The organism is Cellulosimicrobium sp. AB352 (genome assembly GCF_049538415.1).
GTDB classification, from domain to species: Bacteria; Actinomycetota; Actinomycetes; order Actinomycetales; family Cellulomonadaceae; genus Cellulosimicrobium; species Cellulosimicrobium funkei.
In genome coordinates this window covers 115,344-171,648 of record NZ_JBMVFX010000005.1, presented here as the reverse complement: position 1 = coordinate 171,648, position 56,305 = coordinate 115,344, and the positions used below count along the sequence as shown (strand labels likewise).

50 protein-coding genes, 2 tRNA genes and 1 riboswitch (2 of these 53 only partly in view) are annotated in these 56,305 nt (G+C 71.8%); of the genes, 24 read left to right on the top strand and 28 right to left on the bottom strand.

Annotation, left to right across the window (positions count from 1 at the left end; genetic code table 11):
- A protein-coding gene (locus tag ACPCUX_RS05635) for an SAF domain-containing protein (RefSeq protein ID WP_423388322.1) crosses the window boundary here: on the top strand, positions 1–676 show its 3' portion. Its footprint begins 50 nt before the window's first position; the window shows 676 of its 726 coding nt (coding positions 51–726); its start codon lies beyond the left edge, outside the window; it ends in the stop codon at positions 674–676.
- A 130-nt stretch (positions 677–806) separates the two neighbouring features.
- Positions 807–1,295, top strand: a complete 489-nt coding sequence (gene mscL, locus ACPCUX_RS05630; RefSeq protein ID WP_423388321.1) for a large conductance mechanosensitive channel protein MscL — start codon at positions 807–809, stop codon at positions 1,293–1,295.
- A 29-nt stretch (positions 1,296–1,324) separates the two neighbouring features.
- Here mscL and ACPCUX_RS05625 read toward each other — a convergent pair whose 3' ends face one another.
- Entirely contained in the window at positions 1,325–1,603 is a 279-nt protein-coding gene (locus ACPCUX_RS05625; protein WP_423388320.1) for a hypothetical protein, read from the bottom strand.
- A gap of 24 nt (positions 1,604–1,627) precedes the next feature.
- The gene (locus tag ACPCUX_RS05620; RefSeq protein WP_423388319.1) at positions 1,628–5,665 is read right to left on the bottom strand and encodes a hypothetical protein; all 4,038 of its coding nucleotides are present in this window, start codon (positions 5,663–5,665) and stop codon (positions 1,628–1,630) included.
- Between the two features lie 771 nt (positions 5,666–6,436).
- On the opposite strand from ACPCUX_RS05620, the gene ACPCUX_RS05615 reads away from it, so the two are divergent.
- On the top strand, positions 6,437–7,495 hold the full coding sequence (locus ACPCUX_RS05615) for a hypothetical protein (RefSeq protein ID WP_043654257.1): 1,059 nt from the start codon (positions 6,437–6,439) through the stop codon (positions 7,493–7,495).
- Positions 7,496–7,582: 87 nt separating this feature from the next.
- Here the strand turns inward: ACPCUX_RS05615 and ACPCUX_RS05610 are convergent, their stop codons facing one another.
- The gene (locus ACPCUX_RS05610; protein WP_051028106.1) at positions 7,583–8,212 is read right to left on the bottom strand and encodes a PAS and ANTAR domain-containing protein; all 630 of its coding nucleotides are present in this window, start codon (positions 8,210–8,212) and stop codon (positions 7,583–7,585) included.
- 284 nt (positions 8,213–8,496) lie between these two features.
- Here ACPCUX_RS05610 and arr point away from each other — a divergent pair, with 284 nt between their 5' ends.
- Positions 8,497–8,907 (top strand): NAD(+)--rifampin ADP-ribosyltransferase, encoded by a 411-nt coding sequence (arr, locus tag ACPCUX_RS05605; RefSeq protein ID WP_034654306.1) that lies wholly within the window; start codon positions 8,497–8,499, stop codon positions 8,905–8,907.
- 96 nt (positions 8,908–9,003) lie between these two features.
- Here the strand turns inward: arr and ACPCUX_RS05600 are convergent.
- Together ACPCUX_RS05600 and ACPCUX_RS05595 are read right to left on the bottom strand one after the other, a co-directional pair.
- Positions 9,004–9,089 (bottom strand) — tRNA-OTHER (locus ACPCUX_RS05600).
- A gap of 251 nt (positions 9,090–9,340) precedes the next feature.
- Complete coding sequence (locus ACPCUX_RS05595; RefSeq protein ID WP_423388318.1) at positions 9,341–10,093, bottom strand: hypothetical protein; 753 nt, start codon at positions 10,091–10,093, stop codon at positions 9,341–9,343.
- A gap of 512 nt (positions 10,094–10,605) precedes the next feature.
- Between ACPCUX_RS05595 and ACPCUX_RS05590 the strand changes: the two genes are divergently transcribed.
- Positions 10,606–13,107, top strand: a complete 2,502-nt coding sequence (locus ACPCUX_RS05590) for a helicase C-terminal domain-containing protein (RefSeq protein WP_423388317.1) — start codon at positions 10,606–10,608, stop codon at positions 13,105–13,107.
- A 154-nt stretch (positions 13,108–13,261) separates the two neighbouring features.
- Here ACPCUX_RS05590 and ACPCUX_RS05585 read toward each other — a convergent pair whose 3' ends face one another.
- On the bottom strand, positions 13,262–14,266 hold the full coding sequence (locus ACPCUX_RS05585; RefSeq protein ID WP_423388316.1) for a tyrosine-type recombinase/integrase: 1,005 nt from the start codon (positions 14,264–14,266) through the stop codon (positions 13,262–13,264).
- Positions 14,267–14,818: 552 nt separating this feature from the next.
- On the opposite strand from ACPCUX_RS05585, the gene ACPCUX_RS05580 reads away from it, so the two are divergent.
- Positions 14,819–15,589, top strand: coding sequence for a hypothetical protein (locus tag ACPCUX_RS05580; RefSeq protein WP_423388315.1), 771 nt, complete (start codon positions 14,819–14,821; stop codon positions 15,587–15,589).
- Positions 15,590–15,679: 90 nt separating this feature from the next.
- Here ACPCUX_RS05580 and ACPCUX_RS05575 read toward each other — a convergent pair whose 3' ends face one another.
- The 3 genes from ACPCUX_RS05575 to ACPCUX_RS05565 all read right to left on the bottom strand — a co-directional run bounded on the left by ACPCUX_RS05575 (position 15,680) and on the right by ACPCUX_RS05565 (position 17,969).
- A complete protein-coding gene (locus tag ACPCUX_RS05575) occupies positions 15,680–16,411 on the bottom strand; it encodes a hypothetical protein (RefSeq protein ID WP_423388314.1) in 732 nt (243 codons plus the stop codon).
- A 299-nt stretch (positions 16,412–16,710) separates the two neighbouring features.
- On the bottom strand, positions 16,711–17,529 hold the full coding sequence (locus ACPCUX_RS05570) for a hypothetical protein (protein ID WP_423388313.1): 819 nt from the start codon (positions 17,527–17,529) through the stop codon (positions 16,711–16,713).
- Positions 17,530–17,657: 128 nt separating this feature from the next.
- Positions 17,658–17,969: a hypothetical protein gene (locus ACPCUX_RS05565; RefSeq protein ID WP_423388312.1), complete on the bottom strand. Its 312-nt coding sequence runs from the start codon at positions 17,967–17,969 to the stop codon at positions 17,658–17,660.
- 1,015 nt (positions 17,970–18,984) lie between these two features.
- On the opposite strand from ACPCUX_RS05565, the gene ACPCUX_RS05560 reads away from it, so the two are divergent.
- Positions 18,985–19,215: a hypothetical protein gene (locus ACPCUX_RS05560; protein ID WP_423388311.1), complete on the top strand. Its 231-nt coding sequence runs from the start codon at positions 18,985–18,987 to the stop codon at positions 19,213–19,215.
- A gap of 171 nt (positions 19,216–19,386) precedes the next feature.
- Here the strand turns inward: ACPCUX_RS05560 and ACPCUX_RS05555 are convergent, their stop codons facing one another.
- Both ACPCUX_RS05555 and ACPCUX_RS05550 read right to left on the bottom strand, forming a co-directional pair.
- Entirely contained in the window at positions 19,387–22,449 is a 3,063-nt protein-coding gene (locus ACPCUX_RS05555; RefSeq protein ID WP_423388310.1) for an SIR2 family protein, read from the bottom strand.
- 610 nt (positions 22,450–23,059) lie between these two features.
- Entirely contained in the window at positions 23,060–23,938 is an 879-nt protein-coding gene (locus tag ACPCUX_RS05550; protein WP_423388309.1) for an abortive infection family protein, read from the bottom strand.
- A gap of 111 nt (positions 23,939–24,049) precedes the next feature.
- On the opposite strand from ACPCUX_RS05550, the gene ACPCUX_RS05545 reads away from it, so the two are divergent.
- Positions 24,050–24,415 carry a hypothetical protein gene (locus tag ACPCUX_RS05545; protein WP_423388308.1) on the top strand — a complete coding sequence of 122 codons (366 nt, stop codon included), beginning with the start codon at positions 24,050–24,052 and terminating at the stop codon, positions 24,413–24,415.
- A gap of 351 nt (positions 24,416–24,766) precedes the next feature.
- Here ACPCUX_RS05545 and ACPCUX_RS05540 read toward each other — a convergent pair.
- Positions 24,767–24,839: transfer RNA gene (locus tag ACPCUX_RS05540), tRNA-Arg, on the bottom strand.
- A gap of 104 nt (positions 24,840–24,943) precedes the next feature.
- Here ACPCUX_RS05540 and ACPCUX_RS05535 point away from each other — a divergent pair.
- Positions 24,944–25,948 carry a nucleoside hydrolase gene (locus ACPCUX_RS05535; RefSeq protein ID WP_081599961.1) on the top strand — a complete coding sequence of 335 codons (1,005 nt, stop codon included), beginning with the start codon at positions 24,944–24,946 and terminating at the stop codon, positions 25,946–25,948.
- A 17-nt stretch (positions 25,949–25,965) separates the two neighbouring features.
- On the opposite strand, the gene ehuA is transcribed toward ACPCUX_RS05535, so the two are convergent.
- From ehuA to ACPCUX_RS05515, 4 genes are all read right to left on the bottom strand, one after another.
- On the bottom strand, positions 25,966–26,727 hold the full coding sequence (ehuA, locus tag ACPCUX_RS05530; RefSeq protein ID WP_034654335.1) for an ectoine/hydroxyectoine ABC transporter ATP-binding protein EhuA: 762 nt from the start codon (positions 26,725–26,727) through the stop codon (positions 25,966–25,968).
- A gap of 85 nt (positions 26,728–26,812) precedes the next feature.
- Positions 26,813–27,454 (bottom strand): ectoine/hydroxyectoine ABC transporter permease subunit EhuD, encoded by a 642-nt coding sequence (gene ehuD, locus ACPCUX_RS05525; RefSeq protein ID WP_034654309.1) that lies wholly within the window; start codon positions 27,452–27,454, stop codon positions 26,813–26,815.
- Positions 27,451–28,179 (bottom strand): ectoine/hydroxyectoine ABC transporter permease subunit EhuC, encoded by a 729-nt coding sequence (gene ehuC, locus ACPCUX_RS05520; protein WP_034654311.1) that lies wholly within the window; start codon positions 28,177–28,179, stop codon positions 27,451–27,453. The genes ehuD and ehuC overlap by 4 nt, the downstream gene beginning before the upstream one ends.
- Before the next feature lie 10 nt (positions 28,180–28,189).
- Complete coding sequence (locus ACPCUX_RS05515) at positions 28,190–29,149, bottom strand: transporter substrate-binding domain-containing protein (protein ID WP_415296904.1); 960 nt, start codon at positions 29,147–29,149, stop codon at positions 28,190–28,192.
- Positions 29,150–29,382: 233 nt separating this feature from the next.
- Between ACPCUX_RS05515 and ACPCUX_RS05510 the strand changes: the two genes are divergently transcribed.
- Positions 29,383–30,147: a GntR family transcriptional regulator gene (locus tag ACPCUX_RS05510; protein ID WP_415296906.1), complete on the top strand. Its 765-nt coding sequence runs from the start codon at positions 29,383–29,385 to the stop codon at positions 30,145–30,147.
- A gap of 28 nt (positions 30,148–30,175) precedes the next feature.
- On the opposite strand, the gene ACPCUX_RS05505 is transcribed toward ACPCUX_RS05510, so the two are convergent.
- Together ACPCUX_RS05505 and ACPCUX_RS05500 are read right to left on the bottom strand one after the other, a co-directional pair.
- Positions 30,176–30,715: a dihydrofolate reductase gene (locus tag ACPCUX_RS05505; protein ID WP_186381263.1), complete on the bottom strand. Its 540-nt coding sequence runs from the start codon at positions 30,713–30,715 to the stop codon at positions 30,176–30,178.
- Positions 30,715–31,509, bottom strand: a complete 795-nt coding sequence (locus tag ACPCUX_RS05500; RefSeq protein WP_423388332.1) for a thymidylate synthase — start codon at positions 31,507–31,509, stop codon at positions 30,715–30,717. Before ACPCUX_RS05500 ends, ACPCUX_RS05505 begins: the two co-directional genes overlap by 1 nt.
- 268 nt (positions 31,510–31,777) lie before the next feature.
- Here ACPCUX_RS05500 and ACPCUX_RS05495 point away from each other — a divergent pair, with 268 nt between their 5' ends.
- The gene (locus tag ACPCUX_RS05495) at positions 31,778–33,199 is read left to right on the top strand and encodes an NAD(P)/FAD-dependent oxidoreductase (RefSeq protein WP_144680825.1); all 1,422 of its coding nucleotides are present in this window, start codon (positions 31,778–31,780) and stop codon (positions 33,197–33,199) included.
- Positions 33,200–33,218: 19 nt separating this feature from the next.
- Here ACPCUX_RS05495 and ACPCUX_RS05490 read toward each other — a convergent pair whose 3' ends face one another.
- Complete coding sequence (locus ACPCUX_RS05490) at positions 33,219–34,127, bottom strand: RNA polymerase sigma-70 factor (protein ID WP_175008963.1); 909 nt, start codon at positions 34,125–34,127, stop codon at positions 33,219–33,221.
- A gap of 53 nt (positions 34,128–34,180) precedes the next feature.
- Positions 34,181–34,924, bottom strand: coding sequence for an SDR family oxidoreductase (locus ACPCUX_RS05485; RefSeq protein WP_034654320.1), 744 nt, complete (start codon positions 34,922–34,924; stop codon positions 34,181–34,183).
- Between the two features lie 167 nt (positions 34,925–35,091).
- Between ACPCUX_RS05485 and ACPCUX_RS05480 the strand changes: the two genes are divergently transcribed.
- Genes ACPCUX_RS05480 through ACPCUX_RS05470 form a run of 3 tightly spaced genes read left to right on the top strand, consistent with a single transcriptional unit; the run spans position 35,092 to position 37,038 of the window.
- Positions 35,092–35,610 carry an OsmC family protein gene (locus ACPCUX_RS05480; protein WP_423388307.1) on the top strand — a complete coding sequence of 173 codons (519 nt, stop codon included), beginning with the start codon at positions 35,092–35,094 and terminating at the stop codon, positions 35,608–35,610.
- Positions 35,611–35,632: 22 nt separating this feature from the next.
- Positions 35,633–36,550 carry a hypothetical protein gene (locus tag ACPCUX_RS05475; protein WP_249356027.1) on the top strand — a complete coding sequence of 306 codons (918 nt, stop codon included), beginning with the start codon at positions 35,633–35,635 and terminating at the stop codon, positions 36,548–36,550.
- Positions 36,551–36,561: 11 nt separating this feature from the next.
- Complete coding sequence (locus ACPCUX_RS05470) at positions 36,562–37,038, top strand: SRPBCC family protein (RefSeq protein WP_051028110.1); 477 nt, start codon at positions 36,562–36,564, stop codon at positions 37,036–37,038.
- A gap of 108 nt (positions 37,039–37,146) precedes the next feature.
- Here ACPCUX_RS05470 and ACPCUX_RS05465 read toward each other — a convergent pair whose 3' ends face one another.
- Positions 37,147–38,082, bottom strand: a complete 936-nt coding sequence (locus tag ACPCUX_RS05465; RefSeq protein WP_249356028.1) for a PadR family transcriptional regulator — start codon at positions 38,080–38,082, stop codon at positions 37,147–37,149.
- A gap of 308 nt (positions 38,083–38,390) precedes the next feature.
- On the opposite strand from ACPCUX_RS05465, the gene ddaH reads away from it, so the two are divergent.
- From ddaH to ACPCUX_RS05440, 5 genes are all read left to right on the top strand, one after another.
- Positions 38,391–39,320 carry a dimethylargininase gene (ddaH, locus tag ACPCUX_RS05460; protein WP_034651230.1) on the top strand — a complete coding sequence of 310 codons (930 nt, stop codon included), beginning with the start codon at positions 38,391–38,393 and terminating at the stop codon, positions 39,318–39,320.
- On the top strand, positions 39,317–40,621 hold the full coding sequence (rocD, locus tag ACPCUX_RS05455; protein ID WP_423388306.1) for an ornithine--oxo-acid transaminase: 1,305 nt from the start codon (positions 39,317–39,319) through the stop codon (positions 40,619–40,621). The genes ddaH and rocD overlap by 4 nt, the downstream gene beginning before the upstream one ends.
- Before the next feature lie 10 nt (positions 40,622–40,631).
- Positions 40,632–41,915 carry an aminotransferase class I/II-fold pyridoxal phosphate-dependent enzyme gene (locus ACPCUX_RS05450; RefSeq protein WP_409141985.1) on the top strand — a complete coding sequence of 428 codons (1,284 nt, stop codon included), beginning with the start codon at positions 40,632–40,634 and terminating at the stop codon, positions 41,913–41,915.
- Between the two features lie 254 nt (positions 41,916–42,169).
- Positions 42,170–43,171: a daunorubicin resistance protein DrrA family ABC transporter ATP-binding protein gene (locus ACPCUX_RS05445; protein ID WP_034651234.1), complete on the top strand. Its 1,002-nt coding sequence runs from the start codon at positions 42,170–42,172 to the stop codon at positions 43,169–43,171.
- Entirely contained in the window at positions 43,171–44,022 is an 852-nt protein-coding gene (locus ACPCUX_RS05440; RefSeq protein WP_423388305.1) for an ABC transporter permease, read from the top strand. The genes ACPCUX_RS05445 and ACPCUX_RS05440 overlap by 1 nt, the downstream gene beginning before the upstream one ends.
- A gap of 48 nt (positions 44,023–44,070) precedes the next feature.
- On the opposite strand, the gene ACPCUX_RS05435 is transcribed toward ACPCUX_RS05440, so the two are convergent.
- The 3 genes from ACPCUX_RS05435 to ACPCUX_RS05425 all read right to left on the bottom strand — a co-directional run bounded on the left by ACPCUX_RS05435 (position 44,071) and on the right by ACPCUX_RS05425 (position 47,069).
- Positions 44,071–45,018 carry a universal stress protein gene (locus tag ACPCUX_RS05435; RefSeq protein ID WP_076406209.1) on the bottom strand — a complete coding sequence of 316 codons (948 nt, stop codon included), beginning with the start codon at positions 45,016–45,018 and terminating at the stop codon, positions 44,071–44,073.
- Positions 45,019–45,205: 187 nt separating this feature from the next.
- Positions 45,206–46,030, bottom strand: a complete 825-nt coding sequence (locus tag ACPCUX_RS05430; RefSeq protein ID WP_423388304.1) for a C40 family peptidase — start codon at positions 46,028–46,030, stop codon at positions 45,206–45,208.
- A 1-nt stretch (position 46,031) separates the two neighbouring features.
- A riboswitch (cyclic di-AMP (ydaO/yuaA leader) is annotated at positions 46,032–46,192 on the bottom strand.
- A gap of 166 nt (positions 46,193–46,358) precedes the next feature.
- Positions 46,359–47,069, bottom strand: coding sequence for a metal-dependent transcriptional regulator (locus ACPCUX_RS05425; RefSeq protein WP_021482469.1), 711 nt, complete (start codon positions 47,067–47,069; stop codon positions 46,359–46,361).
- Positions 47,070–47,315: 246 nt separating this feature from the next.
- Here ACPCUX_RS05425 and serC point away from each other — a divergent pair, with 246 nt between their 5' ends.
- Complete coding sequence (gene serC, locus ACPCUX_RS05420; protein ID WP_249356029.1) at positions 47,316–48,458, top strand: phosphoserine transaminase; 1,143 nt, start codon at positions 47,316–47,318, stop codon at positions 48,456–48,458.
- Between the two features lie 93 nt (positions 48,459–48,551).
- On the opposite strand, the gene ACPCUX_RS05415 is transcribed toward serC, so the two are convergent.
- Both ACPCUX_RS05415 and ACPCUX_RS05410 read right to left on the bottom strand, forming a co-directional pair.
- Positions 48,552–49,898, bottom strand: coding sequence for an MFS transporter (locus ACPCUX_RS05415; protein ID WP_034651240.1), 1,347 nt, complete (start codon positions 49,896–49,898; stop codon positions 48,552–48,554).
- Positions 49,895–50,353 (bottom strand): MarR family winged helix-turn-helix transcriptional regulator, encoded by a 459-nt coding sequence (locus ACPCUX_RS05410; RefSeq protein ID WP_021483075.1) that lies wholly within the window; start codon positions 50,351–50,353, stop codon positions 49,895–49,897. Before ACPCUX_RS05410 ends, ACPCUX_RS05415 begins: the two co-directional genes overlap by 4 nt.
- 107 nt (positions 50,354–50,460) lie before the next feature.
- Here ACPCUX_RS05410 and ACPCUX_RS05405 point away from each other — a divergent pair, with 107 nt between their 5' ends.
- Positions 50,461–50,925 (top strand): hypothetical protein, encoded by a 465-nt coding sequence (locus ACPCUX_RS05405; RefSeq protein ID WP_255434489.1) that lies wholly within the window; start codon positions 50,461–50,463, stop codon positions 50,923–50,925.
- A 71-nt stretch (positions 50,926–50,996) separates the two neighbouring features.
- Here ACPCUX_RS05405 and ACPCUX_RS05400 read toward each other — a convergent pair whose 3' ends face one another.
- Both ACPCUX_RS05400 and ACPCUX_RS05395 read right to left on the bottom strand, forming a co-directional pair.
- A complete protein-coding gene (locus tag ACPCUX_RS05400; protein ID WP_423388303.1) occupies positions 50,997–51,740 on the bottom strand; it encodes a DUF6270 domain-containing protein in 744 nt (247 codons plus the stop codon).
- A 10-nt stretch (positions 51,741–51,750) separates the two neighbouring features.
- On the bottom strand, positions 51,751–52,830 hold the full coding sequence (locus tag ACPCUX_RS05395) for an LCP family protein (RefSeq protein WP_244985603.1): 1,080 nt from the start codon (positions 52,828–52,830) through the stop codon (positions 51,751–51,753).
- A gap of 336 nt (positions 52,831–53,166) precedes the next feature.
- Here ACPCUX_RS05395 and ACPCUX_RS05390 point away from each other — a divergent pair, with 336 nt between their 5' ends.
- The 3 genes in view from ACPCUX_RS05390 to ACPCUX_RS05380 are tightly spaced (each overlapping or abutting the next) and all read left to right on the top strand, a layout consistent with a single transcriptional unit that may run on beyond the window.
- Positions 53,167–54,366, top strand: a complete 1,200-nt coding sequence (locus tag ACPCUX_RS05390) for a glycosyltransferase family 4 protein (protein ID WP_423388302.1) — start codon at positions 53,167–53,169, stop codon at positions 54,364–54,366.
- Positions 54,363–56,111 (top strand): glycosyltransferase, encoded by a 1,749-nt coding sequence (locus ACPCUX_RS05385; protein WP_423388301.1) that lies wholly within the window; start codon positions 54,363–54,365, stop codon positions 56,109–56,111. Before ACPCUX_RS05390 ends, ACPCUX_RS05385 begins: the two co-directional genes overlap by 4 nt.
- A protein-coding gene (locus tag ACPCUX_RS05380) for an LCP family protein (RefSeq protein ID WP_423388300.1) crosses the window boundary here: on the top strand, positions 56,108–56,305 show its beginning. The gene runs 798 nt beyond the window's last position; the window shows 198 of its 996 coding nt (coding positions 1–198); its start codon is at positions 56,108–56,110; its stop codon lies off the right edge, out of view. Before ACPCUX_RS05385 ends, ACPCUX_RS05380 begins: the two co-directional genes overlap by 4 nt.

The following is a 56,305-nucleotide window of genomic DNA, read 5'->3' as shown; positions in this document are numbered from 1 at the left end:
CGCCGCCCGGCGGCGGCTGCTGCACGGCCTGTGGGGGCGGTCCCGGTTCGTGGTCGCCGCGCTGTGCTGCGGGCTCGCCGCGTCGGTCGTCGTCGGCGCGCTGCGGCCCCCGCCCCCGCCGACGGCTCCCGCCGTCGTGACGGCCCGCGCGGTGCCGCCCGGCACCACGCTCGCGGCACCCGACGTGCGGGTGGACCACGTCCCGGCCTCCCTCCTGCCCGCCGGGGCACCGGCCCGGGCCGACGACGTCGTCGGACGCCGCGCGACCGTCGCCCTGCCGGAAGGCACGCTCCTCCAGGACGGCCTCGTCGCGGGAGGAGAGCTCGCCGCCGGGGCGCCCGACGGGACCGTGGTCGCGCCCGTCCGGCTCGACCCGGGCGTCGCCGCGCTCCTCGGGCCGGGTGACCGCGTCGACCTGCTGGCCGCGGGCGACCCCGCGCTCGCCCCGGCGCCCACGGAACCCGCGGAGACGGGGTCCGCTCCCCCGGACGACCCGTACCTGGCCCGCGCCGCGGTCGTCGTGCCGGCACCCGAGCCCGACGACGGCGGCGGCCTGCTCGGCACCGGTGGGTCAGGCTCCGACGTCGTGACGCTCGTCGCGGTACGCCCCGAGGAGGCCGTCCGGCTGGCGGCACGGACCGGGCACGCCCCCGTCACGGCCGTCCTGGTCCCGTGACGACACCACGAGACCGCCGACCCGCCGGGCGAAGCCGTTGCCGCTCGCCGCGCCCGTTGGCAGGATCGCGCGTGCACGTCTGGTGGCGCCGCCGCCACGCGTGCCCGTCGACAGGAGAGGGAAGCAGCACATGAAGGGCGTGTTCCAAGGGTTCAAGGAGTTCGTGCTCCGGGGCAACGCGATCGACCTGGCGGTCGGCGTCGTCATCGGGGCCGCGTTCTCCGGCGTCGTCACGGCGATCGTCGAGGACTTCATCAACCCCCTCATCGGGGCGATCTTCGGCAAGCCCGACCTCACCGGCCTGTGGGACATCACGCTGCGCGCGGGGAACGAGGCGAAGGACATCCCGCCCTCCGTCATCTCCGTCGGCGGGGTCCTCAACGCGATCCTCCAGTTCCTCATCATCGCCATCGCCCTCTACTTCGTCATCGTCCTGCCGATGAACAAGCTCGCGGAGCGCCGCAAGAAGGACGAGGAGCCCGAGCCCGAGGCACCTGCCGAGGACGTGCGCGTGCTCCAGGAGATCCGCGACCTCCTCGCCGCCCAGGCCGGCAGCGGCCCCGGCGCGGCGCCCGGCGGGACGACGCCCGGCGGGCCGACGCCCCCGCGGCACCTCTGACGCCGCTCAGCCGGTCGCCCGGCGAGCCGTCAGTGGCGCCCGTAGTGGGGCGGTACGTCGCCCAGCAGGCGGTCGTCGTTCTCGCCCGGCGCGCCGCGGCGGGGGGCTGACTCGTCGCCCCAGCCCTCGGCCCGCTCGTCGGCGCTCGTGCCGGGCACCACCGTGCTCTCGGTCCCCCGCCGCACGGCCCGCCGCGGACGCCGACGGCGCCCGGTCTCGGCCTCGGGCTCGGCCTCGGGCTCGGGACGGTCACGCGCGTCGTCGGGCAGGTGCCGCGGGTCGGGGCTCGGGTCGGCGGTCGTGCTCACGCGTCCCATGGTCCCACCGGCGGGCTACAGGTCCTCGTCGCCGTGCTGCTCGTCGTCGTCGATCACCGGCACGACGACGATCCTGTCGCCCCCGCCCGTCTGCGCGACGCCGCCCGTCTCCGGGAGCCGCGCGTCGCGCACGGCCTGCACGACCCGCCGGATGCGCTCGGCCTCCTTGGCGGGGTCGAGGAACGCGGCGGCGGACCAGACCTGCGCGACCGTCCAGCCGATGCGCTCGAGCCGCTCGGCGACCTGCCGGTCGCGCACGCGGACGCTGCGCTCGGCGACGTAGGCCGCGTCGTCGGTGAGCACGGCGACGAGGAGCTCGCCGGGCAGGTCCGGGTGGCCGACGACGAGCGGGATGCGGTCGCCGTCGCCGATGCCGTAGTCGGTCTCGACGACGAGCCCCGCGCGCCAGAGCCGCTCGGCGAGGTCCAGGACGAGCCGGTCGGGGCTGCCGCCGAGGTCGACGCCGTTGCCTAGCGTGACCTGGTCGGCGGCGCCACTGCGCTGCTCGGCCAGGTCGAGCACCTCGGCGAGCAGCCGGGCGCCCGCGCCGCGCAGTCGCTCGGGGTCGAGGTCACCTGCCGTGAAGCACGAGACGACGTGGAGACGCCGCCGCGTCGCCCCGACGGCGTCGAGCAGCATGGCCTCGGCGCCCGGGGTGTTGAGGATGCCGAACCGGTGCAGCACGCGGCCGTGCGGCGTCTTCCCGAAGCCGACGGACAGCACGATCGTGTCGCGCACGAGCCCGGCGACGCCGGAGACGTCCGCGACGACGACCGGCTCCGCGCGGGCGCCGGAGAAGAACCCGGCGAGCGCCGGGTTCTGCCGGACCTCGACGAGGAGCGCGTCGCGGATGCGGTCGGCGTGCAGGGGCGTGACGGTGACGATCGCGAGGGACTCGTCCGGCCGGGTGAGCGCGTGCTCGATCGCGACCTCGACGACGCGGTCGACCTCGGCCTGTGTGCTCTCGACCGCGCCGGACGCCGTGTCGGGCATCCCGGCGCCGTCGACGACGTCGAGCTGGACGAGGACCTCCGCGCGCGGCAGCGGCGACGGGCGCAGGACGCCCGCGTAGCCGTGCTCGGCGAGGAACGTGGTGACGAACGGGTCGCGTCGCGAGCCGTCGGCGAGCAGCGCGACCGTGGGCAGGAGCTCGGCGAGCTCGCGCACGGTGTCCGTGGACGCCGCCCGCGGGTCGCCGACGGCGACGACCTGGCGCCCGCGCGCGAGCGCCGACAGCACGAGCTCGACGGGCGTGTGCTCGATCGCGTCGAGCACCACGAGGTCGACGGTGCGGGTCGCCGGCACGAGGTGCGGGACGAGCGTCGGGGTGGCGACGAGCACGGGGCGCAGCCGGCGCAGCACGGCCGGGTGCTGCTCCGCCGTCTCGCGCAGGCTCACGAGCCGCCCTTCGAGCAGCTCGGTGAAGAGGGCCTCCGCCTCGTCGCGGTGCTCACGCATCGCGGTCCCGAGATGGTCGCGGACCGCCGCCCGGACGGGCGCCGCGAGGGACGCGACGTGCGCGCGGTCGAGCTCGCGGAACCTGCGCGCGAGCGCGTCGAGGCCCGCGCCGTCCTGCCCGGCGAGCGCCTGGTCCTGCGCGAGGATCTGCTCGAACACCGAGCTCCACCAGGCGAGCTCGAGCTCGGGGCCCACCTCGTCGGGCTCGACGCGGCGCGCCGCGAGGTCGGTGAGGAGCTCGCCGAGGCCGAGGTCGGTGAGCCGGTGCTGGATCGCGGTCCGCGCCGGGAGCGCGTCGAGCGCGGCGGCGTCCTCCGCGAGCGCGTCGAGGCGGGCGGCGAGCGCGTCGAGCGGCATGTCGAGCAGCCCGCCGCCCGCAGGCGTGCCCGCGAGCACCGGCTCCAGCTCCTCGGCGTCGATGCGGACGGCCTCGTGCGTGTCCTCGATGGCCGACAGCCCCTCGGGCAGCACGGGCCAGCCGCCACGGGGGCACTGCTCCTGCCAGACGGCGCGCTGCGCCTGGACCTCGACGAGCGCGGCGTGCAGGTCGGGCACGCGGACGCCCGGCCGCACCATGTCGCGTGCCTGACGGCGCAGCCGGCGACGCGCGAACCAGCCCATCTCGATCCCGTGCTGCTCGCGCCACTGCTTCGTCGCGGTGGCCTCCACCAAGTCCTGCGCGGTGCGCTCGAAGATGAGCGGCTGGAACACGTCGAGCGTGCCCCGCATCCCGCCGAGCATGGTGAGCTGGTCGCCCCACTGGCGGAGCGTCGTCGCGGTCGTGAGCCCGGTGCGCTCCGCGACCTGCTCGACCTGCGCGCGCAGCTGCGGCAGCGTGTGGGCGCGCAGCCGCTCCACGCGCACGAGGGCGTCGTGCGCCTCCTGCGGCGTGGTGAGTGCCGCGCCGTACCAAGGGGTCGACGTCGCGCGGGCGGTGAAGGCGCCGAGCATCGCGGCCTCGCGCAGCTCGGCGGCGACCCGCTCGCGCTGCGGCCCGACGGCGAGCACGACCTCGGTCGTGAGCCGCACCCGCGTGTCCGGCGCCGGGCGCTCGGCGGTGAGCCGCGCGAGGGCCTGGAGCGCGTCGTACGCCGACACGCCCCACGGGTCGCGCACGAGGTGCAGCGCCTCGATGTACCCCGCGAGCCGGGCGCGTGCACCGAGCAGGGCGTCGCGCGTGCGCACGAGGTCGTCGTCCTCGACCGGCTCCGGCTCGGTCGCCATCGCGGCGAGCAGCCGGTGCGAGGCGGTCTCGCGCCACGTCGGCTCGGGGGCGACGTCGAGCGCGAGCCCGTCGAGGCCCAGCGCGTCGAGACGGGCGAGGAGTGCGTCGGCGGCGCGGCGGTGGCCCGGCACGTAGAGGACGTGGCGTCCCGACGCCGCGGCCTCGGCGACGACGGCGGCGAGCGTGCCGGCGACGTCGGACCCGGTGGGGGCGTCGACGAACAGGTGCGAGCCGCTCGCGAGGACGTCGACGACGTGCCGCTGGGACGGGTCGAGGTCGCCCGCGCCGCGCTCGAGCACGGGGTCGGCGTCGCCGACGCGCGGTGCCGGGAGGTCGGCCCGCAGCGCGGCGGCGGACCGCTCGTCCCCGGCGAGCGCGGCGACGACCTCGTGCCGCTCGAGCGCGGGGGCGAGCTCGTCGAGGTCGTCGACCAGCACCTGGCCCGGGTGCACGAACGTGCCGACGAGGACCCGGTGGGTGAGGTCGAAGTCGTCGAGGACCGCCTGCCCGAGGGCCGCGATCCGCCGGGTCGCGTCGCCCGGGTCGAAGCCCGCGCCGGTGAACGTGGACCGCGCCAGGGTCACGGGGTCGAGGAGCGCGCCGTGCGCCCGGAGGGTGCGCGCGAGGAGCGGGTTGATCTCGGCGGTGGGCTCGAGCGTGAGCTCGTAGTCCGTCTCGCCGTCGCCCCGGGGCGTGACGGTGAGCGGGCGCAGCAGGACGGGCGCGCGCACCGTCCGGGGTGCGGGCTCCTCCTCGGGGCCCGGCACGCCGTCGGACGGGTCGCCGGGGCGCGTGAGCAGCGCGTCGGCGGCGTCGGGTGCCGACGCCGCGGGCTCGACGTCCGTCGGGCCGCTCGCGTCCCCGTCAGCGGGCACCACCGTGGGCGCGCGGCCGGCGACGCGGGCGAGCGCCGCGACGTCGTCCTCGGCGAGGGGCGCCGTCGGGCTCTGGGTCCAGGTCGCCACGCCGATCGCGAGGTACGTGGGGGCGACGCCGTAGCGCTGCGCGTGCTCGGCGGCCCGCACGACGACGGCGCGCGCCCGCCGGCGGGCGGCGGGCAGGGAGCCGCCCTCCCGGAAGAGGTTCGACAACCGGGTCGGCCGCCCCGCGAAGAGCTGGGCGACGCCGGAGGGGTGCGCGGCGGTGAGGTCGACGACGGCGTCGCCGAGGAGGGAGACGTCGGCGAGCGACGACCCTCCGGCGAGCTCGACGAGCCCGGCGCGCCAGCGGGCGACCGCCTCCTCGACGAGGTCGGACGTCGTGGGCTCGGGCACGAGCACGGGGCGCGACGGCATCACGTCGGCGGCCTCGGCGTCGGGCTGGTCGGTCCCGCCGGGAGGGGTCGAGGGCAGCCGAGCAGGATCGGCCACGCTCCGGGCGGCTGAGCTGGTGCGGGCTGCGGCATTCACCCTCCGACGCTAACCGTCCGCCTCCCGCCGCTCGACGCGGCGCGCCGGGGAGGACGCGACCCGCTGCGCCGCACGGCGCCGGGCCGCGACCACACCTGGGCGCGGGCCGGCGCGAGAACGACGAACGGCCTCGGATCACGAGAATTCGTGTTCCGAGGCCGTCGTTTCCGAGCAATTCCGAGATGTTCTCCCGGAGAAGTGTGAAACAGCGCGCACCGCGCAGGGGGCAGGCGATGCGCGCTGTCGAGAACTATCTTGCACGGCGCGCAGCCCAGGCGTCAACACGGCTCGGGGCCCTGGACGCACGACTACCCGGCGAGCCGCACAAACGCCTGAGAACGACCTGGACGGGCGTCCACCAGAAGGCGCGGCATTCCGCGGGTCTCAGGCCGCCGGCCCGCCGTCGAACCGTGTGGTGCGCATCACACGGCGCCCTGCTCGGCGGCCGCCGCACGATCATGACGACTCCCGGCAGGATACGACCCTCCCCGCCGTCCGGCGCACCAGGGGCGCTTGGGGTCCGGCGGGTGCGGCGTCCGGGGCGCTGACCGGCGGCGTCACAGGATCTTCCCGGTTCCTCTGAGGGCCGGGCACGGCCCCCGTGAGCGAGGTCCACACGGACGTCCTACCGTGGAAGGACGCCCGTGGCCCGACGCCGGTCCCTGGCGCGCGGCCGTCACGGCCGGTGGCGGCGGGCGGACCAGCCCGCCGACGACCGGAAACCAGCACCACGTGACCACGCCCTCCGAGAACCCCCGCCTCGACCGCGACGCCCCGCGCGTCCCGCGCGACGAGCCCGGCCCCGACGCCGGACACCCCGCGGGACGCACCACCGCGGAGCCGGCTCCCGAGAAGGAGCGCGAGGCCCCGGCCCGCCTCTCGCTCACCCAGGTCATCGCCAGCGCCCTCGCCGCGGTGAGCACCACCGTGCTCCTGTCCTACTTCGGGACCGCCGGGACGATCATCGGCGCCGGCATCGCCAGCGCGCTGACCGTCGTCGCGAACTACGTCTACACGCGCTCGATCCAGAAGACGCGCGAGCAGCTCGTGCCCGTCGTCGGCAAGGTCGTGCAGGCCACCGCAGGCACGGGCACCACCCGTACCCGCACCACCACGGCGGTCGCGTCGGTGCCTCGCGGGGCCGTCGAGCCCGACGCGCGGGCGGACAGCGTCGAGACGGCGGTGGCCACCGCGGTCGGCTCGGCAGGGGCCGACGGCGAGGCGGCCGGGGCGGCCGGGACGGACGACTCCGAGGGTGGGCAGAACCGCTGGCTGCGGCTCATCGACCGGTACGGGCGCGGCCGCGTGCTCACCGTGACGGCGCTCGCGCTGTTCGTCGCCGTGATGGGCGTGGTCCTCGTCGTCGAGCTCGTCCTCGGCAAGCCCCTCGCGGACGCCGTCCGCGGCGTCGAGGGGTCGGGCACGACGATCAGCCACCAGCGGACCCCGAGCACCGAGGACCCGACGACGCCGGCGCCCAGCACGCCCTCGCAGGGCCCCGCGACCGTGCCGACGCCGGGCCCGAGCCCCTCGCCGTCGACGACGCCGTCCGACGAGCCGTCCAGCACGCCCACGCCCACCCCGGAGCCGACCGTGGACCCCACCCCCGACCCGACGACGCCGGAGGAACCCGCCCCGACGCCCTCGACGGGCCCGGGCGAGGGGGCCGGGGGCACCGGCGGCGGTACCGAGTCCGAGGCGGAGACCGGCACGGGCGACGGGAGCACCGGGACCGCGCCGACGCCGTCGACGCCCGGTAGCGCGCCCGCCCCGACGCCCGCGTCGGCCTAGCCGGACCGGGGGCGACCCGACCGCGTCCGCACGCGCGAGAGCCCCGCAGTCCCGTCCGGGAGTGCGGGGCTCTCGCGTCTGCGGCGCCTACCGCAGGATCGCGTCGATGCGCTCGGCGCAGTCCCCGCCGGCGCGTCCCGCCTCGTCGACGACGACGGACGCGAGCTCGCGCAGGCGGACGTTCTTGTCGTTCGAGACCTGCTTGAGGCGGGCGAACGCCTCGTCGGCGCTCACGCCGTGCGCGGCGATGAGGATGCCCTTGGCCTGCTCGATCGGGCCACGACCCTCGGCCGCCGCGGTGATGTCCCGGCGCGCACGCTCCTGCGCGCGCCCCGCGACCGTCGTCGTGATGTCGACGAAGTAGCCCAGCAGCTCGACGACCTCACCCGACTCGCGGTCCCGGCGCCCCTGCCCCACGAGGACGACGTACCGCTCGACGCCGTGGGCGTCCATGATGCGGTGCACGCTCGAGAAGGGCTCGCCCGTGGCCTCGGCGTGGTCGAGGACCGCACGGACGTGCTCGCGGTCGTCGGGATGCTTGTGCGCCAGGACGAGCTCGGTGGTCGGCACCACGTCGCCCGGCTCGAACCCGTGGACCCGGTACGTCTCCGACGACCACCACCAGGTGCCGGTCTTCAGGTCGAGGCGGTACTGGCCGATCTTCTGGCCCGTCTCGCGGGTCAGGGATGGGTCGATGGCATGGTCGTCTACGGACATGTCGGTGCTCCGTCTTCTCCAGAGGATGAGGAGCCAGGTCCAGACTCAACCCTTCGACCGTACTCCCGAACCGTGAAGTCCGACAGGTGGCGAGCACGGGGAGACGGTTCTTAGGGTGTCCTTGCGGCCGAGGTGCCGCAGGGGGCACCGGCCCGTGAAGAAGCCCGCAGCCGGTGCGCCTCTGACCGAGCAGTGCTCGGCCAGAGGCTGCCGCCCAGGCGGGCTCCGCGAGACGTCGCGCCGCAGGCACACGACCGGGCCCCCGGCCTGTCTACCTTGAGCGGGTGAACCACGTGCCGGACGAGGGACCGTTCTTCCACGGGACGAAGGCCGACCTGCGGGCAGGTGATCTGCTGACCGCGGGGTTCCGGTCGAACTACCGGCCCGAGATCGTCATGAACCACGTCTACTTCACCGCGCTCGTCGGCGGCGCCGCGCTCGCCGCCGAGCTGGCGGCCCGCGACGCCGCCCCGCGTGTCTACGAGGTCGAGCCGACCGGCCCGTTCGAGGACGACCCGAACGTCACCGACAAGAAGTTCCCGGGCAACCCCACGCGGTCCTACCGGAGCAGCGCGCCCCTGCGGGTGGTCCGTGAGGTCGCCGAGTGGCCACGCCTGAGCCCCGAGGAGCTCGCTAGCTGGCGCGCGCGCCTCGCGGCTCTGCGGACCGAGGAGCGCGGCGAGATCATCAACTGACCAGAGCGTGGTGCGGATGACGACCGGGCCGACGTCCCGCAGCACGCGCACACCTGCCAGGGTCGGTGACGGGCGTTCGACCTCTGTCCTGCTCGGTGCGCCTGGCCAGATTCGAACTGGCGACACCCGCTTTAGGAGTTCTCCACTAGAGCGGGCGTCTTCGCAGGTCAGCATAGACCCGCTATAGCGCCCAGGGAGGTTTGGGGGAGCCCCGGAACCCCGCCAATCTGCCCTGCTTCGTCATGGTTTGGGACGGTTTCGTACAGGGCGAAAGTCCTGAACAACACCAAGCGCCCGTAACCAACCAACCACCACAGAACAACCTCTTCGACATGTGTCTGCAAACGACATCCATCACTACCAGAGAGGCCCGTTGTCGTGGAGCGGGCGCCTTGGGGTCGTCACTGGTGTGCGCAGAAGCGGACCGGTCCTGTCAACCGTCATGGTCCCGAGCGTCCCTGGCGCGGCACCAGGGGCACTTCTGGTCGGTTACGTCGTCCGCGCCGTAGCATAGGCATCGGACGGTGCCTCCAAGGTCTTCGAGCGCTTCCACGGCCTTCAGTTCGGCTTTCGCCCTCTCTACGGTCACTGCGAACCGGGCGAGATTGCCACCGCTGCCGATGGGGTGGACCGCCGCCCGTTCTACACGATCCTCCATGACAGCGATCGGCGGCATGTCCTTCGTGAAGGACCCACTGCGGTGGTTCTCTGACCACCACCGCTCGGCAAGGTCCGCGGCCGTCGCCTCCTGGCTCCAACCGCCTTCCGCCCGTGCGGACTCGTACCGCGCGACGGCGGCACGGTTGTCGGACACCCACTCCGCGAACCTCAGCACGGTCCCGTCATCGACAGGCGCGGGATCAGGGCCGTCGCCAGCGGTCGGGTGATCCCAGTACGGGTCGCCATCGCCGAGCGCCCAGAGCGCTTCTTCTTCAGCTCCTTCGTCTCGATACCCATACCCGGCTTCCATGGACTCCAGGCGGCTTAGGGCCGCGGACGCGGCTTGGGCGTCCCAGCCGACGACTGCGAACCCGGAAGAGTGCTCAGGCGTTCCAGCAAGGGGCTCGTCCGGGGCCAGCGCGCTGGTTCCACCAGGCTGTGGTGCGTGCTCGTCCTGTGTTTTCCCACCGGGCTGCACCTTGTACTGGTTGGTGCCTGGGCCGCCACTGGTCTTCGACTTCGACATGATCGTTCGTCCTTTCGCTAGCCCCGTGCGGGGTGTCTCACTTGTACTGCTGGCGGCTGTTTTACACGTTTACACTTTGCGTGTTGGCCATCCCGCCGTTACACCACCGCGCCATTGTGCGGTGGCAATACGTTGGATATTGTCGGGGGATGTTTGCCTACGCGTGGGCGGGTTCCCGGTCTATTGACTGCGACTGGGTTCCCTGACCCGGCTCACAGCCATGCTCGTATCAAATATCGGGTCCACTGGATCGCCCTTGCCCTGCGCAGACGTCCCGGGCGTGGCGCTCCGCCCATCGTTGCGGGCGGGTGAATGTGCCGAAAGGCCCTACCCTCACAAGCGTTCCGCGCCCTACTGTGACGCCACACAGAGACAGGGGGCTCGACGAAGACGTCTGACACGAGTGCTTCCATCCGTGCGCCCGGGACCTCCCGCTACACCCGCACCGCCCTGGCCGCAACGCCCCGACACACAGCACCAGCCAGGTTCACACCCGGAAGGCAACCGCAACCATGCCCATCGACTTCACCGCGTTCGCGCAAAACAACGACACCCCCGAGGAACCCCAGCACCCGCGAGACATCTTCACCGCACTACCGCGCGCCACCGGCTACCAGTACCTACGCGGACCACAGGACCAAATCCTTGACCAGTGGGACAAGCGACGAGACGAGAGCGACCTCGTCATCAAACTGAACACCGGCGGCGGGAAGACTGTCGTCGGGCTGCTTATAGCACAGTCCTGCCTGGCAGACGGGTCCGGCCCTGTTGTGTACCTGGTCCCAGATCGCTATCTCGCGGAGCAAGTTCGTGACGAAGCCGCAGGACTGGGAATCGCCGTCACAGAAGAACACACGTCCTACGAGTACACAGCCAGCAGGGCAATCCTGGTAACCACGTTCCAGAAGCTTGTTAACGGACAGTCCGTTTTTGGCGTCGGCGGGTCATCATCCAAGGCTGCGCGGGCACGGGTCGGGACCATTATTGTTGACGATGCCCACTCGTGCTTGAACAAAGCAGAGCGGGCATTTAGTCTGCGAATCACAGCGAAAGACCAGCCGGATGTCTACACAAGACTTCTCGATCTGTTCAACGACTCCCTGGATCAGCAAAGCCCGAATGCTCTCCTGGATATCCGCGCCCAGCGCCGCTCGGGCCTCGCCCAGATCCCCTACTGGGACTGGCAAGACCGCCAGAGGGATGTGCTGAGCATCCTTCACCCCATCAGCGCTGACATCCCGTACTCCTACGCTTGGCCGCTCATCGTGGATATCTTGCCACAGTGTCGAGCGGTTGTCACTTCTGAAGCCATCGAGATCGCCCCTGACCACCTGCCGATTCACATACTGACCGGTTTCGAAAACGCCACCAGGCGTATCTACCTTACAGCAACGCTCTCCGACGACGGCGTCCTTGTTAAGGACTTCGACGCGGACCCCGAAACAGTCGCACAACCAATCACCCCGGCGAATGCGGGCGACATTGGCGATCGCCTAATTCTCATCCCCCAACAAATCATTCCGGACTCAACCGACGAAGATGTCCGCGAGTTGGCGGTCAAACTAGCAGAAGACCGCAACGTGGTCGTGATCGTTCCCAGCAAGGCCCGCGCTGAAGTTTGGCGCGCGCTCGGTGCGCAGGTCTTCGACAAGGACACCATCAAGGACGGTGTGGCACAACTACGTGCACACCCCCGGCTTGGGCTAGTCGTCCTGGTGAACAGGTATGACGGGATTGACTTGCCCGGCGATGCCTGCCATGTGCTCGTCATTGACGGGCTCCCCGAGGCGCTGGACCCGATCAACCGGCTCGACGAAGCGCAACTGGCCGGGTCTGAGACTCTTCTACGCCGCCAGATTCAGCGCATTGAGCAGGGTATGGGCCGGGCCGTGCGTTCTACCGATGACTACTGTGTGGTTCTGCTCATGGATGCTCGCATGACTGAGAGGCTGGTGCGGCCTGGTGCCGAAGAAGCCCTGTCACCGGCGACGCGAGCCCAGATGCAGTTGTCCTTGGAGGTGTCAGACAGTCTCCGGGGCTCTACCGTTGCAGACCTCATGTCGGCCATCGACCAGGTGCTAACTCGGGACATGGGGTGGATCACAGCGAGCAGGTCACGGTTGGCGAAGCTCAGGTACGAGGATCGCAAGGTGGACCCCATCACAGTCCAGCGTCGTGCCGCATTCGACCTGGCTGCTGCCAACCGGCTCAGTGACGCCGCCGCCGCAACGCAGGTTGCACTCGACACTCCCGGGATCGACAGCGTTGTGCGAGGGCAGCTGTTGCAGGAGATGGCGACGTTCCAGCACCGAGTCGACCCCGTGCTGGCCCAGCAGACCCAGCAGGCTGCGAACGGGTCGAATCGCGCCCTGTTGCGCCCCTCCACAGGGTTCACCTACGCAAAACTCGGGACTCCAGTCAAGGAGCAGGGAGCCACGGCGTCAACGTTCCTGCAAACACGATACCGAACTGGCGGCGAATTGCGTCTGGGCTTCAACGCCCTGCGTGCGGACTTGGTGTTTGGGCCTCGCACAAGCCAGTTTGAGGCCGCGATGGACGAGCTCGCGGCCCATTTGGGCTTTGCTGGGCACAGGCCAGAGGTTGAAATCGGTCGCGGTCCCGACAACCTGTGGGCACTGAATGACGGTTCATTCTTAGTGATCGAGGCTAAGAGCGGCGCTTTGGCGCACCCCGTTTACAAGGATGACGCCAAGCAGTTGTCAAACGCGATGGACTGGTTCAGGGACCAGTACCCTATGGCAACGGGGACACCGGTTCTGGTTCACCAGTGGTCGACATTTGATTCCAAGGCGGCGATCCCGCAGCGCTGTCGGGTTCTCACGGTTGAAAAGCTCGTGGTGCTCAACGACGCGTTGGACCAACTCGCGACGGCATTGTCCGAGAACGATGCTTACCGTGACCCTGCGCGGGTCAGCCAGTTGCTCGCGCATCATGGGCTGACAGCCCAGACCTTCCTCACTCGCTACACAGTCGAGGCCCGCAAGAGCAAGTAGGATGCGGTTGCCTGTTTGAGCAGGTGCGGGGTCGATCGGGTTTTTGGCCCCGCACCTGCCGTCATTCTCGTGCGAGCCGAGTAGATTACTTTCTTCGCTGCTATAACGATTAGCTTTGGATGCTCGGCTCGTTCTAGCCGTGAGCGGTGACGCCTCACGGTCCACGGCTGTCCGGATGGGTCGCTGGCTCAGTTTCGCCTGACCTCACTGCCGCACGTTTCCGCTCCTTAGCAATGCCTGCGTTCAGGAGTTTGCGCGCCTGGTCCCAGTCTTCGCCGAACAGGTGGGCGTACACGTCCAAAGTTGTGGTGGCTGAAGCGTGACCTGCGATGGCCTGCACCTGCTTCACCGTCAACCCGAACCTGATTGCGTTGCTGACTGCTGTGTGACGGAGGTCGTGAGGGTGAAGGTTTGGTTTGCCTATGGTGGCTGCCGCTGCTTTGAACTCCCGACCAGCGTAGTTCCCACGGTTCACCGTGGCACCGCGCGGTCCACGAAACACGTAGTCGCCCGGTCCCAGGCCGTCCAGGAGGGGTGCGATGGCCAGCCACGCGGGGTCAACGATAGGTATCTCACGGTCAGTACTCGCCGCAGTCTTGGCCCGGTCCCGTGTCACCTTCCGCCCGTTCACCACCACCAAGGTGTGCTCAACCCGGACTGTTCGACGCCGCCTGTTGATCGCCCCCGCCTTCAACCCAGCCGCTTCAGACACCCGCATGCCCGTGAACACTAACCAGGTGACCCACGGTTGCCAGTGCGGCGGGTGGGCTGCAATCAGTGCGTCAACTTCTGTGATGGTCAACGCCTGACCAGGCCGGGTGGTGGGACTTTTGGCCCACCGCATCCGGCGGGTCGGGTTGTGGTGCAACCGCCCGGCCTCGACCGCCCAGGTAAGGATGCTGGAGAGTACCTGGTGAGCTCGTTTGCGGTTGCCGACCGGTCCCGGTAGCTCGTTCACCCACGTTTGGACGTCTTCACGTCGAATATCACCGAGCTTGGTGGTGCCCCACCGGGGCAGGACGAGTCGTTCGAGGATACTGAGGTTCCGTGCCCGGGTACTCGGCGCCCAGTCAGGTTGCGCCGCTTCCCAGTGTTTCGCGGCTTGCGCGATGGTGATGAGGTGCCCCCTACCGGTGTTCGGACCCGTGTTGATTCGCACGAGTTGCTCGTTCAAGAACGCCCGGGCCGCAGCCTTGGTGCAGAACGACGCCTTGCGTTCTCTCCCGCCAGGTTCGGTCCATACAGCCCGCCACCGCATCCCTTTCCCGTACTCAGCTGATGGGATGGTGCGTTTCCTGTTCGCGGGGTCGCGTTTGCGCCACCTATCTTCTACACGCGCCACGAAACCCGCCCGAGCCGGGCCCGTGAGCGCTCGTGTTGTGCGGGGTGGCTTTTGGGTGGCGGGACGGTGCTAGCCCAAGGGTCCGGGGTTCTCATTCTTCGCACGGTGGCAACACCCTGGACCTGTGGCAGGGGGCTTTGGACCCGACCCGCGAGCCACAAGACCCGAAATGTGGTCGCCCGCGCTGGAGTCCCGTGTTGGGCGAGGCGGAGGCGACGAGGGTCAGCCGAGTTCGGGGGTAGGCCAAGTGTGGGAAGCGACGATCCAGTCACCGGCGGCGCTACCAGTACAGCGACCTGATCGCTGAACGAGAACCGAGATCGGCACCGACAGAGCAGCCTGTCTGAAGGTTGCGGCATGATGCGGTGCATGGCAGACCTGCGTCCCGAAGAAGCCTGGGCCAAGGCGTGTATCGAGTCCGCCTTGGAAGGTGTCACGGTCGGGCAGCACGACGACGGCAGACGGAACTCGATGCACGACCTGGATCTTGCACGGGACGGGGTCGTGTTCGGGGCGTGCGAGGTGACCGCCGCGGCAGACCAGAAGGCCATCGAGACCTGGAACGTCGCCAACGGCGACGAGGAACGGTGGATCGAGGGAGGCCTGGTCGGCGGTTGGATGCTCACGCTCCGGCCCGGGTGCAGCATCAAGACTCTGCGGATGAAGGCACCGGGGCTTCTGCGTCGCCTCGAAGACAACCCTCACGACACGGACGCAGAGAACGGGCTCCGCCGGTTGGGGGTCGTGGACGCCCACCAAGGCGGCACCAGCTTCCCGGGCAGCATCTACCTCACGGTCGACCAGGGGCGCGAGTTCACCGGCGGTGTCGTCGCCGACACCGGTGACGGGCTGGTCGAGTGGTTCGACGAGTGGGTGCGCGAACCGCAGCAGACGCACAACATCGACAAGCTCACCAGGTCCGGCGTGCCCGAGACGCACCTGTTCGTGATTCTCCCCGGGTTCGCCGCTGGCCCGTTTACAGCCACCGACCTGCTCATGCGCGACAACCCGCCGCTCCCGACGGTCCCACCCGGCCTTCCCGACGGGCTCACCCACGTGTGGCTCACGTCTACATGGACCACCGGGGCTATGTACCACTGGGGCCCCGGCGGTTGGGTCCTGTTCGAGAAGGCGCAATAGCGTCCGGAACGAGATTCCAGCGCTTCGCCGGACTAGGTTACGGTGCTTTCGGTGTAGTTGTTGAGGTTCACGCCCCATCGGCGAACCTGGTTACGCAGACTGCTGATCCCCACCTGGATGGCCCTGCGAGGCCTCAGGTTCGGTGATGAACGCGATGAGCTCCTTGCCGAGCTGCTGAGTCTTGGACCCGAAGACGCTGTCGGCTGTCGTGCTCAAGCCAAGGTCGATGCGGGCCAAGTTTTTCGACCCGAGGTCTTTGACGACGTAGTCCAGCAGCGCCTTGTCGGCGGCAAGGTCAGGGTATGCGTCCTTCACGACGATCCCGGCCCCGCCCATCATGATGTCGGGCACCGGAACGCCTGCGTCCGAGTACCACGCTCGCGGGTCGTCGTAGAGCTTGAGCAGCTTGATGTGGGTCGGAGTCAGACCCACGAGCATGTCGAGAAGGATCGCCCGCCGGTCGGCCCCAGTGTCCGGCTGGAACGCGCTGTTCAGCACGGCGTTGCGCAAGGCGTCGATCTTCACCTCGTCTGAGGTCTCGACGGCAGCGCGGGTCGCCTCCCCGATCACGTCCATGAATGCCTCGTCGTTCGACAGGTCTTCGAAGGTGGCACCGCGTGGTTCGAGCAGCAGACGGTTCACAGCGTCCGTCAGGTCCACGACCCATGACTGGAACCGCTGCTCTCGCCCGCGTGTGACCACAGCTTGGAACAGCTCGACGGCGGCACCACCCGCCAGGGGAATCGCGCTGAGCCCGGCCCTGACGGCTGCCTCGATGAGCTGGTTTGCAGGACCGGCAGGCTCGGGGGCTTCGATTGTCATGCCCGGACACTACGCACCCGGCGGTGGTCGGCACCAGAGGATCGACGCCGCCCGAGAGCGCGCCTGCGGCATGATCGCTGGGTGGAGATGCACCCGGATACAGCACGCACGTTCCGGAAGGCGCTCATGGAGAACGCCTCCGCGCTGATCGAGGACGCCGGGGCTCGGCGGACCCACGGAGATCGGCCGCCAGCCCGAGACCTCAACCTGATGGGCCATCTACACGTCCTTTCGGCGCGGGAGTTCTCGCGCACCGCGACCAGGGGGTCCCTCCCTTTGCCGACGCGCCTTCGGGCTCTCTACCCCTGTGACGTGTCGAGGTCTAGCACAACGACACCATCGACCTTCCCGGGCAGGTCGGTCTGGATGGGGTTGCCGTGCAGTACGTCCAAGACGTAGCCCGGAGGGGTGCGCCTGAGGCCTCGCAGGATGTTGGGGAACACCTGGTCGCTCATGTGTCCCTGGTCGGAGGGCAGGTGTGAGAAGTACGGGTCGTCTGTAACGTTCTCGCAGACAGCAGTGTCCGTCATGACTCCGAATTGTCTCTCCCTCACGTTCATCACGATCGAGACCAGAGATTTCGCTACGCTCAACACTCCGTCGTGCTTAGACGTGAGGAATGAGCGCAGCGGTTCGGGCAGGTCGGCCCTTACTCGCAACGGTCGAGGTCCCAGATCCGCGTCGGTGAGGAACTCCAGCGGCACTGTCGAGGAGAGCTCGAACGGCGCATCGAACCGGGCGAGGTACTCCGCAGCGTTGGCGGGGAACAACGTCACCGTCGCCGCACGGCACCATTCACAGTCGCCCGTATGGTCAGAACGTCCACATGACAGGTCTCCCCTGGATTCGGGGGTGCCGGTGTACACCGCGTAGACCGGAGCGACGTTGAGTGCCTTGGCCGCATCAACGAGCCTTGCCCACTGCTGTCCGTCTTTGTACCCGAAGTCAGCCGTCCACTTCGGGGGCTTCAGCCGCTTCGCTTGGATCAGCATCCCAAAGGCGGCGTCCTTCTCGAGCCACCACCAGAGCCAGTCGGCGCCGGTCTTGCCTTCCTCGTTCCGGTTGAACGCGACGCCGCGCATGAAGGGCCAGGTGTGCTGCAGAAGCATGTCGGTCACGGTCTCTTCGTGCCATGTCAACCCGGCACGGTCGAAGACGCCCATGTGCTCCTCGACAGCGGTGCGCCCCCTCCGCAGCGTTGCGCGCAGTTCGTCGGTAGGTGTCCTCTGGCCTTCTTCGGGGGCTGTCACACCGGGTGCCAGTACTCGTAGATGCGGCGAACCTCGGTGTGCCAGGGGTGGCGGTCGCCGTCGACCCAGCCTTGGCCTGGCTTGCCGTCTCGTTTGTTGACCACCAGGGCGGGGAGGCTTGGTTGGTCGGCTTCGTGACACTCGTTCGAGAGGTCTCTGAGGATGTAGCGCATCTGGTGGCTCAGTCCAACCCCACTGATACCTATCGCGCGCCCGAGTTCCTCGTAGGTGAGGAGGGTCCGGCGCATCGCCGCGACGACCAGCGCTGCACGGGCTTCGGCCACGAACGCCTCACGAGGCTTCGACATAGGCAAAGTTCTACCATCGCTAGGCGGTGGGTGGTACTGCCGCCAGACCCTGGGTGCGGGCGATTTGTGTCCACATGAGCCTGGCTGGTTCCGGGCGATTCCGGGCGGCCTTGATGCACAGGTCCTTCTCGCTGTGTGGTTCCTTCCCTTGGCCTTCCGGCGTCCGATGCGCCGCGAACCGGGTTGGTATCTAGCGGGGCCTCACCGGAAGCTGCCTCTGGGTTCCGTCGGCCTGATCGGTCTCGCCAGGCTTGCTGGACCTTGCGTCGCCGGGACACGGAGACCACCAGGACGGCTCCGCTGGCTGGACCAGGCATCGCGATTCCCCATGCCCACCTCTATCCGACCTCCTGGCTCGGGCAACAGCAGCGCGGGTAACACCACCGCAGCAGGGGAACACCGTCTGGAGGGAGGCAGGCGCCACCCGCAACGGTTCGCGTGGTCGGCTCAGACCAACGAGAGAACCCGACGTGACCTTCCTGACCTGGAACTCGCCAACCAATGAGCGTCACACGCCAATGCGCTGAGACGAAACCACCGCCGTCAGGTCCTCCACGGAAGCCCACGGGGAGGCCTTGTCCACAGGGGTGACGCTGGTCCGTACGGCGTGTCGCTAGACAGTTTCTCTTCCACAGCCCTGAGGACAGCATCACCGCAGGTCACAGGCCCACTGGCGACTGTCCACAGGAAAACTCTGAGAGTTGTCCACACCTGTGTACACACCATGTCCACAGGTCAGGAGGCTGCGTCCACAGGCAGAGTGCCTTGTGTCCACCGGCCGTGCACAGGGTCGTTTGCGCAGGTCACCGCAGGGCTCTAGCGTCATTGGCGCAACAGCACTCGAACACAGCTACGACCCACAGGCAGGAAAAACCCGGACCCTCGTGCTGTACGTTCGAAACACCGGCCAGCACCCGCTGGACCCGGACAGCACGACGGCCCGCCACCCTTGTACGGATCCGCCAAGAAACGACACAGGGGCACGGGCCGCCAACACCCAGGAAGGTGTACACCGATGATCGCACACCCTGTAAAGGGCGACTTCCCCGATCCTGGCCCTGACGAGCTGGAGGCGCGCGCCACTCTCGCCCTGTCGCTGCTGAACTGGCGTGACACCCGGCTCGGGCACACGATCCGCCTCGCCGTCGCAGCTCTCCTCGGCGCTGCGATAGAGGACCTCGTGGAGATCGACCAGTTCGACCGGGGCGACTACCCGGACCCGGACGACCTCACACTCGGAGCCTGAGATACGGGAGCCCACCGGCATCCGGCTGGTGGGCTCCCACCCAGGTCGCACAGCGATCGTCGGCGGGCCGGGCAACCGGACGCAGACTTCCGTTCTGGAAGTGTCTGACCCCCGCGATGTGCGCAGGACTCGCTGTACTGGCCGCCGTCGTCTCGGCATCTCAACTAACGCTCATGAGCCTAATTGCGCGGGTTCTTCATGCCGGGCCGTTGCGGTTCGTCCGGCGAGAATCGTCCGGGCCAGGGCGAGCTGACGTTGTTGGCGCATGTCGGAACGAAGCTGGTCCAGGCGTCGCCACCGCGCAGCGTCGTTGTCGTACTTCGTTGCGCGGTCGAAGATCTCGACGCATACCTCCATCAGGTCCTCACGGTCGTCCTTCGACATCGAGTCTGGGCTGGTCCTATGGGCTTCGCGCAGCAGGCGGTACACGAAGTTCCTTGAGAGCCACAGGTTCCCGCCCGCATGTAGGAGCTTGCGGATGGCTCCGGGCCAGCCTGGCTCTCTGAGGGAGAACGCGAACAGGCACGCCGCGATCTTCGTCTCGTCGTCGACGAGGAACGACTGACGGTCAATCCCGCGATTGAACACGCGCAGCAGCTTCCTCGATGCCAGGGTCGACTCGATTCCACCACCGGCCAGGGCCGCAGGCACGATCTTCGACAACTCGTTGAGAATCTCCTGCAGCAGCTCGGGCTGGGTCTCCTGCAGTTCTCGGACGTCGTGCAGCGACCTTGCCAACTCGGAGATAAAGTCGTTGAACTGGGCGTCCTCGTGCATGACGCTGATGAGCTGGCCCCAACGCTGAAGGACCAGAGCGAACGCTTCGTCCTTCAACTCGATGTCTTGCACCTGGTCCGAGTCGCGCAGGACGGTCGAGGCCAGGTCTAGCGACCGCATCAGGCGACGCACCGGGGAGAGGTTCTGTACCCCGTCCACGGGGAACGGCAGGGAGTCGCTGTCATCGTGCTCGGTCAGCTCGAACTCTGAATCGTACGGGTCCTCAACCGGCTCGTCTTCTGTCTCCGCGTCAGCGTCTTGAGTCTTCGCCGGTGGTGCCTCGATCTGGTCGAGCACCTCGTACGGGGTTCGGGAGGTCGCCAGCTCTTCCGACGACGGAAGGGTGTCAAGTACTGCTCTCACGACGCTGGCGTCTGAACGGACCAAGGCCGAGTAGTCCTGCAGCACCGGGGCATAGTAGAGGGGCTGTTCCAGCAGGAACGCGCGGAACTCGGGGGACGTAGCGGCTTGCTTGGCCGCGAAGAGAAAGAGGAAGCTGCTGCGGGCGAACTCGATCTGGCCGGTGGCGGTGCGACGTAGCACGCGCAGTCCGACGAGGTGGTTGATGATCCCGATCGGGGAGTCGGACCAGTCGAACGCTTCCATCGTCTCGCTGAACTTGGTGACGGCGGCAGCCTCCGCCATGCCTGCGGACTCGGTGCGTGCCAGGTGCTCGGCGTACGCGGACAGCAACGCCTCTCGCCCTGGCTGGTCGACGGTGAACCGGGAGTCCTCGTGGGGGTCGCCCCGTCCGAGGAGCATCGCCACGTACTGCTCAAGGATCGCCGTCTGCGACGCGCTGCTGCCGATCATTCCCCCGCGCACGAGGACGGCGATGAGAAGGGAGACCGAGAACGGTGTTCGCGGCAGATTCTCGCCCTGCAGCACTCCGAGCACGTCGCTGGTGAGCCTCTCCGCGCCAACCGGGTGCGCCCGGGCGACAAGCTGTGCGACCTCCTTGTCTCCGAGCTTACTCAAGTACCGGAGCCTCGGCTCGTGACCGGAACGTCGCAGGCGTTCGACGATCGCGTCTTCGTCGCCCTGGCGGCAACCGATGATGGTGCCGATCTGCTTGCACTCGCACAGGGCGCTCATGACCCGCTCGAAGACTGCGGGGACACCGGGGTTCACGTCGTCGATGGCGAGGATGTACTCGGACATGGTGCCGTTGCTGCCGACGATGCCCGCCTCCCGGGCGGCAGCGGCGATCCGGTTCTCGAGCGGCTTCCTCCCGCCGCGGCACTCGCGGAAGCTGACGACGATCGGGGCTGCGGTAACGAGGTCAATCGAGGACTTCCAGGCGAGCCACCGCAGGGCGGTGGTCAGCCCGGTCTCGCTCTCGGCAACGAGGACGAGGAACTCCGTCTGGTTCAGCTCGGTCAGAGGGTCGATCTTCTCGATCTTGTCGCTCTTCTTGTCCCCCGTGCGTCGCTCCTTGACGTACTCGGCGTGAGGTACCGGGAGGAACACCGGCGGCAGGACCAGTGACTCGATGCTGGGGGGATCGTCGCTCGGGAGCTCTCCGAGGATCAGGTCTGCCTGCATGGTGTCGAGGAGGGCTGTCCGGGCTTCGTCTACTACGTCCCGCACGATTCCGGCCGAGGACCGCTCACCTGTGGGGGCGAGGTCGGCGAGTGCGGTCAGGAAGTCGGGGAGTTCCTCGTACTCGTTGCCGTACGGGACGGTAACGATGTTGTCTCCGGCGTGGACTTGCACGAGCTCGGCGACTTCTGATTCTCGGCAGAGGCGGTAGTGGTGCAGGCCGGACACCGTGAAGGTCTCGCGGTGCCACCGGAGGAGTTGCCCGAAGTTGGGGTCGTCTAGTCCGCTTCCGAAGCCGATGTACACCAGTGACTTGATGCTCGACGCTGCCTGCTGCAGGTGCTGGGCGGGGTCAGCGTTGATGACGGTGCTGTAGTCCTCAGTGCTGAAAACCGGCGTGTCGGGTGCATCCCAAACACCATGAAGATGCCCGATGTCGTTGGTGAAACCGCCCAGGAGCGTCTGCATCTTGCCCGGCTCGGCCCAATGGGCTGATCTCCGTCCTGTGATGCGCTCGAGCAGGGTGTCGTAGTTGGTAGTGAGGACCGGGAAGGGCAGGGTGTTGATGGCTTTCGCAAGGGATTCGTCAACGATCGGGAGGTTTCCCACGCTCTGGGCGAGCCAGTCAGCGTATGCCTGTTCTCCGAGCGCCCGGAGTTCCTTCTTCACCATCGATGCCGCCTGGATCATCGAGTCCGAGTCGCCATCTTCGATCCCGTAGGAGAGGAGGTTCTCGGCGAGACCGCGCCACCTGTCGGTCGGGTCGCTGCGCAGTCGGCAGACGTGTTCGATGCCGTCGCGGATCAGTCCGGCCCACATGGCGGTCTTCGCCCCGCCGGTGGTTGCCGCGGAGAACCCTGTGCCGACTACCAGGATGACATTCCCGGTAGCGACAGTCTGCTCGAGAGTGTGCATCCTTGCCCCTCCTGCTGATAACTCAGCGCTCATCGTATGGGTGCTTGACCCGCGCTCCCGGGCCGTATCGGGTGAAGTTCCGCACGAGTACTCGCCTGGCGGACGGTTCATACGAGTCACGTCACCAGCAGTACCGTCGTCGGTGTGGCAGACGAGCACACGGCGACACCTTCCTCCTTGGCACACGAGCTGGGTGTGTCTGGGTCTGCGGTGCGGCGTTGGCTGCGGGAGAACCACACGCGCACCGGCCCCGCCTGGGTGCTGGACCCGGTGACCGTAGGGCGGGCGCGGGAGCACTTCGCTGCGACCGCTGCTGCCCGTGAGGGCCGGGTGGTGACGTGCCAGGTGGACGGGTGTAACCGGTCGGCGGCGGGCAGGGGTTGGTGCCGGATGCACTACAACCGGTGGTATCGCACGGGCACGATCGACAAGGGCGACGGCGCTGATCACCAGAGGTCGAAGACGCACTGCCCGGCTGGGCACCCGTACGACGAGGCCAACACGGTTGTGTTCCCGTCGGACGGGCGGCGTCGGTGCCGGGCGTGCCGCAAAGGGCAGCAACACACCAGTTGACCGCCGCCGCTAGAACCGCTTGGGAATGCGCAGCCTGTCAGGTGGCCTTCCTCCACGGGGCGCCGTCGTCACCGAGAGTGTCGAGGACGAACTCGCACCATGTGCGTGCGGCGTTGAAGACCAGCCGTGCGTGACGGGTGGAGAGGCCCCGCCGGGCTGCCGACTGGCCGTGGCCGGTGCCGTAGCCGGAGTTGCGCAGCTCGGCGACGGCGTTAGGGATGGTCGTGGTGGCACCGAGGATCTTCTTGACCCCTGCCGAGCCGTCTGGCCCGTCAGCACTGTTCGGGTGGATGTGTAGTCGGATGTGGACGAGGCGCACCAGCTCGGGCATGTCCGCGTTGTCGGGCACGGGTTCGCCCAGTGAGGCCAGGACGACCTTTGCGGTGGTCTCCACCAGTTCCTTCGCTGAGCCGATGACCTGTGCTGCGTCGTCGTTGCCTACTGCGCGTTCGATGCGGACCAGGTGCTCACGGATGACGTGCGGGTCGTCGACGTGGTCGAGCAGGGCCGGGTCGATAGTGATGGAGTGACCGCCCGTGATCTTGCCGTCGTCGCTGATCTGGTAGCCGTCCTGCGCGAAAAGCTTGCGCAGGCGTCCCCTCCAGTGGGGCCAGATGGGTTGTGGGTCCCGTGTGGGGTCCGTCTCGGGAAGGAACAACCAGCGTAGGGCGGTCTCGAAGACACCCAACGCCCGTGTCACCTGATGTGGGTCGGTCCAGTCGACCTGGTCGAGGTATCCCTGGAACCGGGTCACGCGCTGCCCTCCGACCGGTTCAGGGTCCGTGGTGACCGGTGAGAAGCCCTCGTCCTGCCACATGTCGTCGATGTCCCGCAGCACGGTCGAGCTCATCAGGTCTCGCACGGCCACGCGCGCCCGCTCGTTGAGCAGGACACGGCGCGCGACTACCTGGGTCATGACGGCAGGCTAGCCACTACTGAGGACACGCGCGGGGCACCGGGCGGGGTGCCGCACCCCGAGCCTGGATGTTGTCGAACGTGCGTTCGAGTCGTGGCGTAGGCTCATGGTGTGGGTGAGCAAGACGAGCGGCGGTTGATCCGCCGCAAGAGTGACGACCGTGCCGGGTTGATGGCGTCCGCTCCCCGCCCGGGCCAGCTGGAGGACCGGCCTTGGTCGCAGCGCAAGCCCTTGAACCACGAGTCACCCAGCAGGGCTCCCGTGCGCCCGTCGGGAGACCTCCCCGTCATCGTCCGGCTGCTGTGGGCCACGCACGAGGAGCTGTTGCCCGCGAGGGCGATCAGGTGGACCGACAACCATGCAATGGTGATCGTGAAGGCTCTGACTCCCCCGTACAACCAGCACGAGCTGGTGGTGTGGCTGCGAGTGGAGGACGTGTTCCGCACGATCCCCCGACGCCCGCCCACCAGGTTCTGACCTGCCCCTGTGGAGTGTCCGCGGCTGCGCGCTCGGACCCGTGGAAAATCGGGGCAATAGGGGTCTAACCGGGACGTAGCGGCCCAGTTTTTGCCCATCGGGGGAGGTTTTTCGAGTTTCACGCCCCCGCCAGCCTGCGCGAGCCCACCGTCCAGATCGGCTTGATACAGCGGTTTTCGCGGGTCCTAGACGCCCGCTCCGCACGCTCCCCTGGGGGAGGTTTGGGGGAGGATCAGAAGAAACAAGTTCGCATAAGCGCAGGTCAGAGCGTTGCCGGTTCCTCCCCGTGCGGGGGAGGTTTCAGAGCCAGAGTGTCCAGGTTTTGTGCCCGTGACCTGCGGTTTTACTGTGTGCGCCTGGCCAGATTCGAACTGGCGACACCCGCTTTAGGAGAGCGGTGCTCTATCCCCTGAGCTACAGGCGCGTGGCCCCGGGTCAGGGCCGCAGCACAGCCTAGCCGTCACGGGCGCCCGGAGGCGAAGCGCCCTGGCGGCCGCCCCGGCCCCGGGGACGCGCGAGGATGGGTCGATGTCCGCTCACGTCCCGGCCCAGCCCGTCCCGCCGACCCCTGACTCCCGCACGACCCCGCCCCGCCGGATCGTCCTCGACTGCGACCCCGGCCACGACGACGCGATCGCGATGCTCCTCGCGCACGGGAGCCCCGCCGTCGACCTGGTCGCGGTGACCACGGTCGCCGGGAACCAGACGCTCGAGAAGGTGACGCGGAACGCGCTCGCGGTCGCGGAGCTCGCCGGGATCGACGTCCCGGTCGCGGCCGGGTGCGACCGTCCGCTCGTCCGGCCCCGGATCGTCGCGCCGGACATCCACGGCGACTCGGGCATGGACGGGCCGGTGCTGCCCGCCCCGCGGCGCGCCGTCGACGACCGGCACGCGGTGGACCTCATCATCGAGACGGTCCTGGCGGCCGAGCCGGGCGAGATCACGCTCGTGCCGACGGGCCCGCTGACGAACGTCGCGATGGCGGCGCGCAAGGAGCCGAGGATCGTGCCGCGCGTCCGCGAGGTCGTCCTCATGGGCGGCGGGTACCACGTGGGCAACCGGACGCCGGTCGCGGAGTTCAACGTCCTCGCGGACCCGGAGGCGGCGCACGTCGTGCTCACCGAGGCGTGGCCGGTGACGATGGTGGGTCTCGACCTCACGCACCAGGCCGTCGCGACGGCGGACGTGCGCGACGGCATCGCCGCGCTCGGCACCGCCCCGGCCCGATTCGTCGGCGAGCTGCTCGACTTCTACGGCACGACGTACCGCACCGCGCAGGGTTTCCCCTCCCCGCCCGTGCACGACCCGTGCGCGGTCGCGTACGTCGTCGACCCGTCGGTCATGACGACGCGCCGCGCGCCACTGGACGTCGAGCTGCACGGGGGCCTGACGACCGGCATGACCGTCGCCGACCTGCGCGGCGACGAGCCCGGCCCCGAGGAGTGCCGCACACAGGTCGCGGTCACCCTCGACCACGCCCGATTCTGGGACCTCGTGCTCGACGCGCTCGGGCGCGTCGGCGAGCCTGCCTGAGCCGGGTCGCCGACTGCTCAGGCCCCGAGGACGGCGCGGAGGAACTCCTGGGTGCGCTCGTGCCGCGGCGAGGTGAACATCGTCTCGGGGTCGGCCTCCTCGACGATGCGACCGTGGTCGAACATGAGCACCCGGTGCGAGACGTCGCGCGCGAACTGCATCTCGTGCGTGACGATGAGCATCGTGATGTCCGTCGTCTCCGCGACCTCGCGCAGGACGCCGAGCACGTCGGCGACGATCTCGGGGTCGAGAGCGGACGTCACCTCGTCGAGGAGGAGGATCTCCGGGTCCATCGCGAGCGCCCGCGCGATCGCGACACGCTGCTGCTGGCCGCCGGACAGCTGCGTGCAGCGGGCGTCGCGCTTGTCCGCGAGCCCGACCTGCTCGAGCAGCTCCTCCGCACGGACCGTCGCCTGCGCGCGGGTGAGGCCGAGCACGTGCATCGGCGCCTCGACGATGTTCTCCAGCACGGTCATGTTCGGGAAGAGGTTGAACTGCTGGAAGACCATGCCGACGCGGCGCCGGATCGGGCGCCGACGCTTCTCGGGGATCGCGACCCGCTTCCCGTTCCGCATCTCGTGCGTGTACGGGTCGCCGTCGACGAGGATGATCCCGCCGTCCGCCTCCTCGAGGGTCATGAGGAGCCGCAGGATCGTCGTCTTCCCGGACCCGGAAGGCCCGATGAGCGTGACCCGGTCGCCGCGCGCGACACGGAAGTCGAGCCCGTCGAGCACGGTGTTGTCGCCGAAGCGCTTGACGACCCCCCGGAACTCGATCATGGGGACCACGTCGGGGTCGACGGAGGCCGTCTGGGCGGGGGACGTCGCAGGGACCGGCGTGCGGGCACCCTCGGGCGCGGTGGTCTCAGGCAAGGCGATTCTCCAATCTGCGGACGAGGAGCGAGGTCGGGTAGCTCGCCAGGAGGAAGAGCAGGCCGACCATCGTGAGCGCCTCGGTGTAGACGAACGTGCGGGCCCCGAACTGCTGCGCGGCGGTGAACATCTCCACGACGCTGATCGCGAAGAGGAACGGGGTCTCCTTGAACATGGAGACGGCGTAGTTCCCCAGCCCCGGCAGCGTCTTGCGGATCGCCTGCGGCAGCACGACCGCGCGCCACACGCGCGACCGCGGCAGGTCGAGCGCCTTCGCGGCCTCCCACTGGCCGCGGGGGACGGCGTCGATCCCCGCCCGGTAGACCTCCGACATGTAGGTCGCGTAGTGCACGCCGAGCACCGCGCAGCCGACCACCAGCGCCGGGACGCCCGGCAGCATGAGATAGACGAACACGAGCTGCACGAGCAGCGGCGTCGACCGGACGAACTCCACGACGAGGCCCACGGGGGCGCTGACCCACCGCGACGGCGAGCGTCGCACCAACGCGACGAGGAGTCCGAGCACCGCGGCGATCGCCGTGCCGACGACCGTCGCGAGCAGCGTGATGCGAAAGCCCTCCAGGATCGGCGGGAGCGCCTGCGCGGCACGTTCCCAGCTCCAGACGTCGTTCACGCGGCACCTCCCCTCGCCGTGGCCGGGACCGGTGCGAGGCGGAGCACCTCACGGAGCGACGGTCCGCGGCCGAGCCGGTGCTTCGCCCGGACCTCGAGGGCGTTCATGCCGAGCGTCAGCGCGTAGGCGAGCGCGAAGTAGACGAGCAGGCCTACGGAGTAGGAGAAGAACGTGTCCTGCGTGCCGCGGCGGAGCTGCTCGATGAAGTAGTTGACGTCGTGCAGCAGGATGTAGGTGGCGAGCGCGGACCCCTTGAGGAGCTGGATCAGCAGGTTGGTCAGCAGCGGGATCATGAGCGCCCACGCCTGAGGCAGGATCACGCGGCGCAGCCGGTGCACGGGACCGAGGTCGAGCGCGACCGCCGCCTCCCACTGCCCGCGCGGCACGGCGTTGATCGACCCGCGGACCACCTCGGCTCCGTACGCGCCGTAGTTGAGCCCGAGCGCGAGGATGCCGCACGCGAGGGACTCCATGCGGAAGCCGAAGACCGGCAGGACGTAGAAGAGCCAGAAGAGCTGGACGACGAGCGACGTGCCGCGGAAGAACTCCACGACGACGCGTGACGGGCCACGGACCCACAGGCGGTGCGCACGCGAGCCGAGACCGAGCAGCAGCGCCAGGACGAGAGCGAGCGCGGCACCGCCCAGCGTGAGCTGGAGGGTGACCAGCACGCCCTCGCCGAGCCGCGGCAGCGCGTCGAGCAGCGTGCTGAGGTTGTCGGACACCCGGCGTCCCTCAGGAGCCCGCGCCGAGCTCCGGGGCGAGCTCGGTGGCGAGGGCGTCGAGGTCGCCGGCGCAGAGCTTCTCCGTGGTGAGGCCCTCCACGGGACGCTCGGACGCGGTGAAGCCGAACTCCCCCACGATCTCCAGATAGCGGTCCTCGTCGGCGACGATCTCGGCGAGCTTCTCGTTGTACGCCTCGAGCAGCGCGGTGTCGCTCGTGCGGAAGACCGTCCCGCCGGCACCGATCTGGGGGACGCCGTCGATCTCGGCGACGAACGACTCGGTGACCTCGACCGGGGCGTCGGAGCTGTCCGCGAGGTGGTTGAGCGAGATGCCGGTGAGGGCGAAGGCGTCCGCGCGCCCGGCGACGACGGCGTCGAGGCCGTCCTGCGGCGAGCCGACCTCGAGGTTCTCGATGCCGAGCTCTCGGGCGTAGTCGCCCTCGATGGCACCCGTCATCGTTGCCAGCCGGACACCCGCGTCGGCGGCGGACTGCATGTCCGTCAGGCCGTCAGGGTTCCCCGCGGGCGTCATGAACGCGGTGGTGTACATGAACTCCGGCTCGCTGAAGGCGGCTTGCGCGCAACGGTCCGGGAGGATCGACATCCCGGCGCTGACGGCGTCGAACCGGTTCGCGGTGAGCCCCGGGATGAGGGAGCCGAACTCGGTGTTCACACCCTCGACCGTCTCGATCCCCAGCTCGGCGAAGATCGCGCGGTGGAGCGCGACGGTCGCCCCGGTGAGCTCCCCGCCCTCCTCGTAGCTGTAGGGGGCCTCCCCGGCGAAGCCGACGGTGATGGTGCCGCGGTCCTGGAGCGCCTCCAGCGCGCCGCCGTCCGCGGACGCGGTCCCGGGCTCGCTGGCGCCACCCCCGTCGACGCTCGTGCAGGCCGCGGTGGCGGCGAGGAGGACGACGGTGCCGGCACCCAGCAGGGCGCGGCGCCGGTGCGCGGTGGTTCGCGTGGAAGTCATGGTTCCCTTCGTGCCCGTCGACGCCGGGGCGTGACGGTCATGGCTGGTTGGACGGTCGACCACGTTAGCCTTCTGTCGACCGTTCGACAATCGAACGGTCAGAGCGTCTGATTGTCTACAATCGATGCCCACGTGCGCGTTCGTCCGATCGAGCGTCGCCGACAGGGGATGATGTGATACCCGATCGTGACCTCGATCGACCGCACGACCACGACCTCGGAGGGAGAGAGCCGATGAGCCCGGCCTCGCGCGCACCGCTCACCGCACCGTTCCTCTCGCCGGTGACCCGACCCTCGACGGTCGACCTCATCGCGCGCGAGCTGCGCGACGCGATCTACTCCGGCGCGCTGCGCGTCGGATCACCCATCCGCGAGGTCGAGATCGCCGGGCAGCTCGGCGTGAGCCGCGGCCCCTTCCGCGAGGCGGCCCAGCGGCTGGTCCAGGAGGGCCTGCTCACCGCGACGCCGGGACGCGGCCTGAGCGTCGTGACCATCGGGCGCGACCGCATCCCCGCGCTCTACGCCGCGCGCACCAGCGTCGAGACCGCCGCGGCGCGGCTCGCCGTCGCCCGCGCCTCCGAGACCGACGTCACGTCCGTCCGCACCGCGTACGACGCGCTCGTCACGGCCGGAGCCTCCCAGGACCCTCGCCGCATCGGCGACGCCGACCTCAACCTGCACTGGGCGCTCGTCGCGGCGGGAGGGAACCCGTGGCTCCTGCGGTGGATGACCACCCTCATCGTCGAGGTGCGCGTCGCCAGCTTCACCGTGAGCGACGAGTACGCCGTGCGTGCCGACTCGGCGGCGTCCCACGAGGAGATCGTGACCCGCCTCGAGCAGCGGGACGCCGACGGCCTGGTCACGGCGATCACCGCCAACCTGGACGCGGCGGTCGCGCGGCTCACCGCCCCGCAGGACGCCGACGTCGAGACGCTCGAGGAGCCCCACCCCGTCCCGCCGCCGCGCCTCGACCCCATCGAACCGACCGGCCTGCTCTGACCCGCACGCTGCGGTCGCGCGGGTCTGATCAGCGAGACACGACGACGACGCGGTACCGCGTGCCCGTCTGCGAGACCTGCCACTCCCCGACGTCGCGCACGCTGCCCGCGGGGATCTCGGGCGCGTACGTGTCACCCTCGACCACGGTGTCGATCTCGGTGACCACGCACCGGTCCGCGTCGGCGACGGTCGCGGCGTAGAGCTGGGCGCCGCCCATGACCCACACCTCGTCGGAGCCGCTCGCGCGGGCCGCGGCGCGAGCGTCCGCGAGCGCCGCGTCGACCGACCCGGCCACGCGCACGGGCGCGCCGCCCTCGCCGGCGGGGCGGCCGCCGTCGGGCACCCATGCCTCCTGGCGCGTGACGACGACGTTGAGGCGCCCCGGCAGGGGCCGGAACCGCGGCGGGAGCGAGTCCCACGTGCGGCGGCCCATGACCACGGGGTGGCCCGACGTGACGCGTCGGAAGTGCGCGAGGTCCTCGGGCAGGTGCCACGGCATGGTGCCGCCCGCGCCGATGACGGGCCGCCCGGCGGCGTCGCGCGCCTGGGCCCAGATCAGTCCCAGCATCAGACCGCGATCGGCGCCTTGATCGTCGGGTGGTGCTGGTACCCGACGACCTCGATGTCCTCGTACTCGTAAGCGTCGATCGAGTCGCGGGGCGCGAGGCGCAGGGTCGGGTACGGGTACGGGTCGCGCGTGAGCTGCTCGCGCACCTGCTCGACGTGGTTGTCGTAGATGTGCACGTCACCGCCGGTCCAGACGAAGTCGCCGACCTCGAGGCCGGTCTGCGCGGCGACCATGTGGACGAGCAGCGCGTACGACGCGATGTTGAACGGCACGCCGAGGAACAGGTCTGCCGAGCGCTGGTAGAGCTGGCACGACAGCTTCCCGTCGGCCACGTAGAACTGGAAGAACGCGTGGCACGGCGGCAGCGCCATGTCCTCGATCTCCCCGACGTTCCACGCGGAGACGATGTGCCGTCGCGAGTCGGGGTTCGCCCTGATCTGCTCGATCACCTGCGCGACCTGGTCGACGTGGCGGCCGTCCGGCGTCGGCCACGAGCGCCACTGGACGCCGTAGACGGGGCCGAGCTCGCCGTCGGCGTCGGCCCACTCGTCCCAGATGCGCACGCCGCGCTCCTGGAGCCAGCGCACGTTCGAGTCGCCGCGCAGGAACCACAGCAGCTCGTAGGCGACGGACTTGAGGTGCACGCGCTTCGTCGTGACGAGCGGGAAGCCCTGCGCGAGGTCGAACCGGAGCTGGCGGCCGAACACGCTGCGCGTGCCGGTCCCCGTGCGGTCGCCCTTGGGCGTGCCGTGCGCGAGGACGTCGCGCAGGAGGTCCTCGTACGGGGTGGGCACGGGCCCGGGCGCGCTGCCCGACGGCGCACGCTCGCCCTCGGTCGCCACGGCAAGGGTCGAGGAGGGTGCGTCGGGGGCCACGGTCGCCAGTGTCGGTCGTCGCCACGGGGTGGGTCAAACACCGCGGCCGGCCAGTCCCCACGTCGACGGTCCGCGACCTCGCGGCCTCGCGGCCGGCGTGACGCGCGTCATGTCACGCGACGCCGTCCGGATCGGTCGGAGGGGTAGGGACGTCGGAGAGGCGCCCACAAGCACCAGGAGGCTCGTGATGGAACGGATCGTCGTCGTCGGCGGGGGCTACGCCGGGTTCACCGTGGCCCGGGAGCTCGAGAAGGACCTGCGGCGCGAGCTGCGGCGCGGCGAGGTCGAGCTCGTCCTGGTCGACCCCCGCCCGTACATGACCTATCAGCCGTTCCTGCCCGAGGTGGTCGCGGGCTCGGTCGAGGCACGCCACGCAGCGGTCTCGCACCGACGCCACCTGCGCCGGACGCGCCTCGTCGACGGCACGGTCACGCGCATCGACCACGCGGACCGCGCGGTCGTCGTGCAGCCCCGGTCCGGTCCGGCGTACCGGCTGCCGTACGGCACCGTGGTCGTCACCGCAGGCGCGGTGACGCGAGTCTTCCCCGTCCCGGGCGTCGCAGAGCACGCGATCGGCCTCAAGCACGTCGAGGAGGCCGTCGCCGTCCGAGACCGCCTGCTCACGTCGTTCGACCGTGCCGCGAGCCTGCCGCGGGGTCCGGAGCGCGAGCGCCTGCTCACCGTGACGTTCGTCGGCGGCGGGTTCTCCGGGGTCGAGGGCTTCGCCGAGCTCCTGTCGCTCGCGCACGACCTCCTGCACCTCTACCCCGAGATCGCGGCGCCCGAGGTGCAGTTCCACCTCGTCGAGCGGAGCCCACGGATCCTGCCCGAGGTCACCGACCGCCCCGGCCGCTGGGTGGTCGGCCGGCTCGAGGCCCGCGGGGCGCACGTCCACCTGGGCGCCGGGCTCGAGTCGGCCGAGGGCGGCGTCGTCCGGCTCTCGACCGGGGAGGAGTTCGCCTCGGGCCTCCTCGTGTGGACGGCGGGGAACGCCGCGAACCCCGTCGTCGCGACGCACACCGACCTGCCCGTGGACGCTCGGGGGTACGTCGTCACGCGAGCGGACCTCCGGGTCGGCACCGGCGACGAGCTCGTCCCGGACGCCTGGGCCGCGGGAGACGGGGCAGCCGTGCCGGATCTCTCGACCGCCCGACCGGGTGCGCTCACCGTGCCCAACGCGCAGCACGCCGTGCGGCAGGGGCGACGCCTCGCGCGCAACCTGGTCGCCGTCCGACGTGGGCGCCGGACCCACCCCTACCGGCACGGCAGCCTCGGTGTCGTGGCGACGCTCGGGATCGGGACGGGCCTGTTCGAGTACCGCGGGCTCGTCGTGCGCGGCGCGCTCGCCTGGCTCGCGCACCGCGGGTACCACGTGCTCGCGATCCCCACCTGGGAGCGGAAGGTCCGGGTCCTGGCGGTCTGGCTGACCGCGGCGATCTTCGGACGCGACGTCGTCTCGCTCAGCGCCGTGCAGCGTCCGCGCGCCGCGTTCGTCGCCGGCGTGCCGCGGGCGGACGTCGGCTCCACCGAGGCGAGCACCGCCGGGCACGCCGACGCCGCGGCACGGGCTGCGGCGACGCACGGCGACGAGCCGGCTCGCGTCGCCTGAGGCGGTACGCGGCCGCGCTTCAGCCCGCGGCCGCGTAGCCGCCGAGCTTCTCCGGGTTCACCTGGAGATACACGTGCTCGATCCCGCGCGCCGTCACGTCGAGCGACACCAGGGCGAACGGCGCGTCGTCGACGACGACGAGGAGCGCGGGGCGACCGTTCGCCTCGACGACGTGCACCACGGCGTCCGCCCAGTACTTGCGCCACACGTTGTCGAGGAACAGCGACACCCGCGCGAGCCCGACGAGCTCGACGCGCGACGCGTGCACCTTCCCGCCGCCGTCAGGGCGGGCGACCACGTCGTCGGCCAGGTACCGCTCGAAGCGGGCCAGGTCGCCGTCGTGCGCGGCGGCCACGAACTCGTCGAGCAGCCGACGGTGCTCTCCGGGGTCGACCGGGACCGCCGGGCGCGCGCCGAGCCGCTCCCGCGCCCGACGCGCGAGCTGCCGGGCGTTCGCCTCCGTCAGGTCGAGGATCTCCGCGACGCGCCGGTACGGGTAGTCGAACGCCTCGCGGAGCACGTAGACGGCGCGCTCGACCGGCCCGAGCCGTTCGAGGAGCACGAGGGTCGCGATCTCGAGCGCCTCGGCCCGCTCCGCGCCCAGGGCGGGGTCGTCCGAGGTGTCGACGGGCTCGGGGAGCCACGGACCCACGTACGTCTCGCGGCGCGCACGGGCGGACGTCGCGGCGTTGATCGCGAGCCGCGTCACCGTCGTCGTGAGGAACGCCGCCGGGTTCCGCACCACGGACCGGTCCGTGCCCTGCCAGCGGACCCACGCCTCCTGCACGACGTCCTCCGCCTCCGTCGCGCTGCCGAGCATGCGGTAGGCGATGCCGAAGAGCCGGGACCGGACGCTCAGGAACGCGTCGAGAGCCCCCTCGTCCTCCCGGACGACGGGGCTCTCGGGCGTTCGTGGGCCGAGACTCATGCCGCCACGCTACGACGCGGACCAGGCTCGCGCGGCCCTGCCGCACGACGACGTCACGCGACGCGCTCCGCGTGCTGCGCGAAGGTCGTGGCACCTCGCAGGGACTCCCCCCGGGGCACGAGCGCGTCCTCGACGAGCTGCGCCCCGAAGTAGGTCGCCTCCGGGTCCGCGACCACCTCCCGGTCGTCGCCCTGCGCCGCGAGCGCCTCGCGGACGAACTCGTCGAAGCGGAACCGCTCCGGCCCCGCGAGCTCGACGACGTCCGCGAGCGGCACACCCGTCGCGACGTCGGCCACGGTGCGCGCGACGTCCGCCGAGGCGACGGGCTGGAACGCGACGGGCGGGATGTGCACCACGCCGTCGACGGTCGCGCCGTCCGCGATGGAGCGCGCGAACTCGAAGAACTGCGTCGCGCGCACGACCGACCACCCGTGCCCGGAAGCACGCACGAGCCGCTCCTGGGCGACCTTGGCCCGCAGGTAGCCGGCGTCGGTCCGGTCCGTGCCGACGATCGACAGGACGACGTGGTGCCCGATCCCGGCGCGGGCCTCCGCGTCGAGGAGCGTGCGCGTGGACGTTGTGAAGAAGCGCAGCACGTCGTCGTCCGCGAACGACGGCGAGTTCGACACGTCGACGACCACGTCCGCACCCGCGAGCGCCTCGTCGACACCCGCGCCGGACAACGTGTCCACGCCGGTGCTGGGCGCGGCGACGACCACCTCGTGCCCGGCGTCGCGCACGTCCTGCACGACCTGGCTCCCGATCAGCCCGGTGCCTCCGACGACGACGACTCTCATGATGTCTCCTCTCTCCGGCGCGGCGGGTGCCGCGCACCACCCTCACGACCGGACGACCGTCCCCGGTGTGACAGGCACGCGCGCGCGGGAATCGCGCGCGCCCGCCGCACGTTCCCCGGAGGGCGGACGCCCCGACGCCGCGACCCGACGAGTGCGAGGATTCACGCATGACGACGCAGCCTGCCGAGAGCTCCCTGAACGCCGCCGACGAGGCCGCGCACGACGTCCCCGCGCCGTCGCCCGCCCCGGCCGACGCGCTGTGGGTCGAGCGCACGGGCACCCGCACGTACACGGGCCGGTCGGCGCGCGGCGCCGAGGTCTCGATCGGCCCGGCGAGCGAGGGTGCGGTGTTCACGCCCGGCGAGCTGCTGAAGATCGCCCTCGCCGCGTGCGCGGGCATGAGCACGGACCGCACGTTCGCCCGCCGCCTCGGCGACGACTACGCCGTGACGATCCACGTCCAGGGCGACAAGCTCCTCGAGGAGGAGCGCTACCCGAAGATCACGGGCACGTACGACATCGACCTCACGTCGCTCGACGACGACGCGCGCGACCGTCTCGTCACTGTCGCCGCGCGAGCGATCGACAAGGCGTGCACGGTAGGACGGACGGTCAAGGCCGGCGCCGCGGTCGAGTACCTGTTCCAGCCGGAGGGTGCCGGCCGCGAGGTCGAGACCCAGGCCTGACCACGGGATGACGGGAGGCGCCATGGCGCACCAGCAGGACCCCTCGAGAAGCCCCGTGCCGCGCGGCGGCGTGCCCGAGTACGGGACCCCGCCCCCGGACGCCGGGCGCAGGGACCTCTCGACGCAGGACGCGGTCGAGTGGTCCGCCTACCGGCCGACGCCGCTGCTCGACGCCGCGCTCGACAAGGCGGTGACGATCCCGTCGCACGTCATCCGGGCGCACGTCGACTCCGTGCGCCGTCGCAACCCCGAGGCGAGCCCCGCGCAGATCGTCCGGATCCTCGAGCGCGAGTACCTGCTCGTCATCCAGACGGCGGGCGGCGCCGTCGGCGCGGCGGCCGCCTTCCCCGCGGTCGGGACGGGCGTGGGGATCGCGCTGACGTCGAGCGACGTCGCGACGTTCTTCGCGTCCTCGGCGGCCTTCGCGCTCGCGGTGGCGGACGTGCACGGCATCGCGGTGGACGACGTGGGCCGCCGTCGGGCGCTCCTGCTCGCGACCGTGCTCGGCGAGAAGGGCGCGCGCGACGTCGAGCGCGCGACCCAGGGGTCGGGCCTCGCGTGGGGCAAGGTGCTCCTGACGAGCATGCCCGCCGGGACGCTCGTCAAGGTCAACAAGGCGCTCGGCAACCGGTTCCTGCGCACCCAGCTCGCGAAGCAGTCCGGCCTCGCGCTCGGTCGGCTCGTGCCGTTCGGCGTCGGCGCCGTCGTGGGCGTGGCGGGGGCGCGGGCGCTCGGGCACGGCGTGATCGCCCAGTCGCGGCGCGCGTTCGGGCCGCCGCCGTCGGTGTTCGGCCGGCTCCTCGAGGTCGTGGAGTCGCCCGTGCAGGACGCACCGCCGCGGCTCGTCCCCGTCCCCGAGGACGCGGAGCCGCGCCGCCGTCGTCGGCTGCTGCCGGGGCGGGGACGGCGCGACCGCTCCCCCGCCCGCGACGCCGAGTGACGACCCGGGGCGTGCGGCGCGTCGCCGTCGCGCGCGAGCTCGACGTCGACGCGTCCGTCGCGTTCGCGTGGGTCGCGGACCCGCGGACCCACCCGCGGTTCATCCCCCTCACCGTGATGACGACCCCGGCGGGCCGGGGCCCCGAGGTGGGCGACCGGTTCACCATGGTGAGCGGCCCGCTCGTCCGGCGCACGGGCCGCGGATTCCCGGACCGCATGGTCGTCGAGTCGCTCGACCGCCCGTCCGTGGCGGCGGGCCGCCCGGGCAGCACGCGGATCCGCAAGCTGGGCCCGGCGCTGCTCGGCGACGCGGGCTTCGAGGTCGTGCCGCTCGGCACGGGCCGCTGCCGGGTCGTGTGGTGGGAGGAGGCGTACCTCGCCGGTCCCGTCCCCCGCGGGATCACGGCGCCCCTCGTCGGGGTCGCGCTGCGCGTCATGATGCACGTCTCGCTGCGCCGCCTCGACGCGCGCCTGCGCGCCCGCCGGTAGCCGCGAGCGGCCTGGCTGCCGGGCCGCGCCCCGCGCACGCGACGGACCGGGGCCCCACGGGACCGACCAGCGTCGGTACCGTGCGACCCCGGGTCCGGGGTGGTGGGTTCAGGCCGTCGGCCCGTCCTCCACCGGGGCGTCCTCCACCGAGGTGTCCTCCGTCGGGCTGCCCGACGGCGCACGGTCGCCCGCGGCGGTCGTCGTGGCACCCGGCGCAGCGCCGGGCGAGGTGCCGGGCACGGCCGGGCCCGCGAGGATCAGGTAGAGCTCGCGACGCGTGCGCTCCAGGAGCTCCGCAGCGGCCGTCGTCTGCTCGTCGGTGCCGGTGCGGGCGACCTGGTGGACCGCCGCCGCCACGGCCTCGACGCCTGCGCGCAGCTCGCGCCGCGGGCGGCCGCCGCGACCGGCGGCGTCGGCGAACGGGTCGCCCAGCTCGTCGGCGTGCTCCGCGACGTACGCGGTGCCCGCCTCGGTGAGCGTCGCGAGGCGGCGCCCGCCGTCGGCCGAGAGCTCGACGAGCCCCTCGTCCTGGAGCAGGTTCAGGGCCGGGTAGACCGCGCCGGGGCTCGGGCGCCACTGGCCCTCGCTGCGCTCCGCGATCTCCTGGATGACCTGGTACCCGTGCATGGGCTGCTCGGCGAGGAGCAGCAGGACGGCGGCGCGGACGTCGCCGCGGCCGGCGCGCCCGGGGCCGCGACCGCGGCCCCCGTGCCGGCGACCGCCGTGACCGGGGCCGAAGCCGGGCCCGCCCGGGCCGAACCCGGGGCCTCCCGGGCCGAACCCGCGACGGTCGTCGGCCGGACCGCCGGGGCCGAAGCCCCGGCCGCCGTCGGCCGGTCCGCCGAACCCGCGTCCGCCACCGCGGCGGGCTCCGCCGCGGCCACGGGGGCCGTCGCCGCGGAACCAGCCCGCGTCGTCGGGCACGGGCGGGAAGCCGTCGCGACGACGGCGGTCCGGGCGCGGCCCGGGTCGCTCGCCGAACGGCTGGGACATGTTCTGGACGTTCTCCGGGGTCCTGCCCCGGTGCTGGTGTGCGTGGTGCATGAGAGGTGTCTCCTGTACGTGGATGTTCGAGGGCTTCGGGTGATCCGCGGAGCGTGGCGGGCCGGTCCGGCCGCGCGGTCGTCGCGAGCCGCGTCTCGGGCTCAGCGATACGGTAACGATATATCGATAGAATATCGCTGTCAACACCCCCGCCGCTCGCGTGCCGTCCCAGGACGCGCCCACCTCCCGGACGTACGCTGACTTCCAGCAGCCAACCGGCAGCCACCAGCAGCACCGGACGCATCCCCCGTCCGGCACCCACCCGGGCCGCACCACCCCGGCGGCCCGGCTCCCGCGAGGAGGCGGCGATGCGCCCAGGCCAGCCCCGGCACTACCTGATGTGCCGGCCGACGTACTTCACCGTCAGCTACGAGATCAACCCCTGGATGGACCGGCGCACACCGGTCGACACCGCGCTCGCGGTCGCGCAGTGGGAACGCCTGCGCGACACCTTTCGCGACCTCGGCCACACCGTCGAGACGATCGACCCCGTCCCCGGCCTGCCGGACATGGTCTACGCGGCCAACGGCGCGACCGTCGTCGACGGCCTCGTCTACTCCGCGCGCTTCACCCACCCCGAGCGCGGGCCCGAGGGCGCCGCCTACCTCAAGTGGTTCGCCGACCACGGGTACGTCACGCACCTCGCGGAGCACGTCAACGAGGGCGAGGGCGACCTGCTGCTGGCCGGCGACGTCGTGCTCGCCGGCACCGGCTTCCGCACCGAGCGCGCCGCGCACGCCGAGGCCGCGGCCCTGTGGGGCCGGGAGGTCGTGACGCTCGAGCTCGTGGACCCGCGGTTCTACCACCTGGACACGGCGCTCACCGTGCTGCGCGGCAACGAGGGCACCGCCGGCACCCCGGGGGCCGACGACGGCGCGCACCTCGACGACGCCGCCCACCCCGCGCTCACCGGCCCGCCGGCCGTCGACGTCGTCTACCTGCCCGCCGCGTTCTCCCCCGCCGCGCAGGAGGTGCTGCGCGAGCGCTACCCCGACGCGCTCCTCGCGACCGAGGAGGACGCCGCCGTGCTCGGCCTCAACGCCGTGAGCGACGGGACGCACGTCGTGCACTCGCCGCGTGCGGGCCGGCTCGCCGCGGCGCTGCGCGAGCGCGGCTACGAGACGGTCGCGGTGGACACGTCGGAGCTCCTGCGCGGCGGCGGCGGGGCGAAGTGCTGCACGCTCGAGATCCGCGAGCCCGCCGTCCACGCCGCGGCGCCGGCCGGGAGCGCGTCGTGACCGCCCAGGAGGTCCGCGCGTCGGACGGCGGCACGGGCGCAAGCAGCCCCAGCGACCCGCTCGACAGCGGCCGGTCGGCCGACGGCAGCGGCGGCGGCGCGCTCGCGCACAACTACCACCCGCTGCCCGTGACGGTCGCGAGCGCCGAGGGGTCGTGGGTCACCGACGTGACCGGTCGCCGCTACCTCGACCTCCTCGCGGGGTACTCGGCGCTCAACTTCGGGCACCGGCACCCCGCGCTCGTCGACGCCGCCACGCGCCAGCTCGGTCGCGTCACGCTCACGTCGCGCGCGTTCGACCACGACCTCCTGCACCCGTTCGCCGAGGCGCTCGCCGCGCTCGTCGGGCCGCTCACCACGGGCGGGGCCGACTCCCTCGTGCTCCCGATGAACACGGGCGCGGAGGCCGTCGAGACCGCGATCAAGACGGCGCGCAAGTGGGGCTACGACGTCAAGGGCGTTCCCCCGGGCGAGGCGACGGTCGTCGTCGGCTCCGGCAACTTCCACGGCCGCACGACGACGATCGTGTCGTTCTCCGACGACCCCGACGCCCGGCGCGGGTTCGACCCGTACACGCCGGGGTTCCGCCTCGTGCCGTACGGCGACGCCGACGCGGTCGCCGCCGCGATCGACGACACGACCGTCGCGGTACTCCTGGAGCCGGTGCAGGGCGAGTCGGGCGTCGTCGTGCCGCCCGACGACTACTGGCCGCGCCTGCGCGCGATCACGACCGCGCGGGACGTGCTCCTCGTGGCCGACGAGATCCAGTCCGGCCTCGGGCGCGCCGGGGCGACGCTCGCGACCGAGACGTGGGGCGTGCGGCCCGACCTCGTGACCCTCGGCAAGGCGCTCGGCGGCGGGATCGTGCCGGTCTCGGCCGTCGTCGGGCGGCGCGACGTGCTCGAGGTGCTCACGCCCGGGACGCACGGCAGCACGTTCGGCGGCAACCCGCTCGCGTGCGCGGTCGGGCTCGCGGTCCTCGAGCTGCTGCGCACGGGCGAGCCGCAGCGACGCGCGCGCGAGCTCGGCGCCGGGTTCCAGGACCGGCTCACCGGGCTCGTCGACGCGGGCCTGCTCGACGGCGTCCGCGGCCTCGGCCTGTGGGCGGGCCTCGACCTCGACCCGGCGCGCGGGACGGGCCGCGACCTCTGCGAGGCGCTGCTCGCGCGCGGCGTCCTCGCCAAGGACACGCACGGCTCGACCATCCGCCTCGCTCCCCCGCTCACCATCGCGGCCGAGGACCTCGAGACCGGGCTGTCCGCCCTGGAGGACGCCCTGACGGACCTGGCGCGGGGTCGGTAGAGTCCGGAGGGTGACCACGCCCGAGCCCACCGCACCCGGTACCACCACCCTCGCGTCGTCCCTCGACGACCTGCGTCGCGCGTACGCCGACCTGCAGGCGCTGGGGCTGAAGCTCGACCTCACGCGGGGCAAGCCCTCGGCCGAGCAGCTCGACCTCTCCGAGGCCCTGCTCGCGCTCCCGGGCGAGGGCGTGCACACGGACGCCGACGGCACGGACGTGCGCAACTACGGCGGCCTCGAGGGGCTGCCCCAGCTCCGGCGCATCTTCGCCGAGCTGCTCGGCGTGCCCGTCGAGCAGCTCCTCGCCGGCGGCAACGCGAGCCTCACGCTCATGTACGACACGCTCGTGTACGCGACGCTCTTCGGCGTCCCCGGGTCCGAGCGCCCGTGGGGCCGCGAGGAGAAGGTCCGCTGGATCTGCCCCGTGCCCGGCTACGACCGCCACTTCTCCGTGTGCGAGGCGCTCGGCATCGAGATGGTCACCGTCCCCATGACGGCGGACGGCCCCGACGCCGCGGCCGTCGCCGCGCTCGTCGCCGACGACCCGACGATCAAGGGCATGTGGGTCGTGCCGACGTACGCGAACCCCGACGGCTCGGTCGTCACGGAGGAGGTCGCGCGGGCACTCGTGTCCGTGCCCGCCGCCGCCCCCGACTTCCGCATCCTGTGGGACAACGCGTACGCCCTGCACCACCTCACCGACGACGAGGTCCGCAGCGCCGACGCGATCGCGCTCGCCGCCGAGGCCGGCCACCCGGACCGCGTGATCCTCTACGCCTCGACGTCGAAGATCACGTTCGCCGGCGCGGGCGTCGCGTTCCTCGCGTCGTCCCCCGCGAACGTCGCCTGGTACAAGAAGCACCTGTCCGCCCAGTCCATCGGCCCGGACAAGGTCAACCAGCTCCGGCACGCGCTGTTCTTCGGCGACGCCGACGGCGTGCGGGCCCACATGCGCAAGCACCGCGACATCATCGCCCCCAAGTTCGACGCCGTGACGAGCATCCTCGCCGACCGCCTCGGCGGCACGGGCGTGGCGTCGTGGACCGAGCCGAAGGGCGGCTACTTCGTCAGCCTCGAGGTCGTGCCGGGCACCGCGTCGCGCGTCGTCGAGCTCGCGAAGGCCGCCGGCATTGCGCTCACGCCCGCGGGCGCCCCGTTCCCCTACGGCAAGGACCCGGAGGACAAGGTCCTCCGCCTCGCCCCGACCCTCCCCCCGATCGAGGAGGTCCGCGTCGCGATGGACGGCGTCGCGACGTGCGTCCTCCTCGCGGCCGCGGAGCACGCCGCGGAGTAGAGGGCCCCGGACCCGCGAGGTAGAGCCTCCGGTCGCGACGTAGAGCCCCCCGGGCTCTCCCTCGCGGCCGGAGGCTCTACCTCGTTCCGGCGCGTCTCTTGGCTCCTGGCGCATCGCGCTGGTCAGCCTCCCCTCGTCCGGCGCACGATGAGGGAGGGTGCACGACCGATGAGTTCTGCCGGCCCGGGCGGTCGGTGGGTGCGTGGGTGGCCCGGACGCTCCGGGCGGCCCGTCGGCAACGGCCAGGAGGGGACATGACCGAACCTGCACGCGGCGACCTCGCCGTCGAGGCGCGCGGCCTCGTCAAGCACTTCACGACCGGGAAGTCGGTGACCAAGGCGGTCGACGGCATCGACCTCCTCATCCCCGAGGGCACCGTGTTCGGCGTCCTCGGGCCGAACGGCGCGGGCAAGACGACCGCCGTCCGCATGCTCGCGACGCTCCTGCGCCCCGACGCGGGCACGGCGCGCGTCCTCGGCCACGACGTCGTGCACGACGCCGACAAGGTGCGTTCCGTCGTCGGGCTCACCGGGCAGTACGCGTCGGTGGACGAGGACCTCACGGGCACGGAGAACCTCGTCATGCTCGCGCGGCTGTACGGGTTCCTGGGTGGCACGGCACGCGGTCGCTCGGCCGAGCTGCTCGACGCGTTCGGGCTCGGGGACGCGGGCGACCGCCAGGTGAAGACGTACTCGGGCGGCATGCGGCGGCGCATCGACCTGGCGGCCAGCCTCGTCATGAGCCCCCGCGTCATCTTCCTCGACGAGCCGACCACCGGGCTCGACCCGCGCAGCCGCAACCAGGTGTGGGACATCGTGCGCGTGCTCGTCGCCGACGGCGCGACCGTGCTGCTCACGACCCAGTACCTCGAGGAGGCGGACCAGCTCGCCGACCGCATCGCCGTGATCGACCACGGCAAGGTCATCGCGGAGGGCACCGCGACCGAGCTCAAGCGGTCGGTGGGCGAGGGCGCGGTCCACCTGCGCCTCGCCGACGCGACGCAGCGGGGCCGGGCCGCGGAGGTCGTGGGCGCGCTGCTCGGCACGGACATCACGCTCGCGAACGACCCGTACGCCTTCACCGCGCGCGTGCCCGACGACGGCGCGGCGGACGTCGCGCGGATCCTGCCCGCCCTCGGCGACGAGGGGATCGTGGTGCCCGAGTTCACGCTGGGCCAGCCGAGCCTCGACGAGGTGTTCCTCGCGCTCACCGGTCAGCCCATGGACGACGACGAGACGATCGAGGAGGTGGCCTGATGGCCGCGGACCCCACGACCACCGCCGCGGAGCTGCGCGCCCCGGAGGCGAACGCGCTGCGCGCGGCGGTCGCGCTCGACCGGCGGCCGGACCGGCCGTCGCCCGTCTCGGCGACCCTGACGTACACGTGGCGCGCGCTGCTCAAGATCAAGCACGTGCCCGAGCAGCTGTTCGACGTCACGGTCTCGCCGATCATCTTCACGCTGATGTTCACGTACCTGTTCGGCGGCGCGCTGGCCGGCGACGTGCAGAGCTACCTGCAGTTCCTGCTGCCCGGCATCCTCGTGCAGGCGGTGCTCTTCACGACGATCTACACGGGCTACACGATGAACACGGACATCAGCAAGGGCGTGTTCGACCGGTTCCGGTCGCTGCCCGTGTGGCGGCCCGCGCCGATCGTCGGCGCGCTGCTCGGCGACACCGTGCGCTACACGATCGCCTCGGTCGTGACCCTCGCGCTCGGCCTCGTGCTGGGCTTCCGCCCGCCGGGCGGCGTCGTCGGCGTGGTCCTGGGGATCGTGCTGCTGCTCGTGTTCGCGTTCGCGCTCAGCTGGGTGTTCACGGCCCTCGGGCTCGTGCTGCGCTCCCCCAACGCCGTCATGGGCACGTCGATGCTCGTGCTCATGCCGCTCACGTTCGCGTCGAACATCTTCGTCGACCCGTCGACGATGCCCGTCGTGCTGCAGCGTTTCGTCGACGTCAACCCGGTCACGCAACTCGTCACCGCGGTGCGCGGGCTCATGGCGGGCGAGCCCGCGACGGAGGGGATCGTGTGGGTCCTCGTGGCGTCCGTCGTCCTCACCGCGATCCTCGCCCCGATCACCATGCGGCTGTACCGCAACCGGAGCTGACCGCGCGCCTGGGCACCTGGCGCCGTGGTGCCCAGGCGTGCCGGCGGCTCAGCCCTCCTGGGCCGCCGGCTCGTCGTCCTCGCACTTCTTGGTCACGACCATGACGGGGCACGCGGAGTGGTGCAGCACTGCCTGGCTCGTGGAGCCCAGCAGCAGGCCGCGGAACCCGCCCCGCCCGCGCGAGCCCACGACGATGAGGTCGGACGCCGTGGAGAACTCCGTGAGGAGCTCCGCACCCGTGCCGTCGAGCACGATGCGCTTGATCGTGAGCCCGGGGTGCTCCGCCTCGTGGCGGTCGATGATGACGTTCAGCCCCTCGGTGACGTCGGCCAGGACCTGCTCGTGGTCGATCGACGCGGGGAGCCACGCGAGGAGTCCCGCACCGGCGCCGACGGGGACGCCGGCGACCGCGACGAGCTCGGCGTCCCAGGCCCGGGCCTGACGGATCGCGTGCCGCAGCGCGATCTCGGCGGACGGCGACCCGTCCACCCCGACGACGATCCGGCGCAGGTCCCGCACCGGCGGCAGCTCCTGCGCGCCACCCTCGTCGTCCTTCCCGCCCGCGCGGTACGGCACGACGACCGTCGGGCAGTGCGCGTGCGCGGGCAGCGCCGAGGAGACGGTGCCGAGCAGCCGCTCGGTGAAGCCGCCGCGCCCCCGCGTGCCGACGACGACGAGCGCGTGCTCGCGCGACATCTCGACGAGGACCCCCGCGGCGTCGCCGGTCGTGACCGTCGCCGTCGTGCGGACCCCGGCGCCCTCGGCGCGGGCGCGAGCCTCTTCCAGGACGGCGCGCGCGCCCTCCTGGATGGCCGAGTCGTCGAGGGCCGCGTAGCCGCCGTCGAGCGACGCCGCCGTGAACGACGGCAACGAGTAGGTGCACACGATGTGGAGGGGCCACCCCACGCGCAGCGCGTACGCCGCGGCCCAGTCCAGGGCGTGGAGGCTCGGCGCCGAGCCGTCGACACCGACGAGGACGGATTCCGTGCGGGTCATGAGCGACTCTCCTCTCGACGGCCCGGTGCCATCGGACGACCAACCTAGCCGAGACCAGGCCCGGCCGTCCGTCTGCCACGAGTCACGAACACGTCAAGAATGCCACGAACCCCGCCCGCTCGCGCAGAGTGCGAGCGGACGGGGTTCGTCCAGCCAGTGACCGCGGGGGTCCTGATCGGGTGAGCGATCAGGCCACGCGGATGAAGGTGGGGTTCGACTGCCAGATCTGGCGGAACTGGACCGACTTCCCGGGACGCGGGGCGTCGATCATCATGTTGTCGCCCGCGTAGATGGCGATGTGGCCCGGCGTCCAGATGAGGTCGCCCGGCTGCGCCTGGTCGCGCGACACCTTGGTGCCGACCGAACCCTGGGCGCCCGACGTGCGCGGCAGGTTGATGCCGACCTGCGCGTAGACGTAGCTGGTGAAGCCCGAGCAGTCGAAGCCGTCGGGGGTGGTACCGCCGTAGACGTACGGGACGCCCACGTAGCGGGCCGCGATCGAGACGATCGACGAGCCGTGCGCCGACGCGGGGGCGCCGACGGACGCCTCCTGCTGGGCCGGAGCCTGCGACTCGTCGGACGACGACGACTGCGTGGACTGGCGCTCCTGCGTGCGGCTCGTCTGCGTGGTGCGGACGGGCTCGGGCTCGGGCTCCGGCTCCGGCTCCGGCTCGGGGGCCGGGGTCACGGTGACCGGGGCCTCCTCGATGGTGAACGCCGCGTCGGCCGCGACGGTCACGGCCGGGGCGGCCTCGAGGGCCTGGCGGGCCTGCGCGGTGAGGGCGCTGAGGTCGACGGCGTTGAGCTTGCCGGACTCGTTGTCGACCGGGGCGGCCGTCGCGGGGGCGGCGGCGCCGATCATCGAGACGATGAGGCCGGAGGACGCGGCGACGACGGCGGTACGACGACCGACGCTCGACATCTGGTCCGATGCGGCCTGGGCGATGGTGCTGAGTGGCGTCACGGGACGCCGCGCCGCGCGGTGGCGGGCGCGAGTCGTGCTCACGGTCACTGTTGCCTCTCCTGGACGCCTGCGAGGTCAGCTGTCGGGTTCGGGTGGAAGAGTCACCCGGCCCGGCGGACCGGAGTCCGTCGGGCTTCACCCCAAGGGCGCTGTCTCCAGCACCCGGAAGTGGGTCCCCCGTCCCTGTCATCGGGTCGTCGTGGGCCTCTCGCGGTGACAGGGTTAGGCGTTCCGCGCGAGGTCTCCGCCAGATGGGTATCCCGACGGAGCAGGACGACCGTACAGGACCCCTCGGCAAAAGTCACGTTCCCATCACGACGGAACGCGGCTCCACGCATCGCCGCAGGTCACAGCGTTTCCCCCGGTGAACGGGCGGCTATCCGCGGGCGACGAAGAGGTGGCGCGCGACGTCGTCGGGCAGGTCGAGGACGACCGGCGCACCCTCTCCCTGCACGGTGACCCCGCCGGCCGGCGCCGGGCGCACCACGAGCGTGCGGCGCGGCAGCACCCCGGCCTGGGCGAACCGCGCGAGGAGCTCGACGTCGACCTGGACCGGCTCGGCGATCCGCTGGAGCACGACGCGCACCTCGCCGCCGCCGAGACCGTGCTGGGCGAGGTGGACGGGGAGCGACACGACGCCGTCGAGGAAGTCGACCTCCTCGAGCTGCTCCCCGAGCTCCGGCAGGCCCGGGATGGGGTTGCCGTACGGGTCGAAGTGCGGGTGGTCGAGCAGCCCGAGGAGCCGCTCCTCCACGAGCTCGCTCATCACGTGCTCCCAGCGGCACGCCTCGGTGTGCACGTACTCCCAGTCGAGCTTGATGACGTCCGTCAGGAGCCGCTCGGCGAGCCGGTGCTTGCGCATGACGCGCGTCGCCTTCTCGTGGCCCGCGGGCGTGAGCTCGAGGTGGCGGTCCCCCGTGACGACGACGAGCCCGTCGCGCTCCATGCGCGCGACCGTCTGCGACACCGTGGGCCCCGAGTGGCCGAGGCGCTCCGCGATGCGCGCGCGCAGGGGGACGATGCCCTCCTCCACGAGCTCGTAGATCGTCTTCAGATACATCTCGGTGGTATCGATCAGATCGGTCACGTCACGCTCCCAGTCGCTCGTCGGCTCGGGGCGCCCGGTCGTCGCTCCACGGGGCGCCTGCCCGCACCGGCGGGCCGCTGGGGGTCAGTCTATGGCGATCCCGTGACCCGACCGGGGTGCCGCCCGGGGCCACCCGTGGTGCTCGCGGCCCGCGCCTCCCCGCGGGCCCCCGGCGCGGGCCGTGCGGTGACGCACGGCCTGTGGACGAGGCTCCCGGGGCGCGCCGCGCGCGCGTAGGGTGACGCCGTGCCCGATCTCGCGAACACCTCGATCACGATCCCCTCGGACCTCCTGCCGGCCGACGGCCGCTTCGGGTCCGGGCCGTCCAAGGTCCGCGCCGCGCAGGTCCGGGCGCTGTCCGACGCCGGCACCTCCCTGCTGGGGACATCCCACCGGCAGGCGCCGGTCCGGTCGCTCGTGCGCCGCACGCGCGAGGGCCTGGCCACGCTGTTCGCGCTGCCCGACGGCTACGAGGTCGTGCTGGGCAACGGCGGCTCCACGACGTTCTGGGACGTCGCGACGGCGTGCCTCGTCCGCTCGAGGGCGCAGCACGCGGCGTTCGGCGAGTTCGGCGCGAAGTTCGCCGCCGCGACCACCGCCGCGCCGTTCCTCGAGCCGTCCCAGGTGATCTCGGCCCCTGCGGGGACCGTCGCGCTCCCGGAGCCCGCCGACGACGTCGACGTGCACGCGTGGCCGCACAACGAGACCTCGACCGGCGCGATGGCACCCGTGCGCCGCGTCCCCGGCTCGCGCGAGCGCGGCGCGCTCACGCTCGTGGACGCCACGTCCGGCGCGGGCGCGATCCCCGTGGACGTCGCGGAGACCGACGTCTACTACTTCGCACCGCAGAAGGTCTTCGGGTCGGACGGCGGCCTGTGGCTCGCGCTGTGCTCGCCCGACGCGCTCGCGCGCGCGGACGAGGTCGAGAGCAGCGGCACGCGCTGGGTCCCGGAGTCGCTGTCGCTGCGCACGGCGGCGGCGAACTCGCGCCAGGACCAGACGCTCAACACGCCCGCGATCGCGACGCTCGTCATGCTCGCGGAGCAGGTGGAGTGGCTCCTGGGCAACGGGGGTCTGGAGTGGGCCGCCGCCCGGTCCGCCGAGTCGGCCGCGCACCTCTACGGGTGGGCGGACTCGCGCGAGTGGGCGACGCCCTTCGTCGCGAACCCGGCGGAGCGGTCGACGGTCGTCGGCACGATCGACCTGGACGACGCGATCGACGCGACGGCAGTCGTCGCCGCGCTGCGCGAGAACGGCGTGCTCGACGTCTTCCCGTACCGCAAGCTCGGCCGCAACCAGCTGCGTGTCGCCATGTTCCCGGCGATCGAGCCCGACGACGTCCGCGCCCTCACCGCGTGCGTGGACCACGTCGTCGACCACCTCGGCTGACGAGCGTGACCGAGGTCCGCGCCCAGCACGAGGCCGGTGCCGCCCACGAGACCGGGGCGGCACCGGCCTCGTGGCTCGGCGGGAGGGGCGGCGTCAGGCCGCCCGGGCGGCCTCCTGCGCGTCCTCGGCCTCGATCCGGCGCCGCGCCTCGGCGCGGGCGGAACGGTCGGTCGGGGTCCCGGCGTCGAGGTAGCGCACCACGAGGTGCGGGCGCTGGAGGACGCGGTACCGGACCTCGAGGTGCCAGTTGCGCACGGCCCAGACGGCGGCGCCCACCGCGACGAGCGCGGCGGTGATCGACCCGACGCCGATCGCCCAGCGCGGGCCCCACGCCTCGGCGATCCAGCCGACGAGCGGGGAGCCGACGGGCGTCGCACCGAGGAACACGATCATGTAGAGCGACATGACGCGCCCGCGCATGACGGGGTCCACGGACATCTGGATGGTCGAGTTGGCCGCGGTCATCATGGTGAGCGACGCGAGCCCCACGGGGATGCACGCGACGGCGAAGCTCGCGTACGTGGGCATGAGCGCCATGACCCCCGTGGCGACGGCGAACCCGAACGCGGACCCGATGACGAGCCGGACGCGCGGGCGCTCCCGGCGCGCGGCGAGCAGGGCCCCGGTGAGCGACCCGATCGCGAGGATGGACCCGAGGATCCCGTACTCCCCCGGCCCCATGCCGAACTCGACCTTCGCCATCATCGCGGACGTGAGCTGGAAGTTGAGCCCGAACGTCGACACGACGCCGACGACGACCATGATGACGATGATGTCCGTCCGTCCGCGCACGTACCGGACGCCCTCGCGGATCTGACCCTTCTCGCGCGGCGCGCTCGGCAGCACGTGGAGCTCGCGCGTGCGCATGTACAGCAGCGCGAGGATGGTCGCCCCGAACGTCACGCCGTTGATGATGAACAGCCAGCCGGAGCCGACGGCCGCGATGAGCAGGCCCGCGACGCCCGGCCCGACGAGGCGCGCCGCGTTGAACGACGCGCTGTTGAGCCCGACGGCGTTGGAGAGCTTGTCGGCGGGCACCATCTCGGCGACGAACGTCTGGCGGACGGGGTTGTCGAACGCCGAGACGACGCCGAGCAGGCCGGCGAACACGTAGACGTGCCACAGCTCGACGTTCCCGGACAGCACGAGCGCGCCGAGGCCGAGCGCGAGCAGCCCCATCGCGCCCTGGGTGGCCATGAGGAGCCGACGGCGCGGGAGCCGGTCGGCGAGCAGGCCCGCCCACGCGGACAGGGCGAGCACGGGCGCGAACTGCAGCGCGGTGACGACGCCGACGGCGACGCCGGAGTTGTCGGTGAGGTCGCTGAGGACGAGCCAGTCCTGCGCGACGCGCTGCATCCAGGTGCCGACGTTCGCGACGAGCGCGGCGCCGAACCAGACGCGGTAGTTGTAGTACTGGAGGGAGGAGAACGTGGTGCTCATCGGGCGGCGATCCGGGTCAACAGCTCACTGGCGCGGGCCAAGGTCTCTCTTTCGTCAGGGGTGAGGGAGGACAGCTGCTGCGTGAGCCACGCGTCCCGGCGGCGCCGCGTCTCCTTGACCTCGCGCACGCCGGCGTCCGTGAGGCGCACGACGACCTGACGGCGGTCGCTCGCGTGCTCCCCCTTCTCGACGAGACCCATCTCGACGAGGGCGTTGACGGCGCGGGTCATCGACGGCGGCCGGACGCGCTCGTGCTCCGCGAGCTCGCTGGGCGACATGGCGCCGTGCTTGTGCAGGACGGTGAGGACGCCGAACCGCCCCTCGGGGAGGTCCGCCTCGCCGCGCTGGGCACGCAGCCGCCGGGAGATCCGGGTGAGCGCGACCCGCAGGTCGCCGCCGAGCGTCGCGGGCCGGTACTGGTTCCGGGTAGGAGCAGTGAGGTCCGCAGCAGGCATGATAGTTACCCTAACTCATTACCTTGGGTAAGAAAAGGCCTGCGGGTGGAGACGCCCGTCACGACCAGGCGTCCGAGACGTCCCGCACGTCCGCTATGGTGTGCGCCGTGCACCAGGAACTGACCCTCGCCGAGACGCTCCACCTGCTCGGCCTCATGGGCCGCAAGCTCCCCTCGTTCGTCACGTCCGTGTCGGGACGCGGGGACGCGCTCGACGTCGTCGCCGACCCGCGCCAGGTGAAGCGCCTGCCCGCACCGCTCCGGCTCGCGACGCGCCTCGCCCCCACGGTCCGCGCCACGCTGCGCGTGGTCGACGTGCAGGACGGCGTCGCGACGATCTCCGTCGACGCGAGCGCCGGCGGCCTGCCCGCGCACAAGCTCCTCGGTCTCGCGGCGAGCCGGATCGAGTCCGTCGTCGCGGCGAAGGGCCTCCCCGCCGGGTCCGTGCGGGTGCTCCCGGACGCGCGCGTCGCGCTCGACGTCCAGCGTCTCCTCCAGGCACGCACCCCGGGCGCGCGGGTGAGCGGCGTGGCGTTCAAGGACGGCGTCGTCGTCCTCGACGGCGTCGCCTGACCCTTCCCGCGAGAGCCCGGCTCCGCGGGGCCGCGTCCCCTCGGCGGCCCCGCGGCCTGCCGGGACCTGCGTCAGACGGCGGCGCGCGTCGCCTCGTCGAGGAGGTCGAGGAAGGCGCGGTAGTAGTCCTCGACGTAGTGGACCGGCGACGGTCCCCACCGGTGGGCCGGGTCGCCGACCACGAGCCGGTCCGGGACCCGGAGGAAGCGCGCCTCGGGCAGGTCCTTGCGCATGCGCGCGTAGAGATAGGTGAGCGTGCGGTTCGCCGCCTCGACGCGCTGCTGGTCGAACGCCCCGCCCGCCGCGTCGCCCCGCGCCCAGTACGCCTCGTGCACGACGACGCGGCCCAGTCGGCCCTGCCGGCGTGCCGTGGCCACGAGCGCAGCCCAGCCGGCCTCCCACCGGACGAGGAACTCCGGCGACCCCGACGCGACGCGACGCGACGGCACGCCGTCGCCGCCGGCCCGCAGGAACTCCATGGAGCGCGTCGCCACCCCGCCGTCCGACCCGACCACGAGGTCGTACTGCTCGTCGACGAGGTCCAGCACGACGACGTCCGCGTCCGTCGTCCCGAGCCGCGCCGCGAAGTCCTTCCCCAGGTCCCGTTCGACCATGCGGCGCTGGAACGGGGACTCGACGCGGGCGACGTCGACCCCGGAGAGCCCCTCGGACGCGAACGCGGACGCCAGCGAGCTGCGTGCGTAGTAGTCGGCGAGGCGGAACCGCGTCTCCTCCGGCAGCGCGAACGCGTCGCGGGTGACGCAGCTCCCGTGGACGAGGACGCTGCGCTGCGGGCTGCTGGAGCGGTCGGTCACCGGCGCCCGATCACTTGACCGTGGGCGGCAGGACCTCGAGCGCCTCGGCGTTCTGGACGAGGTAGTCCCCGACGGAGTCGTTCGCGATCGACGCCATGAGCGGGTCGAACCGGGCACGGTCGAGCACGACGATCGACTGCCCGTCGGCGCTGCGGCCGGTCCCGGAGTTGGGCGCCGTCATGAACGTGACGTCGTTCGTGCTCAGGCCGCGAGCGCTCATGTAGAGGTTCCGCATCTCGTCGATGGTCAGGCCGTCGTCGGTCGCCACCGACTCGCTCACCGCGGTGAAGAAGCGCGTCATCATCGCGACGTCGTTGCGGTTGTTGTTGATCTTGCCGAGCATCGCGCGCATCCAGTTCTGCTGGCGCTGCACGCGGCCGAAGTCGCCGTTCGCCAGGCCGTGGCGCTGACGCGTGTAGGTGAGGGCCTCCTCGCCCGTCATCTGGTGCACGCCCGCCTCGAAGAACACCTTCTTGCCGTCGCCGATGTCCTCCGGGATGCGGATCTGCACGCCGCCCAGCGCGTCGGTGAGGGTCGTGAAGGACTCGAAGTCGGTCACGGCGAAGTGGTCGATCCGCACTCCGGTGAGGTCCTCGACCGTCTGGATCATGAGGGGCGGGCCACCGTAGGAGAAGGCGGCGTTGATCTTCGCCTCCCCGTGCCCGGGGATCGGGACCCACGCGTCGCGCGGGATGGAGACGACCTGCGCCGTCTGCCGGTCGGCCGGAAGGTGCACGAGCATGATCGCGTCCGTGCGCTGCGCGCCCGCCTCCCACTGGGAGGGGTCCCCGGCCGAGATGCGGCTGTCGGAGCCGAGCACCAGGAAGTTCACGGCCTCCGTCGCGACCGCCGGGTCGCTCGGCGCCGGGTCGGGGCGGTTCTCCAGGCCCTCGAACGGGTCGGCGAGCTTCTCGATGTTGCCGTCGAGCTGGCGCTGGAACCACCAGGCGCCCCCGACGCCGGCCAGGACGAGCACGGCGAGGAGCGACACGAGCACGACGAGCGCCGTCCGGCCTCCACGACGACGGCGCGCGTGCCGCCGGTCGGCACGCGGCTCGGGCGAGGGGTCCGGGAACAGGGTGTCGGCCACGGCAGGCATCCTACGGCGCGCGACCTGCTTCGACGGCTGTTTCGAGCGCCTGCGCCGGCCTCTTCACCCTCGGTGCTCGGCCGTCTCACGACTTCACCACGTTCCAGAGCGGTACTCTCGTACCGCTCAGTTCCAGGAAGGCACCGGCGGAGGGCGCGCCCCGGAGAGCCGTCGATCGCAGGGGGCGACATGTCTACGAGTGCGGCACGGCACGCTCGCGCGCGCCGTCGACCGGCGCCCCGACCGCGGCGCCGGGACCGGCACGACCACCTCCTCCTGGTCACCCACCACTACGAGCCCGAGACGGGCGCGCCGCAGCGCCGCTGGGGTGCACTCGTGCCCCGCCTGGTCGGCGCGGGCTTCCGCGTGACCGTCCTCGCTCCGCCCCCGCACTACCCGGCCGGCGTGCTCGACCCCGAGCACGCGCACCTGCGCCCCGGGCTCGTCCAGCGCGGCCGCCACGGCGAGCGGATCCTGCGCGTGCGCTACCGCGAGCACTCGTCCTCGCTCGTCTCCCGCACGGCCGACCACGTCGTCGCCGCTGCCCACTCGGTCGTCCTCGGGTGGCGGCACCTGCGCGCTCGGGCGCACCGCCCGACCGTCGTCGTCGGCACCGTGCCCGGCATCCCCAGCATGTTCGCCGCGTGGGCCCTGGCCCGGCTCTTCCGCGCCCGCTTCGTCGTCGAGATGCGCGACGCGTGGCCCGACCTCATCCGCCCGGCCGGCGTCGTCGCCGACGGCTCCGGCCGTCGGGCGCGGTCCGCGGTGGTCGCGCTCGCGCACCGCGCGATCGTCCGGCTGCAGACCCGCAGCGACCTCGTCGTGACGACGACGGAGACGTTCGCCGGGGTCGTCGAGAGCCGGGGCGCCCCGAACGTCGGGGTCGTGCGCAACGGCACCGCGTTCACCGACCGCCTCGCCGACAAGGTGGACGACGAGGTCGACGCCCTGCCCGACGACGACGCCCACCCCCTGGGCCCGGACCGGCCGCTGCGCGCCGTCTACGTGGGGACGATCGGCCGGTCGCAGGGTCTCGAGGTCGTCGTGGAGGCCGCCGCCGCGCTCGCCGCGCGGGGCGTGCCGCTCGAGGTGCACCTCGCCGGCGCGGGGGCCGACATCCCCCACCTCAAGGCCCTCGCCTCGACGCTCCGCGCACCGGTGACGTTCCTCGGTCGTGTGCCGCACACGGACGTCCCCGCGCTGTACGCGTGGGCCGACACCGTGCTCGTGTCGCTGCGCGACTGGGAGCCGTTCCAGTGGACGGTGCCCTCGAAGCTCTACGAGACGATGGCGACGCGTCGGCACGTCACGGCGTGCCTCGCGGGCGAGGCCGCGGAGCTCGTGCTCTCGCTCGAGGCGGGCGACGTCGTCCCGCCCGGGGACGTCGAGGCGCTGGCCGCGCTCTGGGCCGGCTTCGTGGCCGCGGGCTCGGTCCCGGAGATCGGTCCCGCCGCCCAGGAGTGGGTCGCGCTCAACGCGGACGACGACGCGCTCGCCGCCCGCTACGTCGAGCTGCTCGACGGGCTGCGTCGATGAGGGCGGCGGCACCGCGCGACGCCGTCCGCGCCCTCGTCCTCGCGCTGTCCTTCGGGGCGCGCGCCGTCGTCGACGACCCGGTGTGGCTCGGGATCCAGGCCGCACGGCGCGCGCCCGCCCCGGTCCGGAGCGGCGTCGTCCGCCTGCTCCTCGTGGCGCGCGACCCGTCCGCGCGCCGTGCGCTCGGCCTCTTCCTCGACGGCTCCCCCGACGACGCGGCCCGCACCGTCGCCGCGGTGCTCCGCGCGCCAGGGTCGCGGCTCGCGCGCCGCGTGGCCGCCGAGGTCGCCGTCGCGGTCGGCCACCCCGAGCTGCTCGACGGCGTCCCCCACCCCGGCCCCGCCCGACTGCGCGCGCTCTGGCAGGCGGGCGACGTGGACGCGCTCGATCGCGCGACCGTGTCGGGCCGCGGCGAGCGCCGGACCCTCCGCGCGATCCGCGCCCAGGTCGACGCGCTCCGGCCCGACCCCCCGGCCACCGGGACCTCGCAGCGCGCGGTGCGGGGCGACGTCGGGCAGCCGCGGGTGCTCCACCACCTGACGAACTCGCTCCCCCACACGCAGAGCGGGTACACGTTGCGCAGCCACGCGATACTCCGCGCGCAGCACGAGGACGGGCTGGCGGTGGCGGCGACGACGCGCGGCGCTTACCCGGTGACGATCGGCGTGCTCGGCGCACGCGCCGCGGACGTCGTGGACGGCGTGCGGTACGAGCGGCTGCTGCCGTGGGTGCTGCGCGGCGACCCGGCGCGGCGCGCCGAGGTCGAGGTCGACCTGCTGGTGCGTGCGGCGCGGAGGTTCGCGCCCGACGTCGTGCACGCCACCACCCCGCACACGACCGGCGCGACGGCGCGCGCGGCCGCCCGACGCCTCGGTGTGCCGTGGGTGTACGAGGTGCGCGGCCTGCCCGAGGAGACCTGGGCCGCGTCGCACCGCACGCCCGAGGCGCGGCGCGCCGCCGAGGCCTCGGGCCGTTACGCCCTCGTCCGGGCGAAGGAGACCGAGCTCGCGCTCGCCGCGGACCACGTGGTGACGCTCAGCGAGACCATGCGGGCCGAGCTCGTCGGCCGCGGCGTGCCGGGCTCCCGCGTCACGGTGGTCCCCAACGCCGTGCCGACGTCGCTCCTGGACGCGGCGCACCCCACGCCCGACGCCGCCCGCGAGCGCCTCGGCATCCCGGCGAGCGGGCCCGTGGTCGGCACGGTGAGCAGCGTCGTCGACTACGAGGGCCTCGACACGGTCCTGCGCACGGTCGCCGCGCTCCGGGCGGACGGCGTCGACGCGACCGCGCTCGTGGTGGGCGACGGCGTCGCCCGCCCCGGCCTCCTCCGCCTCGCCGACGAGCTGGGGCTCGGCGAGCACGCGATCCTGCCGGGGCGCGTGCCGCGCGCCCTCGCCACGACGTACCTCGCGGCGCTCGACGTCGTCCTCGTCCCGCGCCGCGACGACCGCGTGACGCGCCTCGTCACCCCGCTCAAGCCGGTCGAGGCGATGGCCGTGGGCCGGCCGGTGGTCGCGAGCGACCTGCCCGCGCTGCGCGAGGCCGTCGGGGCCGCGGGACGCCTCGTGCCCGCGGGCGACGTCGCCGCGTGGACCACCGCCGTGGCGGACGTGCTGGGCGACGACGACGCGCGTCGTGGCATGCTGACGCGCGGTCGCGAGCTCGCGGCCACCAGGACGTGGGCCGCGAACACGGCCCGGTACCGCGAGGTGTACGCCCGAGCACTGGCAGGAGGAACCCGATGAGCTCCGCTCTGCTACGTCGTCCCCTCGGTGCCCTCGTCGCGACGGCACTGCTCGCCGGCTGCACGACGGCAGCGCCGGAGCCAGCGCCGTCGGCGACGAGCGCGTCCCCCGCGCCGACGCGCTCCGCGGCTCCCAGCCCGACGCCCACGCCGACAGGACCGGCGGACCCGCTGCCCGAGGGGCCGGTGAACGCG

Excerpts from the sequence above, each read along its gene's own strand:
- ACPCUX_RS05535 (WP_081599961.1), top strand. The coding sequence starts at position 24,944 with ATGTCCGCTCACGTCCCGGCCCAGCCCGTCCCGCCGACCCCTGACTCC.
- ACPCUX_RS05495 (WP_144680825.1), top strand. The coding sequence starts at position 31,778 with ATGGAACGGATCGTCGTCGTCGGCGGGGGCTACGCCGGGTTCACCGTG.
- ACPCUX_RS05590 (WP_423388317.1), top strand. The coding sequence starts at position 10,606 with ATGCCCATCGACTTCACCGCGTTCGCGCAAAACAACGACACCCCCGAG.
- ACPCUX_RS05490 (WP_175008963.1), bottom strand. The coding sequence starts at position 34,127 with ATGAGTCTCGGCCCACGAACGCCCGAGAGCCCCGTCGTCCGGGAGGAC.
- ACPCUX_RS05445 (WP_034651234.1), top strand. The coding sequence starts at position 42,170 with ATGACCGAACCTGCACGCGGCGACCTCGCCGTCGAGGCGCGCGGCCTC.
- ACPCUX_RS05510 (WP_415296906.1), top strand. The coding sequence starts at position 29,383 with ATGAGCCCGGCCTCGCGCGCACCGCTCACCGCACCGTTCCTCTCGCCG.
- ehuA (WP_034654335.1), bottom strand. The coding sequence starts at position 26,727 with ATGATCGAGTTCCGGGGGGTCGTCAAGCGCTTCGGCGACAACACCGTG.
- ACPCUX_RS05580 (WP_423388315.1), top strand. The coding sequence starts at position 14,819 with ATGGCAGACCTGCGTCCCGAAGAAGCCTGGGCCAAGGCGTGTATCGAG.
- ACPCUX_RS05440 (WP_423388305.1), top strand. The coding sequence starts at position 43,171 with ATGGCCGCGGACCCCACGACCACCGCCGCGGAGCTGCGCGCCCCGGAG.
- ACPCUX_RS05575 (WP_423388314.1), bottom strand. The coding sequence starts at position 16,411 with ATGACAATCGAAGCCCCCGAGCCTGCCGGTCCTGCAAACCAGCTCATC.
- ACPCUX_RS05560 (WP_423388311.1), top strand. The coding sequence starts at position 18,985 with ATGATCGCACACCCTGTAAAGGGCGACTTCCCCGATCCTGGCCCTGAC.
- mscL (WP_423388321.1), top strand. The coding sequence starts at position 807 with ATGAAGGGCGTGTTCCAAGGGTTCAAGGAGTTCGTGCTCCGGGGCAAC.
- ACPCUX_RS05410 (WP_021483075.1), bottom strand. The coding sequence starts at position 50,353 with ATGCCTGCTGCGGACCTCACTGCTCCTACCCGGAACCAGTACCGGCCC.
- ACPCUX_RS05485 (WP_034654320.1), bottom strand. The coding sequence starts at position 34,924 with ATGAGAGTCGTCGTCGTCGGAGGCACCGGGCTGATCGGGAGCCAGGTC.
- ACPCUX_RS05480 (WP_423388307.1), top strand. The coding sequence starts at position 35,092 with ATGACGACGCAGCCTGCCGAGAGCTCCCTGAACGCCGCCGACGAGGCC.
- ACPCUX_RS05435 (WP_076406209.1), bottom strand. The coding sequence starts at position 45,018 with ATGACCCGCACGGAATCCGTCCTCGTCGGTGTCGACGGCTCGGCGCCG.
- ACPCUX_RS05565 (WP_423388312.1), bottom strand. The coding sequence starts at position 17,969 with ATGTCGAAGCCTCGTGAGGCGTTCGTGGCCGAAGCCCGTGCAGCGCTG.
- ACPCUX_RS05415 (WP_034651240.1), bottom strand. The coding sequence starts at position 49,898 with ATGAGCACCACGTTCTCCTCCCTCCAGTACTACAACTACCGCGTCTGG.
- ACPCUX_RS05610 (WP_051028106.1), bottom strand. The coding sequence starts at position 8,212 with ATGTCCGTAGACGACCATGCCATCGACCCATCCCTGACCCGCGAGACG.
- ACPCUX_RS05555 (WP_423388310.1), bottom strand. The coding sequence starts at position 22,449 with ATGCACACTCTCGAGCAGACTGTCGCTACCGGGAATGTCATCCTGGTA.
- ACPCUX_RS05550 (WP_423388309.1), bottom strand. The coding sequence starts at position 23,938 with ATGACCCAGGTAGTCGCGCGCCGTGTCCTGCTCAACGAGCGGGCGCGC.
- ACPCUX_RS05505 (WP_186381263.1), bottom strand. The coding sequence starts at position 30,715 with ATGCTGGGACTGATCTGGGCCCAGGCGCGCGACGCCGCCGGGCGGCCC.
- ACPCUX_RS05595 (WP_423388318.1), bottom strand. The coding sequence starts at position 10,093 with ATGTCGAAGTCGAAGACCAGTGGCGGCCCAGGCACCAACCAGTACAAG.
- ACPCUX_RS05475 (WP_249356027.1), top strand. The coding sequence starts at position 35,633 with ATGGCGCACCAGCAGGACCCCTCGAGAAGCCCCGTGCCGCGCGGCGGC.
- ddaH (WP_034651230.1), top strand. The coding sequence starts at position 38,391 with ATGCGCCCAGGCCAGCCCCGGCACTACCTGATGTGCCGGCCGACGTAC.
- ACPCUX_RS05515 (WP_415296904.1), bottom strand. The coding sequence starts at position 29,149 with ATGACTTCCACGCGAACCACCGCGCACCGGCGCCGCGCCCTGCTGGGT.
- ACPCUX_RS05465 (WP_249356028.1), bottom strand. The coding sequence starts at position 38,082 with ATGCACCACGCACACCAGCACCGGGGCAGGACCCCGGAGAACGTCCAG.
- ACPCUX_RS05385 (WP_423388301.1), top strand. The coding sequence starts at position 54,363 with ATGAGGGCGGCGGCACCGCGCGACGCCGTCCGCGCCCTCGTCCTCGCG.